51 protein-coding genes, 2 tRNA genes, 1 other RNA gene and 1 CRISPR repeat array (1 of these 55 only partly in view) are annotated in these 56,106 nt (G+C 59.7%); of the genes, 20 read left to right on the forward strand and 34 right to left on the reverse strand.

All coding sequences use genetic code 11. From position 1 onward, the window contains the following. Window positions 1–11: 11 nt before the first annotated feature. On the reverse strand, window positions 12–485 hold the full coding sequence (locus CORTU0001_RS05780) for an RDD family protein (RefSeq protein WP_005328129.1): 474 nt from the start codon (window positions 483–485) through the stop codon (window positions 12–14). Window positions 486–603: 118 nt separating this feature from the next. On the opposite strand from CORTU0001_RS05780, the gene glnA reads away from it, so the two are divergent. The 5 genes from glnA (at window position 604) to CORTU0001_RS05800 (ending at window position 5,026) form a co-directional block, all read left to right on the forward strand. After that, on the forward strand, window positions 604–2,037 hold the full coding sequence (gene glnA / locus CORTU0001_RS05785; RefSeq protein ID WP_005324424.1) for a type I glutamate--ammonia ligase: 1,434 nt from the start codon (window positions 604–606) through the stop codon (window positions 2,035–2,037). A 337-nt stretch (window positions 2,038–2,374) separates the two neighbouring features. Next, the gene (locus tag CORTU0001_RS11450) at window positions 2,375–3,280 is read left to right on the forward strand and encodes an Abi family protein (protein WP_084771650.1); all 906 of its coding nucleotides are present in this window, start codon (window positions 2,375–2,377) and stop codon (window positions 3,278–3,280) included. Window positions 3,281–3,452: 172 nt separating this feature from the next. Beyond that, window positions 3,453–4,424, forward strand: coding sequence for a TDT family transporter (locus tag CORTU0001_RS05790; RefSeq protein ID WP_084771652.1), 972 nt, complete (start codon window positions 3,453–3,455; stop codon window positions 4,422–4,424). Between the two features lie 18 nt (window positions 4,425–4,442). Next, window positions 4,443–4,652 (forward strand): hypothetical protein, encoded by a 210-nt coding sequence (locus tag CORTU0001_RS05795; RefSeq protein ID WP_005328133.1) that lies wholly within the window; start codon window positions 4,443–4,445, stop codon window positions 4,650–4,652. After that, complete coding sequence (locus tag CORTU0001_RS05800) at window positions 4,652–5,026, forward strand: hypothetical protein (RefSeq protein ID WP_034668311.1); 375 nt, start codon at window positions 4,652–4,654, stop codon at window positions 5,024–5,026. The genes CORTU0001_RS05795 and CORTU0001_RS05800 overlap by 1 nt, the downstream gene beginning before the upstream one ends. A gap of 2 nt (window positions 5,027–5,028) precedes the next feature. Here the strand turns inward: CORTU0001_RS05800 and CORTU0001_RS05805 are convergent, their stop codons facing one another. From CORTU0001_RS05805 to thrC, 4 genes are read right to left on the reverse strand one after another with little or no spacing between them, the layout of a single operon-like run. After that, the gene (locus tag CORTU0001_RS05805) at window positions 5,029–5,574 is read right to left on the reverse strand and encodes an NUDIX hydrolase (RefSeq protein WP_005328134.1); all 546 of its coding nucleotides are present in this window, start codon (window positions 5,572–5,574) and stop codon (window positions 5,029–5,031) included. Between the two features lie 29 nt (window positions 5,575–5,603). Next, window positions 5,604–6,437 carry a trypsin-like serine protease gene (locus tag CORTU0001_RS05810; RefSeq protein ID WP_005328135.1) on the reverse strand — a complete coding sequence of 278 codons (834 nt, stop codon included), beginning with the start codon at window positions 6,435–6,437 and terminating at the stop codon, window positions 5,604–5,606. Then, a complete protein-coding gene (locus tag CORTU0001_RS11815; protein ID WP_005328137.1) occupies window positions 6,415–6,561 on the reverse strand; it encodes a hypothetical protein in 147 nt (48 codons plus the stop codon). Before CORTU0001_RS11815 ends, CORTU0001_RS05810 begins: the two co-directional genes overlap by 23 nt. Before the next feature lie 3 nt (window positions 6,562–6,564). Continuing rightward, entirely contained in the window at window positions 6,565–8,007 is a 1,443-nt protein-coding gene (gene thrC / locus CORTU0001_RS05815; protein ID WP_005328139.1) for a threonine synthase, read from the reverse strand. Between the two features lie 39 nt (window positions 8,008–8,046). On the opposite strand from thrC, the gene CORTU0001_RS05820 reads away from it, so the two are divergent. Next, entirely contained in the window at window positions 8,047–9,354 is a 1,308-nt protein-coding gene (locus tag CORTU0001_RS05820) for an MFS transporter (protein ID WP_005328141.1), read from the forward strand. A gap of 14 nt (window positions 9,355–9,368) precedes the next feature. Here the strand turns inward: CORTU0001_RS05820 and CORTU0001_RS05825 are convergent, their stop codons facing one another. The 6 genes from CORTU0001_RS05825 to CORTU0001_RS05850 all read right to left on the reverse strand — a co-directional run bounded on the left by CORTU0001_RS05825 (window position 9,369) and on the right by CORTU0001_RS05850 (window position 15,776). After that, window positions 9,369–10,076 (reverse strand): AAA family ATPase, encoded by a 708-nt coding sequence (locus CORTU0001_RS05825; protein ID WP_005328142.1) that lies wholly within the window; start codon window positions 10,074–10,076, stop codon window positions 9,369–9,371. Between the two features lie 10 nt (window positions 10,077–10,086). Beyond that, window positions 10,087–10,305 carry a hypothetical protein gene (locus CORTU0001_RS05830; protein WP_005328144.1) on the reverse strand — a complete coding sequence of 73 codons (219 nt, stop codon included), beginning with the start codon at window positions 10,303–10,305 and terminating at the stop codon, window positions 10,087–10,089. A 152-nt stretch (window positions 10,306–10,457) separates the two neighbouring features. Further along, entirely contained in the window at window positions 10,458–10,961 is a 504-nt protein-coding gene (locus CORTU0001_RS05835) for a hypothetical protein (protein WP_244262098.1), read from the reverse strand. Further along, entirely contained in the window at window positions 10,918–11,262 is a 345-nt protein-coding gene (locus CORTU0001_RS05840; RefSeq protein WP_005328146.1) for a hypothetical protein, read from the reverse strand. Before CORTU0001_RS05840 ends, CORTU0001_RS05835 begins: the two co-directional genes overlap by 44 nt. A 97-nt stretch (window positions 11,263–11,359) precedes the next feature. Then, a complete protein-coding gene (locus CORTU0001_RS05845) occupies window positions 11,360–14,431 on the reverse strand; it encodes a bifunctional [glutamine synthetase] adenylyltransferase/[glutamine synthetase]-adenylyl-L-tyrosine phosphorylase (RefSeq protein ID WP_005328147.1) in 3,072 nt (1,023 codons plus the stop codon). A 7-nt stretch (window positions 14,432–14,438) separates the two neighbouring features. Then, a complete protein-coding gene (locus CORTU0001_RS05850; protein WP_005324400.1) occupies window positions 14,439–15,776 on the reverse strand; it encodes a glutamine synthetase family protein in 1,338 nt (445 codons plus the stop codon). Between the two features lie 192 nt (window positions 15,777–15,968). Between CORTU0001_RS05850 and CORTU0001_RS05855 the strand changes: the two genes are divergently transcribed. Beyond that, the gene (locus CORTU0001_RS05855) at window positions 15,969–17,027 is read left to right on the forward strand and encodes a DUF2786 domain-containing protein (RefSeq protein WP_005328149.1); all 1,059 of its coding nucleotides are present in this window, start codon (window positions 15,969–15,971) and stop codon (window positions 17,025–17,027) included. A gap of 137 nt (window positions 17,028–17,164) precedes the next feature. Beyond that, window positions 17,165–18,901 carry a CYTH and CHAD domain-containing protein gene (locus CORTU0001_RS05860; protein WP_005328151.1) on the forward strand — a complete coding sequence of 579 codons (1,737 nt, stop codon included), beginning with the start codon at window positions 17,165–17,167 and terminating at the stop codon, window positions 18,899–18,901. 58 nt (window positions 18,902–18,959) lie between these two features. On the opposite strand, the gene CORTU0001_RS05865 is transcribed toward CORTU0001_RS05860, so the two are convergent. Next, window positions 18,960–19,148, reverse strand: a complete 189-nt coding sequence (locus tag CORTU0001_RS05865; protein ID WP_005328153.1) for a hypothetical protein — start codon at window positions 19,146–19,148, stop codon at window positions 18,960–18,962. A 259-nt stretch (window positions 19,149–19,407) separates the two neighbouring features. Here CORTU0001_RS05865 and CORTU0001_RS05870 point away from each other — a divergent pair, with 259 nt between their 5' ends. Next, the gene (locus CORTU0001_RS05870) at window positions 19,408–20,682 is read left to right on the forward strand and encodes a galactokinase family protein (protein WP_005328155.1); all 1,275 of its coding nucleotides are present in this window, start codon (window positions 19,408–19,410) and stop codon (window positions 20,680–20,682) included. A 12-nt stretch (window positions 20,683–20,694) separates the two neighbouring features. On the opposite strand, the gene CORTU0001_RS05875 is transcribed toward CORTU0001_RS05870, so the two are convergent. From CORTU0001_RS05875 to CORTU0001_RS05890, 5 genes are all read right to left on the reverse strand, one after another. Continuing rightward, window positions 20,695–22,089 carry an RNB domain-containing ribonuclease gene (locus CORTU0001_RS05875; protein WP_034668316.1) on the reverse strand — a complete coding sequence of 465 codons (1,395 nt, stop codon included), beginning with the start codon at window positions 22,087–22,089 and terminating at the stop codon, window positions 20,695–20,697. 25 nt (window positions 22,090–22,114) lie between these two features. Next, window positions 22,115–22,562: RNase P RNA component class A (rnpB, locus tag CORTU0001_RS11285), an RNA gene on the reverse strand. 15 nt (window positions 22,563–22,577) lie between these two features. After that, entirely contained in the window at window positions 22,578–23,708 is a 1,131-nt protein-coding gene (locus CORTU0001_RS05880) for a bifunctional RNase H/acid phosphatase (protein WP_005328159.1), read from the reverse strand. Next, window positions 23,708–24,424 (reverse strand): zinc ribbon domain-containing protein, encoded by a 717-nt coding sequence (locus CORTU0001_RS05885; RefSeq protein ID WP_005324390.1) that lies wholly within the window; start codon window positions 24,422–24,424, stop codon window positions 23,708–23,710. Before CORTU0001_RS05885 ends, CORTU0001_RS05880 begins: the two co-directional genes overlap by 1 nt. Beyond that, complete coding sequence (locus CORTU0001_RS05890; RefSeq protein ID WP_005328160.1) at window positions 24,425–25,564, reverse strand: Nif3-like dinuclear metal center hexameric protein; 1,140 nt, start codon at window positions 25,562–25,564, stop codon at window positions 24,425–24,427. 95 nt (window positions 25,565–25,659) lie between these two features. Between CORTU0001_RS05890 and CORTU0001_RS05895 the strand changes: the two genes are divergently transcribed. Together CORTU0001_RS05895 and CORTU0001_RS05900 are read left to right on the forward strand one after the other, a co-directional pair. Beyond that, window positions 25,660–26,151, forward strand: a complete 492-nt coding sequence (locus CORTU0001_RS05895; RefSeq protein ID WP_034668318.1) for a low molecular weight protein-tyrosine-phosphatase — start codon at window positions 25,660–25,662, stop codon at window positions 26,149–26,151. A gap of 10 nt (window positions 26,152–26,161) precedes the next feature. Continuing rightward, complete coding sequence (locus CORTU0001_RS05900; protein ID WP_005328164.1) at window positions 26,162–27,169, forward strand: SURF1 family cytochrome oxidase biogenesis protein; 1,008 nt, start codon at window positions 26,162–26,164, stop codon at window positions 27,167–27,169. A gap of 201 nt (window positions 27,170–27,370) precedes the next feature. Here CORTU0001_RS05900 and CORTU0001_RS05905 read toward each other — a convergent pair. After that, window positions 27,371–27,443: transfer RNA gene (locus CORTU0001_RS05905), tRNA-Val, on the reverse strand. Between the two features lie 68 nt (window positions 27,444–27,511). Next, on the reverse strand, window positions 27,512–27,910 hold the full coding sequence (locus tag CORTU0001_RS05910; RefSeq protein ID WP_005324380.1) for a DUF3052 domain-containing protein: 399 nt from the start codon (window positions 27,908–27,910) through the stop codon (window positions 27,512–27,514). Window positions 27,911–28,247: 337 nt separating this feature from the next. On the opposite strand from CORTU0001_RS05910, the gene aceE reads away from it, so the two are divergent. Then, complete coding sequence (gene aceE, locus CORTU0001_RS05915; protein WP_005328165.1) at window positions 28,248–30,995, forward strand: pyruvate dehydrogenase (acetyl-transferring), homodimeric type; 2,748 nt, start codon at window positions 28,248–28,250, stop codon at window positions 30,993–30,995. Window positions 30,996–31,107: 112 nt separating this feature from the next. Here the strand turns inward: aceE and CORTU0001_RS05920 are convergent, their stop codons facing one another. Next, window positions 31,108–32,106 (reverse strand): alpha/beta fold hydrolase, encoded by a 999-nt coding sequence (locus CORTU0001_RS05920; protein WP_005328167.1) that lies wholly within the window; start codon window positions 32,104–32,106, stop codon window positions 31,108–31,110. 27 nt (window positions 32,107–32,133) lie between these two features. On the opposite strand from CORTU0001_RS05920, the gene CORTU0001_RS05925 reads away from it, so the two are divergent. Together CORTU0001_RS05925 and CORTU0001_RS05930 are read left to right on the forward strand one after the other, a co-directional pair. After that, window positions 32,134–32,427 (forward strand): acyl carrier protein, encoded by a 294-nt coding sequence (locus CORTU0001_RS05925; protein ID WP_034668319.1) that lies wholly within the window; start codon window positions 32,134–32,136, stop codon window positions 32,425–32,427. Continuing rightward, complete coding sequence (locus CORTU0001_RS05930; RefSeq protein WP_005324369.1) at window positions 32,424–33,209, forward strand: HAD-IIA family hydrolase; 786 nt, start codon at window positions 32,424–32,426, stop codon at window positions 33,207–33,209. Before CORTU0001_RS05925 ends, CORTU0001_RS05930 begins: the two co-directional genes overlap by 4 nt. A 79-nt stretch (window positions 33,210–33,288) precedes the next feature. Here the strand turns inward: CORTU0001_RS05930 and CORTU0001_RS05935 are convergent, their stop codons facing one another. Both CORTU0001_RS05935 and CORTU0001_RS05940 read right to left on the reverse strand, forming a co-directional pair. Then, window positions 33,289–33,699 carry a hypothetical protein gene (locus CORTU0001_RS05935; protein ID WP_005328172.1) on the reverse strand — a complete coding sequence of 137 codons (411 nt, stop codon included), beginning with the start codon at window positions 33,697–33,699 and terminating at the stop codon, window positions 33,289–33,291. 475 nt (window positions 33,700–34,174) lie between these two features. After that, window positions 34,175–34,969: a serine hydrolase domain-containing protein gene (locus tag CORTU0001_RS05940; RefSeq protein WP_005328174.1), complete on the reverse strand. Its 795-nt coding sequence runs from the start codon at window positions 34,967–34,969 to the stop codon at window positions 34,175–34,177. A 403-nt stretch (window positions 34,970–35,372) separates the two neighbouring features. Here CORTU0001_RS05940 and CORTU0001_RS05945 point away from each other — a divergent pair, with 403 nt between their 5' ends. Further along, window positions 35,373–37,043: an alkaline phosphatase D family protein gene (locus CORTU0001_RS05945; RefSeq protein WP_005328176.1), complete on the forward strand. Its 1,671-nt coding sequence runs from the start codon at window positions 35,373–35,375 to the stop codon at window positions 37,041–37,043. 147 nt (window positions 37,044–37,190) lie between these two features. Here the strand turns inward: CORTU0001_RS05945 and CORTU0001_RS05950 are convergent, their stop codons facing one another. Beyond that, window positions 37,191–38,279 carry an alkene reductase gene (locus tag CORTU0001_RS05950; RefSeq protein WP_005328177.1) on the reverse strand — a complete coding sequence of 363 codons (1,089 nt, stop codon included), beginning with the start codon at window positions 38,277–38,279 and terminating at the stop codon, window positions 37,191–37,193. On the opposite strand from CORTU0001_RS05950, the gene CORTU0001_RS11715 reads away from it, so the two are divergent. Beyond that, the gene (locus tag CORTU0001_RS11715) at window positions 38,278–38,418 is read left to right on the forward strand and encodes a hypothetical protein (protein WP_157749118.1); all 141 of its coding nucleotides are present in this window, start codon (window positions 38,278–38,280) and stop codon (window positions 38,416–38,418) included. The two genes, CORTU0001_RS05950 and CORTU0001_RS11715, sit on opposite strands and share 2 nt — an antisense overlap. Here the strand turns inward: CORTU0001_RS11715 and CORTU0001_RS05955 are convergent. Continuing rightward, entirely contained in the window at window positions 38,415–39,998 is a 1,584-nt protein-coding gene (locus CORTU0001_RS05955; protein WP_005328179.1) for a mechanosensitive ion channel family protein, read from the reverse strand. The two genes, CORTU0001_RS11715 and CORTU0001_RS05955, sit on opposite strands and share 4 nt — an antisense overlap. A 143-nt stretch (window positions 39,999–40,141) precedes the next feature. Here CORTU0001_RS05955 and CORTU0001_RS05960 point away from each other — a divergent pair, with 143 nt between their 5' ends. Then, the gene (locus CORTU0001_RS05960) at window positions 40,142–40,678 is read left to right on the forward strand and encodes a hypothetical protein (RefSeq protein ID WP_234447274.1); all 537 of its coding nucleotides are present in this window, start codon (window positions 40,142–40,144) and stop codon (window positions 40,676–40,678) included. A gap of 54 nt (window positions 40,679–40,732) precedes the next feature. Here CORTU0001_RS05960 and CORTU0001_RS05965 read toward each other — a convergent pair whose 3' ends face one another. Further along, window positions 40,733–41,788 (reverse strand): trimeric intracellular cation channel family protein, encoded by a 1,056-nt coding sequence (locus CORTU0001_RS05965; RefSeq protein ID WP_005328187.1) that lies wholly within the window; start codon window positions 41,786–41,788, stop codon window positions 40,733–40,735. Between the two features lie 108 nt (window positions 41,789–41,896). After that, window positions 41,897–41,970 (reverse strand) — tRNA-Ile (locus CORTU0001_RS05970). 132 nt (window positions 41,971–42,102) lie between these two features. On the opposite strand from CORTU0001_RS05970, the gene CORTU0001_RS05975 reads away from it, so the two are divergent. Continuing rightward, the gene (locus CORTU0001_RS05975) at window positions 42,103–43,008 is read left to right on the forward strand and encodes a DUF5067 domain-containing protein (protein ID WP_005328188.1); all 906 of its coding nucleotides are present in this window, start codon (window positions 42,103–42,105) and stop codon (window positions 43,006–43,008) included. A 106-nt stretch (window positions 43,009–43,114) separates the two neighbouring features. Further along, window positions 43,115–44,606: a CRISPR direct-repeat array (repeat unit 28 nt; unit sequence GGCTCATCCCCGCTTACGCGGGGAGCAC). 87 nt (window positions 44,607–44,693) lie between these two features. On the opposite strand, the gene cas2e is transcribed toward CORTU0001_RS05975, so the two are convergent. From cas2e to CORTU0001_RS06010, 8 genes are all read right to left on the reverse strand, one after another. Further along, entirely contained in the window at window positions 44,694–45,050 is a 357-nt protein-coding gene (gene cas2e / locus CORTU0001_RS11460; protein WP_084771645.1) for a type I-E CRISPR-associated endoribonuclease Cas2e, read from the reverse strand. Next, the gene (gene cas1e, locus CORTU0001_RS05980) at window positions 45,047–45,985 is read right to left on the reverse strand and encodes a type I-E CRISPR-associated endonuclease Cas1e (protein ID WP_034668320.1); all 939 of its coding nucleotides are present in this window, start codon (window positions 45,983–45,985) and stop codon (window positions 45,047–45,049) included. Before cas1e ends, cas2e begins: the two co-directional genes overlap by 4 nt. Then, window positions 45,985–46,683 carry a type I-E CRISPR-associated protein Cas6/Cse3/CasE gene (gene cas6e / locus CORTU0001_RS11465; protein ID WP_005328194.1) on the reverse strand — a complete coding sequence of 233 codons (699 nt, stop codon included), beginning with the start codon at window positions 46,681–46,683 and terminating at the stop codon, window positions 45,985–45,987. Before cas6e ends, cas1e begins: the two co-directional genes overlap by 1 nt. Then, entirely contained in the window at window positions 46,680–47,396 is a 717-nt protein-coding gene (gene cas5e, locus CORTU0001_RS05990) for a type I-E CRISPR-associated protein Cas5/CasD (protein WP_005328195.1), read from the reverse strand. Before cas5e ends, cas6e begins: the two co-directional genes overlap by 4 nt. A gap of 14 nt (window positions 47,397–47,410) precedes the next feature. Then, a complete protein-coding gene (cas7e, locus tag CORTU0001_RS05995; RefSeq protein ID WP_005328196.1) occupies window positions 47,411–48,553 on the reverse strand; it encodes a type I-E CRISPR-associated protein Cas7/Cse4/CasC in 1,143 nt (380 codons plus the stop codon). Window positions 48,554–48,583: 30 nt separating this feature from the next. Beyond that, window positions 48,584–49,255 (reverse strand): type I-E CRISPR-associated protein Cse2/CasB, encoded by a 672-nt coding sequence (gene casB, locus CORTU0001_RS06000; RefSeq protein ID WP_034668325.1) that lies wholly within the window; start codon window positions 49,253–49,255, stop codon window positions 48,584–48,586. Continuing rightward, window positions 49,248–50,993: a type I-E CRISPR-associated protein Cse1/CasA gene (gene casA, locus CORTU0001_RS06005; RefSeq protein WP_005328198.1), complete on the reverse strand. Its 1,746-nt coding sequence runs from the start codon at window positions 50,991–50,993 to the stop codon at window positions 49,248–49,250. The genes casB and casA overlap by 8 nt, the downstream gene beginning before the upstream one ends. A gap of 96 nt (window positions 50,994–51,089) precedes the next feature. After that, window positions 51,090–53,870 carry a CRISPR-associated helicase/endonuclease Cas3 gene (locus CORTU0001_RS06010; RefSeq protein ID WP_005328199.1) on the reverse strand — a complete coding sequence of 927 codons (2,781 nt, stop codon included), beginning with the start codon at window positions 53,868–53,870 and terminating at the stop codon, window positions 51,090–51,092. Window positions 53,871–54,307: 437 nt separating this feature from the next. Here CORTU0001_RS06010 and CORTU0001_RS06015 point away from each other — a divergent pair, with 437 nt between their 5' ends. Then, window positions 54,308–55,123, forward strand: coding sequence for a PTS sugar transporter subunit IIAB (locus CORTU0001_RS06015; RefSeq protein WP_005328200.1), 816 nt, complete (start codon window positions 54,308–54,310; stop codon window positions 55,121–55,123). 11 nt (window positions 55,124–55,134) lie between these two features. Next, window positions 55,135–56,106, forward strand: partial view of a PTS ascorbate transporter subunit IIC gene (locus CORTU0001_RS06020; protein WP_005328201.1) — the 5' portion only. The gene runs 600 nt beyond the window's last position; the window shows 972 of its 1,572 coding nt (coding positions 1–972); its start codon is at window positions 55,135–55,137; its stop codon lies beyond the right edge, outside the window.

Raw genomic sequence — 56,106 nt, forward strand, 5'->3', positions numbered from 1 at the left:
AGTCGGGCGGCTTAGGAGCGAATGACGATGGTGCCGGTGGCGCGGTCGTGCATGCCGCGTCCATCCGCATCAACCATGGCCGCTGGGAACAGCACACCGGTAAGCACTGTGCGCAACGCCGCGCGCCATAGGCCCACGTGGGCACCGGGGACGTCGAGTCGCGCCACGCCCATACCCAACAGCAACATGCCGGGGGTGCGGGCAAAGAGCCAGCCACACACAATGCCCATGATGACCCACAGGGCGTAGCCCAAGAAGGCCACACCGCCCAATTCCGTGGTGAACATGTGGATCAGGTTGGCAATGAGCATGCACACGATCCAGTCAATGGCCACGGCGCCGGCGCGGCGGCCAACGGGGGCCAGTGACCCCGGCCCGGACTCCGGAAGGCCGAGCTTTTCGCCCGGCCAGCGGCCGGGACCTTCCATGTCATCGTATTCGCCCGGAATATTCGGCCCGTCGAGCCACGTACGCTTATCTGCCATGCTCACCAATCTAGCGGGCACAAAGTGAGATGTGAAACGAGGGGAATCGCGATGCCTCGGGCGCGAACCTAGTAGGCTATAGAGAGACAATTCACCGGTCAACAACGAGGAGACAAACGTGTCTTTCGAGACAGTGCAGGACATCGTCCAATTTATTAAGGACGAGGACGTAAAGTTCGTCGATATCCGCTTTACGGACGTCCCAGGCACCGAGCACCACTTTTCCATCCCAGCAGAAGAGTTCACCGTAGAAGATGCCGAAAGCGGCCTCGCTTTCGACGGCTCCTCTATCCGCGGATTCACCACCATCGATGAGTCCGACATGACCCTGCTGCCGGATCCAGCCACCGCACATATCGATCCGTTCCGCACGGCCAAGACCCTGAACATCAAGTTCTTCGTCCACGACCCATTTACCTTTGAGCCTTTCTCCCGCGACCCACGCAACATCGCGCGCAAGGCGGAAGAGTACCTGCAGTCCACCGGCATTGCCGATACCTGCAACTTTGGCGCTGAGGCCGAGTTCTACCTCTTTGACTCCGTGCGCTTTGGCACCGACGTACAGCACGGCTTCTACGAGGTGGATTCCGATGAGGGTTGGTGGAACCGCGATAGCGAAACCAACTTCGACGGCACCCCGAACACCGGCTACAAGACCCGTATGAAGGGCGGCTACTTCCCCACCGCGCCGTATGACAAGCACGGTGAGGTGCGCGACGCCATGGTAGAGAACCTGCAGAAGGTTGGCTTCGATGTCGAGCGCTTCCACCACGAGGTCGGTGCCGGCCAGAATGAGATCAACTACCGCTTCAACTCCATGTTGCACGCGGGCGATGACATCCAGACCTTCAAGTACGTGGTCAAGCAGACCGCGGCACAGTGGGGCAAGACCGCAACCTTCATGCCTAAGCCGCTGGCTGGCGATAATGGTTCCGGCATGCACGCCCACATGTCCCTGTGGAAGGACGGCAAGCCTCTCTTCCACGATGAGGCTGGCTACGCAGGCCTTTCCGATATCGCCCGCTACTACATCGGCGGTATCCTCCACCACGCCGGTGCAGTTCTTGCGTTCACCAACCCGACGCTGAACTCCTACCACCGCCTGGTGCCAGGCTTCGAGGCTCCGATCAACCTGGTGTACTCCCAGCGCAACCGCTCGGCCGCTATCCGTATCCCGATTACCGGTTCCAACCCGAAGGCCAAGCGCATCGAGTTCCGCGCACCGGACCCCTCCGGCAACCCGTACTTGGGCTTTGCCGCCATGATGATGGCCGGCATCGACGGCGTAAAGAACCGCATTGAGCCGCACGCTCCCGTTGATAAGGACCTCTACGAGCTGCCACCGGCAGAGGCCGAGTCCATCCCGCAGGCACCGACCTCCCTCGAGGCTTCCTTGAAGGCCCTGCAGGAGGACATGGACTTCCTCACCGAAGGCGATGTCTTCACCGAGGATCTCATCGAGACCTACATCAACTACAAGTACGAGAACGAGATCAACCCGGTTCGCCTGCGTCCTACCCCGCAGGAATTTGAGATGTACTACGACTGCTAGAGCTACGCTTGCCGACGCCCCCTCTCGCCACCGGCTTTCCGCCTTCCTAGGCTCCCTAATTGCTGAGTGCCGATTGGGGGCCTTGCAGATCTATGTGCACTTTGGCTTCAGAAGTTTTGCACCCAACATTGACAAGCGCCCTCGGTTCTTGGCGGTGCCCCACTCCTTGTTGTTTGACTATCGCAGCGTTTTCAGATGCATGGCACTTGAGCAAAACCTTGCGCAAATGATTACTAAGATTGCGCATTTTGCGCTATACTTTAGTCAACCGATACCCCCTCCAAGCTTCCCATAGGAACAGCTCAATATGAGAGGGGGGCTTTGCTATTCTGAAGCAATGAACCGCAGGAAGAAGTTCCTTAGCATTGAAGAGCAAGTCAGTTTAATTCAACGCCGTGGGTTAATCCTTCCTTCCGAAAAATCCGCTGAAAATTTCCTAGAGCGTCAAAATTATTACCGCTTTTCGGGCTACATGCGGTACTTCCAAGAAAACTTAGCCGGTGACGAAGCCAGATTCTTTCCTGGCACCCAGTGGGATGAAATAGTTAACATCTACCGGTTGGACATCGAACTTCGTTCTCTTCTTCTCCGCGGGCTCCAAGAAGCAGAGCTTGCGGCCAGGACGGCCTTTGCTCTCAGCGAAGGTGAAATCCATTCTCCTTATGAGAAGTATCTTCAGCCCACTGCTTACCGGCGCCCACCAAGTCCGGCCATGCGGCCCACACACGATCTAATTATCAGTGAGCTCAAGCGGTCTAAGGAACCATACCTCCATAAATACCAAAAGGACTCAGGGTCCGACACTGAAAGGTGGGTTTACGATGTTCCAATTTGGGTGGCCGTCGAGGCATTGTCCTTTGGTACGTTGTCGAAAGCGATAAGCTTCCGAAACGACCACAACCAGGTTTACGCAAAGACTTGTTCCATTCTTGGCGTAAAGAAACAATATTTGGCGCGCCAATTGCGCTCTTTTACATTCGTGAGAAATAAGTGCGCTCACTCAGCTCGGTTATGGAACGGTTTCGTTTTGGACCAACCTGCAGTTTCCAATGCTACGAAGCGGCGTGCTGTGAAAGTTTTAGGTCAAAATTACGGCGAGAACTCGCTACTAGCAGTAATTGTAGCCCTTGATAACTTTCTCTTCCTTACTCATTCGTGGGTTGGATTTTTGGATGAGTATATGAAGCTGGTCGAACGAAATCCGGATTTCCACCAAGGTATAGCGAATCCTCATCATTCATAGCCTCCTTGCTGTATGAACACGCAATGGTATTCCAGCCCTTTTCTTGCGACCCCAGACACACATTCACGTGGGTTTGACCCCCGCCCCTAAATGCACGCTTAGCGAGAGTTCTCACCAGCAAAAACGACAGCAAAATTCTGATAACCCGACCGAAAGAAATTAACATGTGGGTGTGACTAATAGATTCCGCCAACTCCCAGCCCCTGGCCCCGCGTGGGGAGGCAGCCTCATGGGCACCTCCATCGTCTCGCGCCTGCTCGTGGAAGAAGGCATGATGATCCTGGCCGGCATTTTTGCCACCATCGCGTGCGTCATCTTTGTCGTTCTCACCGCGGGCTTCTTGCGCTACCGCCACCCCAGCTTTGAGCGCACCACTATGGCGGAGTGGTCGATGTTTTTCATCGGAATCTTGGCGCTCGGTGCCGCGCTTTCGGGTCTGACGGATATCCCTACATTCCGTCTCGTGGGCTTTTGGATCGGTGGCCCGGTTACGGTTATTACGTGGGCTATCCAGCTCACGCGCTTTCATGGCGAGCCGAAGTTCACCTGGGGCCTGCCGCTGGTCGGCCCTATGATTTCGGCTTCCGTTTCCGGTTGGCTGGCTAATGATTACGGCCCGCTCTACCACGTGATGGGTACGGTATTTTTCTTCATGTCCCTGGTGACGGCGGTGCCCACCTTCGCCCGCGTGTACTGGGCGGCATGGCACGGCAAGGTGGATTTCACCGGCGCCAAATCAGCCACCGCATGGGTCCCGCTAGGCGTGGTGGGCCAGTCCACCACGGCAATGCAGATTCTCTTCCCCGGCACGGTGTCCATCTATTACGGCGTTACGGCCCTTATCATCGCCATTCCACTGTCCATCTACGCGATGTTTACCTTCTATCCCAATGTGGCTCGGTGGGTTCCGTACTCCCCGGCGTGGTGGTCTTGCACGTTCCCGCCGGGAACCGTGAGCATGGGCGGCCACCAGCTGGCATTAGTCAATGGCTCCGAGCTTATCGACGCCATTGCGCTCACCATCCCCGTCCTCCTCACCGCACACTGGATGCTGTGCTCCACCCGCTTCCTCAGCTGGGTGTGGGAAGGAAAGAAGGAAACCGGCCCTGAAGAGCCACTTATTAAGTCTGGGCCCAACAGGTAGCAAGGAGGCGCAGCCACTATGCGAGACGCCAGCTTCAAACGAGGAAAGCGCCGCAAAGGCCGCCGCACGCGTGAAGCGCGACCGCGGCGCGAGCACTGGAGCAGGGAATACGCAATCTATGCGGAAGATTCCTGGGGCATAGATGACTTGGGGCCCGAGGGCGGCGAGAATTCCGTGCGCGCCTATTCCGGCGGCCGCGCAGATGGCAATCGTCGCCGGCGCCGCTAATGCATAATAGCTCCCCTATCACCTTCATCGCCTGGGACCGCGCCAACCTGGCTGCGGTGAGAGACGTACTCGCCAGCCTGCAGCGAGACGGCATTTTCCTGCGCCGCGGCCACCTGCTCTTGGAAACGTCGTGGCTTGGCTCAGGCGCACGAGACTTCTACGCCACGGCCTGGCGCTGGGGCGCACACGACTGCCCGCTCTTTTATGACCTAGCCCGGCGCGGAAAGCTCTTAATTACTATCAGCGATACCGTGATTTCCTGCGGCAGCAAGGACGACATTGCCGATGCGCGCACTGGCATTGCACAACAGCTCATCGCCGCCCAGGATCCACAGCACTTGTGCGGGCTGCTTGCCGACGCCGCAGAAGTCTAGCCCTACAGTCCCGGTTGTTCGCTGCGCTTCATCCAGCCCATGCGCGGGGCAAAGCCGCGGGGATGTTTCATTTGGGCTACGGCGTCGGCAATCATGAGGCGGTGGCGGCGCGACACGCTATCGGGAAGCTTCGCCACGGAGAACCACCCCGCCTCGGTATTTTCTTCATCACTGATGACCGGCTCTGCGCCATCCGCTACTGATACGCGCAGCGCGGTTCCCATAAAGGTGCACTCATCGCCGTTGGGGTAGGTCACGGGGCCGGACTGCCCCACGCCCAATAGCGCTTCCACCTTGGCATCGAGACCGACTTCCTCTTTGACTTCTCGCAGCGCGGTGGTAGTAATTTCCTCGCCTGGCTCGCAGATTCCTTCCACCGGGGTCCACGTACCGTTATCGGAGCGCTTTACTAGCAGTACGGAGGGGACTTCCCACAGCGCGGCGTCTGCCGGAACATCGCGGATGATGATGGCGCTGCAGGCTGGCACAAAGATCTGAGCGTGGCCAATCTTTTCGCGCAGCTGAACAATAAAATCTGGAGTCGGCATGCCACCTAGCGTAGACCAGTGCGGCGCACTTAGGCCATGGGCCCCAAGACCTCTTTAGCTAGAAGCTGAATATCGGTGGCCAACGTGAAAGACAACTCCATGTCTGTCTGCGTGGTTTGGCAGGTGTGGCCTTCTTCGAGGCGTTGCGTCGTTCCGGAGACCACGCCCACGATGGTTTGTTTTCCTTCTACTTCGCCATACACCGGACCACCGGAGTCACCATTGGTACTGCATACGCGCGCCCTAGCGGCAATCGAATCCCGCTGGAGTCCCCCCGAGTTCAGCTGCGCCATCGCCGCACCATGGATAAGCGTGCCGCAGGTCTCATCAGTCACGCGGCCAAGCTTGCACACATGAAGCGGCAGGTGAGCCAAGGACGTGGCGACGCTATTGTCTACCGCTCCGGGGACGTAGTAGTCAGCGCTGCCGGTGATCTCGATAAAGGCCACATCGAGGTCGTGGGTGTCTTCGGAATAGAAATCAGAGTAGATGACCTCGCCGATAGGTTCGGCGGGGTAGCTAAAGTCGCCGTCGGCGGTTCCGGCCCAGACCTTATCGCCGGGCTTGCCGCAATGGGAAGCGGTAACGGCGATCGTGCGGGCGTCGGCAAGCGTAAATGACCACGCCGCGGTGCACGACTGGTAGTTGAAGTAGGCACCCGGCTGCGGTTCATCGCCGGAGAGATCCAAGGCGGTGCCCGGCGCGAGCGGCGCCGTGGCCGGGGAATAGGACTCATTGGGAATGAGGTTTTTAGAAGACAGGGCGGAGAAACTTGGCTCTTCCCCACCCCGCACCGGGCTGCAGGCCGCAAGGAACGCGGCCGTGCACGCTACAAAGACGCTAGTTGCTTTCTGCGTCCGCATCCCCGGCGTTGTCCTTATTATCTTCTTCCGCATCCATCTCCGCCTGGGCTTTGAGATCGCGGATGAACTTTTCCGGATCAAACTCGGTGTAATGTTCCGGGCCGGCAAAATTTTCTAGGGCCATGGTCTAAACCTCCGTTTTCTGAATCGACGTGGTGATGTAATCCTTGACCGCCGCGGCATCATTAGGCAAGTCCTTGACGCGCCGCTCAGTATCGAGGATGCCGGCAAAGCGCTCGGGCGGCTCAGGTGCGGAGCCGATGGCTTCCGTAATGGTCTCGGCAAACTTCACCGGCAGCGCGGTCTCCAGACACACAATTGGCGTCTCCACGCCCTCGCGCTGTGCGCCGCGGGCCACCTTGATGCCATCGGCCGTGTGCGGATCCGCCAGGTAATCAAAGCGCTCGTGCACGTCCTTGATGGTGGCTAGGCGATCGGCATGGCTGGAGGAACCGGACAGGAAACCATAGTCCTCGCGGGCAGCAGCAATCTTCTCGCGGTCGAGGCTAAAGCCGCCTTCTTTCACCTTGGTGCCGAACAGCTCCGCGGTTTCGGCTGCATCGCGGCCGAGCAAGTCAAACGCAAAGCGCTCAAAATTCGAGGCACGGGAGATATCCATGGACGGCGACGAGGTAGCCATGGTCTCTGCGGCTGGGCGCGGCCGATAGTTGCCGGTGCGGAAGAACTCATCCAGTACGTCGTTCTCATTGGTGGCCACGATGAGGCGATCAATGGGAAGGCCCATCTGGCGAGCGATGTGGCCGGCGCAGATATCGCCAAAGTTACCGGTGGGAACACTAAAGGAAACCTTCTGATCGGCGGTTTCGGTGACCTTGAGCCAGCAGGAGATGTAGTAGACCACCTGGGCCATCAGCCGTGCCCAGTTAATGGAATTGACCGCGCCGATGCGGTAGGCGGCCTTAAAATCAGCATCTCCCGATACCGCCTTGACCACATCCTGGCAATCATCGAAGACGCCATCGAGAGCGATGTTGAAGATATTCGGGTCATCCAGCCCAAACATCTGCGCCTGTTGGAAGGCCGTCATCCGGCCGGCTGGGGTGAGCATAAAGACGCGAATGCCATGGCGCCCGCGCATCGCATACTCTGCAGAGGACCCCGTATCGCCGGAAGTAGCGCCCAGAATATTGAGGGTCTCGCCGCGGCGGGCGAGCTCATATTCAAAGAGCTCACCCAAAAGCTGCATGGCCATGTCCTTAAATGCTGCAGTTGGCCCTTCGGATAGATGGCCGATGAAAAGGCCCTCGCCTAGTTCGGTGACGGGAACGATTTCCGGGTCCGCGAACTTAGGGCTGGTATAGGCGCGGGCGGCGATGGCCTCGATGTCTTGCGCTGGAATATCGTCAATGAAAAGCTTAAGTACCTCGGCCGCAAGCGCCGCGTAGCCTTTGTCCGCTAGGAGCCTGCGCCATGAATTTAAAGTGGCGGAATCTAGCTGTGGGTAGCTCTCCGGCAGGTATAAACCGCCATCGGGGGCAAGCCCGCCGAGGAGAATATCTGTAAAAGATGCGGGCTGACGGGCGGTATCGCGGGTCGAAATGTACTTCACACAAAAGAATCTTAGTAGTTAAGGCGTAAGGTATCAGCCATGTCGCAGCCGAATCCCAGAGAAGTCATTACCACTCAGGCTTTAAGCATTTGGGTAGCCGCCATGGCGGTCTACCTCGTAGCGATTACCGGCCGTACCTCTTTCGGTGTGGCTGGTTTGGATGCCATTGAGCGCTTCGATGTCGACGCCGGTCGTATCGCAGTCTTTACCTCTGTGCAGTTGGGCGTGTACGCCCTAGCCCAAATCCCCACCGGCATCTTGATTGATAAATTTGGCCCCCGCCTACTCCTCGTGGTCGGCGCCGTCATTATGGGTGTAGGCCAGGTCGTCTTGGGCTTTACCACCAGCTATGGCGTGGCCATTGCCGCGCGCGTGCTCATCGGCGCAGGCGATGCCACGGCGTTTCTCTCCGTGATGCGCATCCTGCCTTATTGGTTCCCGCTGCACCGCACGCCCATGTTTACCCAGGTGACGTCGTCGCTGGGACAGATGGGCCAGTTCATTTCCGCGGTTCCCTTCCTGTGGTTGCTGGGCGCGGCCGGCTGGACCGCCGCCTTCGTCACCCTTGGCGCGGTGGGCATCCTGGTAGCCATCGCCGCCATCGTGGCGGTGGCAGACTCACCAGAGAAGTTGGGCATTATTCCCACGGAGAAGGAACCACCCAACTCGCAGGCCACCAGCATCCCGGCCCGCTTGAAAACGGTATTCCGCTCCCCGGTGGCCTGGCAGGCTTACTTCATCCACTACATCGGCATGCTCCCACTCATCGTCTTTGTCATGCTCTGGGGCATGCCCATGATGACCCAGGGCATGGAGATGTCCAAGGCCAAGTCCAGCCTGGTACTCACCTTGCTGGCGGTATTTTTGGTCTTCGTTGGCCCCTTGCACGGCAAGATTTCCTCCCGTGCGCAGCATGTTCGCCCGTGGCTTAGCCTCGGGTTTGTCGCGGTTCACGTACTGACCTGGCTGATTTTCTTTACCTTTGGCACCGACGGCGGTTTGGCCGCCATTTTGGTGGTGTCCTTCGTTACCGCGCTGTGCACACCGACGGCCAACTATGGCTTCGATATCGTGCGTGAACGCATGGACCGCTCCGTGGTAGCCACCGCTACGGGCTTGGGAAATATGGGCGGGTTTACCTCCGGCATGTTGGGCGCGCAGCTCTTCGGCATGGTGTTGGACCACTCCTCCGACGCCCCTAATTACTCCATGCCGGATTTCACTGCTGCCGCGGCTGCGGTGCTAGCCGTTTGGATAGTAGGCATGATTGGTGTGGTCATCACCCACTTCCTTCGCCGCCGCGCCGGCGAGGACGGGCCTTCTGTCACCATCGTGGAGGTTTCCTAGCAGCCCTCGACTGATTACTCCGGGTTGAGAATAAAGCGAATTGTCCCCTCAGGGTCCGCCAAAAGCTCCCGGGTAGCCGCCACGGCTTCCGCTTCGTCGAAGGCGATGCGTTCAAAGCCAGTATCGTTGAGCTCCACAATGTCCGCACCAGGGCAGGTTAGAAGAATCGGCGAGTGCGTGGCAATAATGACCTGTGCGCCGCGGTCAACCGCTTGGGCAATTTCCGCTACGAGGGCCAGTTGCCGGATAACGGACAGCCCAGACTCTGGCTCATCAAGGATGTACACGCCTTGGCCATTGATGTGCTCATAGAGTAGGTCAAAGACGGATTGTCCGTGCGAGCGGCGGGACAAATCCACGTTCTGAGGAAGAGTCGAACGGCCGCCGCGTTCGGCCGCTGAATCCCCACGTCCAATCAAGTACTCGTGCTTTTCGGCGCGCAAGAAGTAGGCACGCTGGATCACTTCCTCCGTATCGCAGCGAATGGGACTGCGAGGAACGATTTCATCTGGGTCATCCATGCGGCCGCCCGCAGGTGAACAGCCCAAATCACTAGCTACGCCAGCGAGCAAGCTCGATTTGCCAATGCCATTTTCACCGACAAAGACGGTGACGGGGCTTCGCAGCTTGAAGCTGCCCAAATCAACTAAGTAGTCGAAGACGGGCAGCTCGGCGCGGTAGTCCTCGGGCTTGAATTTCAGGCTTAGGGCATCAACCAGCATGGGCCCTAGGTTAATTCAGCTCATCCAGTACGCGCAGCGCATCATCATGCGCTGCCGCCGCGCCAAAGTTTTTCAGGTGGTCACCCAAATCGCCGGCCGGAACCGATTGGGCGATGGTATCGGCCGGCACGGTATTGACGGCATAAGCCACCCCTACCCCGCCGGTGATGGGGATGGCAATGGCGGCGAGTACTCCCGCCGCGGTCGACAGCGTGGTCTTGAAAGTCATAGTCTCCTCCAGAGGCTTCGGCACCGAGCACCCTGCCCGTTACCAATTTGTGATGTTTTACCTTAGGAAGAGTTACTGCCAAGGCCATGCCGCCTAGCTGCGGGTTGCCTGAATTTTCGCGCCCAGTTCGCGAGGAAATAAAGGGGGGGGGGCTAGTTTGCTGGATAGCTCTCGGCCACAATGCCATCGCTTGCCGGCATGACAAGGCCTCGCTCAAAAGCTACGAGAACGGCCTTTTCATCAGATTCGCTGATGTCACCGGCCTCCACCGCACTGTTGAGCTCGCGTTCCAAGTAGACGCGCACATCGGACTTGCCGTTTTCAGTCTGGGTAATATCCCGCGGGACGGAGTTGAGCGGAATGCCCAGGGCCTTCGCCAGGGAGGTCACGCGGTTGGCGTCGGTGGAATCATCGGCCATGATGTCACCATTGACCTGTGCGGGCATGTCTTCCTGAACCACGCCACCGGCCACGGCCTCGCCCACCGTCTTCGTCCCCTTGGGGGGATTATCGCGGTTGGTTGCCCACACCCCGACAGCGATAGCCACGATGACGGCCACGGCTACAAAGGCCCACAGGTAGATGAGCTTATGTCGATACACTCCGCTGATTTTAGCCATGGTAACCAGCGCCATCGCCGAAGGAACCGTAGTCATTGCCGCGAGGGTTCTCGCCGCGATCATTGAGGGCGTCGATGATGGAGCGGATGGTGGCCTCTCCTATGCGGTCGGCGCGCCCCCACGAGCGAGGTGCCTGGCGAGAATTGTGCGGTGCTGATTCTGGCCGCGGCGGCGCTGGCTTTTCCTCTCGCGGCGTGGAGACCTCGATGGTCAAGGTGGTGCCATCAAGGTGGAGAGCGTCACCGTCGCGCACGCCCGCGGCACGCGCTGCGGAAAGCAGCGCGGATAGTTCGCCCACCGTGGCATTGTCCACATCGAGTTGCAGCTTAAAAGACATAACTAGCCAGTCCTTTCCTATTCCCATCCCACTTTAGAGTCCGAAAGTGCAAAAAGTAAGGGCGCGGTGCGCACATCGGGGACTTTCAAGGCTAACTCTAAGAATGCTCGAAGGATTCCTCCTCGCCCCAGAAGACCTCATCTACAACTTTCCGGGCATGGCGGGTAAGTTTCAGATAGTTTTCTAGAAACTCTTGGTTCTCCTCCGGCGGCCAGCCAGCGGCACCGGCTACCTGGGCCAGCTGCGGGCCGGGCCCGGGCAGCTGGTCCACGCGCTTGCCGCGCACGAGCACCAGTGCATTGCGGGCGTCGGTAGCCATAAGCCAGGCCTCGCGCAGGTCCGAGACTTGCTCGGCAGACAGAATTGCGGTTTCCTCCAAGGCATCGAGCACGCGCAGTGTGGACGGATCGTGCAGTTGGGCATACTCGTGGGCATGCATCATGGTCAGGAGCTGCACAGTCCATTCAATATCTGAGAGCGCACCGCGCCCCAGCTTGGTATGAGTATTGCGGTCCGCGCCGCGCGGGAGGCGCTCATTGTCCACGCGCGCCTTCATGCGCCGGATATCGCGAATGGTCGAGGCGCTGGCACCGCCTTCTGGGTAGCGGAAGCTATCGACCATGGACATAAATCGCTCGCCTACTTCCCTATCGCCAGCCACGAAGGCAGCGCGCAACAATGCCTGCAGCTCCCAAGACTCGCCCCACTCGCGGTAGTAGCGCTCATAGGAGGAGATGGTGCGCGCCACCGCACCGGAGCGGCCCTCTGGGCGCAGGCCCAAATCGACGTCCAGCGGCGGGTCGCCCGAAGGCTTAGACAGGCGGCGCCGGAGCTTATCGACGATCCCGATAGCCCACTTCACGGCCTCCCCTTCCGCGCCAGAGTCATCGGCCGGTTCGCTAGGTTCTGCTACGACGAGCACATCCGCATCTGAGCCAAAGCCCAGCTCCATGCCTCCCAAGCGGCCCATGCCAATGACGGCGATGCGCGCTGGCGGCTCTGCGTCTTCGTTGGCAAGGCGCCACGCGCGCACCTCGGCGCGAAGTGCAGCCTCAAGGACGGCATCCCAAATTGTGGATAGCTCATGGCACACCTGCTTGACCGGCATGAAGCCCAGCAAATCCGCACTGGCGATGCGGGCCAACTCCACTCGGCGCAACGAACGCGCCACCGCCACCGCTTTATCCGGGTCGGCGTGGCGCTTGCTGGAATTGACCAGCGCCTTGGAAACCTGTTCGGGTTTGGTTTCTAGCAGTTTGGGGCCAGTGGCGCCGTCGGAAAGCTGCTTGACCGAATCCGGCGCGCTAATAATTAGATCAGAGGTAAACGGCGAGGTACCCAGGATGTGCATGAGCCGTTGGCCCACAATTCCTTCATCGCGCAGCATGCGCAAGAACCACGACCTATCGTTCGCGGCCTCCGAGAGCTTGCGATAATTCAACAGGCCCATATCGGGGTCTGCGGTATCGGCGAGCCATTCCATCAAGGTAGGCAGCAAAATCGCCTGGATGCGTGCCTTGCGCGAGGTTCCCGCTGCCAAGGAGGTCAGGTGCTCGAATGCGCGCTCGGGGTGGTTATAGCCCAACGCGGCCAGCTGCAGCTTGGCGGCCTCCGGCGAAAGCTTGAGCTCATCGGCGGACATGGTGACCACGGAATTAAGCAGCGGCCGGTAGAACAGGCGCGAGTGCAGCTCGGAGATCCGCAGGCGGATCCGGCGCAGGTGCGACAGCATGCGCTCGGCCGCCGACTTGGTGCCCTGCGGATAAAAGCCGGCGATGCGCGCGAGCCACTTCATCCCGTCCTCATCGTCCTTTTCCGGCAGCGTGTGCGTGCGGCGGAAGCGCTCCAATTGCAGGCGGTGCTCAAGCAGGCGCAGAAACTCATAGGCTTCAATGAGCTGGGTGCCGTCCTCGCGGCCGACGTACCCCGCTGAAATCAGCGCCTCCAGCGCCTCCACCGTGGAAAGCGCCCGCAGCGTCTCATCGGAGCGACCATGGACCAACTGCAGGAGCTGGACAGCAAATTCGATATCGCGCAGGCCGCCCACGCCCAACTTGAGCTCGCGGTGCTTGAGCTCCTCGGGAACATTGGCCAGCACGCGGCGGCGCATGGCCTGTACGTCCTCAACAAAGGACTCGCGCTGCGACGCCGTCCACACCATCGGTCGGATCTGGTCCAAATAGTCCTGGCCTAGCGGGAGGTAGCCGGTCATAGCGCGCGCTTTAAGGAGCGCCTGGAATTCCCACGTCTCCGCCCACCGCTTGTAGTAGGCCACGTGAGATTCCAAAGTGCGCACCAATGCGCCCGACTTTCCCTCGGGGCGCAGGTTCGCATCCACCTCGAAAAAGGTGGTGGATCCAATGCGATTAAACTCCGCCGCCAGCCGCGTGGCCCTAGGGGTTGCCTCGCTGCCGACGAAAATGACGTCCACATCGGAAATATAGTTCAGCTCTCCTGCGCCACACTTGCCCATCGCCATGACAGCCAGCTGTGCATCCAAGGGGTCATCGCCGTAAATGGTGCGCACGGCGCAGGCAAGGGAGGCGGTTAAGGCGGCGTCGGCAAGCGCGGTAGTCAGCGCCGTAATCTGGCGGAACCCTACCTCCGGCTGCAGCTTGGTCTGGCCCTTGCGCGAATGAAAAGTGCCCGCCACATCGCAGGCGGCAATGCGCATCATCAAAGTGCGGTAGGTCGTGCGCAGCGCCTGCTTATGCTCCCCCTCGCCGGCACGGTAAGTGCCCGCCGCGCTCAAGTCTTTGCGCGCCGGATCGGGACGGTCAATGTCCTCCGCAAAGTCCGCGGGCTCGGCATCGACGGCACCGAGCAAGCTTTGCAGCATCTCTTCAGACTGCGGAAGGGGTTTTTCTAGTTCTCGCCACAGTTCAGGGTGCGCCGCGAGGTGATCGCCGAAGGCGGTCGAGGCCCCCAGTAGTGCGAAGAGGCGCACGCGCAAAGTTTCATTGGAACGCACGGCATCATCGAGCTCTGGGGCTTGTTCATAGATGCGGATCAAATTATTGAGAGCCAGGTCTGGGTCGCCCACGGCAGCGAGGGTCCACAACAGATCGGCTGATTCCGGATTCTTCCACCCCAGCTGCTCAATATCCTGCGCAGCATGCGGGCGGGTAAGACCTAGTGTGGCCGGTGAAGGCACAGCAGCAGGACGCATTTTTCTCCTAGAAGTTCAGGTTATTGCGCAGCTCAAAGGTGGTGATTTGGCTCTGATAGTGATGCCACTCATCCCACTTGGAGCGCAGGAAGAACTCAAAGACGTGCTCGCCCAAGACTTCTGCCATGAACTCGGATTTTTCAAACTCGCGCAAGGCCTGATCCAGGCTGGTGGGTAGATCCTTATAGCCCATCGCGCGGCGCTCGCGGCGGGTGAGCTGGTGGACATCGTCCTCGGCCGGATCATCGAGCTCGTAGCCCTCGCGGATGCCTCGCAGGCCTGCTGCCAATAGCACCGCATATCCCAGGTAGGGGTTCATCGAGGCATCAATGGAGCGGATTTCTACCCGGCGCGATTCTTCCTTGGTAAGCCGGTAGGTGGGAACGCGGACCAGCGCGGAGCGATTCGATACTCCCCAGGTGGCTGCGCCCGGCGCCTCGTTGCCGAACATTAGGCGCTTATAAGAATTGGTCCACTGATTCACAATCGCGGACATCTCCGTGGAGTGCTCCAAGATGCCGGCGATGAACTGGCGGCCGGTCTGGGACAAAGAGAATTCATCATCCGGATCGTGGAAAGCATTGGATTGGCCTTCAAAAAGGCTCAAGTGGGTGTGCATGCCTGAGCCCGGTAAATGTTCGAAGGGCTTAGGCATGAAGGTGGCGCGCACGTTGGAGTTGGTGGCCACCTGCTTGATCACGTGCCGGAAGGTCATGATGTTATCGGCCATGGTGAGCACGTCCGCATGGCGCAGATCAATTTCTTGCTGGCCCGGCGCGGTTTCGTGGTGGCTAAACTCCGTGGCAATTCCCAGCGATTCCAGCGCTAGCATTGCCTTCCTGCGGAAAAGCGGGGCGGTATCGTGCGTTGCTTGGTCGAAGTAACCGCCGTTATCCGTGGGCACCAAGTCGGTGAGTTCGCGGCCGCGCTCGAGGAGATAGAACTCGATTTCTGGCGAAGCCATACAGGTAAATCCATCGTTGGCGGCCTCGGTGACCTGGCGGCGCAGGATATGGCGCGGGTCCACCATGGAGGGCTGGCCGTCTGGCTGTGCGATATCGCAAAACATGCGGGCCGATTGCAGGTCCGGCTCATCCATATCAAAGGGCAGAATCTGAAAGGTGGAGGGATCTGGCAGGGCAATGGTGTCAGACTCAGAGATGCGAGAAAAGCCCTCTACGGAAGAACCATCAAAGCCAACACCTTCTTCAAAGGCCGATTCCAGCTCGGACGGGCTCATGACCACGGATTTGAGGGCGCCCAGAATATCCGTAAACCACAGGCGGATAAAGCGGATATCGCGTTCCTCAACGGTGCGCAAGACAAATTCGTGTTGGCTATTCATGCTTTAGACCTTACCGGCTCTCCCCCGAGGGATGTGCAGTTCATGCGACAGTTTTTCTAGGGCGAAATGTGCAGGTCGCAAGAGTATCCAGGGGGTGGCTAGCGGGGGCTTTCCTGGCAGGAGCCAGCGTCAGCGCATGCTTTGCTAAGTGGGCAAGCGAACATACGTACACTTCTTAAAGGACGAATCTTTATGACCACCCACTGCGATGACCTTTCTGCTCACGTAATCGAACGCCTCATCACCGCCGCACAACAAGGCTGGGCGCCGGCGGACCTAGAACATGTCTTAGGCCCGCATGCCTACCCCATTATTTACCGTGCAAGCCCCCATGTGCCGGCACGAATTACCTCCCCTGCGCTGCGCAAAGCATGGCTCCAGATGGCCCCTCCGCAGGAGAATTTCATTCCGCGCGATAAGCTGCGTGCCATTATTAAAGAGCTCATTCACCTACCGAGGCTGCGCGATACCGAGCTTTTAGCCTCCGGCGAATCCTTGCGGGAGGATGGGCTTAGCGATAAGCAACGCAAGATCCGCGAAAAGGTGCTAGGCCTTTTGCGAAAAGCGGAATCTACCAGCTTTGAGGATGAGGCCGAGGTTCTCATTTCTAAGGCGCAGTCCCTGCAGCAGAAGTATCGCATCGAGGATCTCCTTACCTCCGAGCTACCTGATCTTATTTCCCACCGCGTGCACATCCACCCGCCGTATATCAAGCACCAGGCTTCCCTGTTAAGCACTATCTCTGACGCCAATGGATGCACTACTCTCCTTATTCATGACAAGGGCTTGGCCTGTGTGATTGGCGCTCCTGCCGACGCCGCCCATTGCGCCGACCTTTTTGCCTCCCTCAACCGTCAATGCGATTGGTTCATGCGCAATGGTGACGGCGCAGAAATTGCCCGCGCTACGGGCTCTACCGCTGCCTATCGCCGGAGCTTCCGGCTTTCTTATGCCGCCCGCATCGGTGAATTGCTCACTCAAGCAAATGAGGATGGCATCGCAGATAACTTGCGGGAGTCGCAGTACTGCTCACACCACGCAGAGACTGTAGCCACCCAAACCCTTCCGGCGCTGCAGGCGCGCACCGATCATGCCATCGAAACCCGCAATCGTCTCTTCCCCAACCTGACGGAAATGTCGCTTTCGATGAACAGCATGCACGGCATAAACGATGGTATTGCCGCTGCCGATAAATCTCACTTTGGCGGTGATACTTCCGGGATCGGTTCGGTTCCAGAAATTACGCAGTAATTTTTGCCCTGCTCAAGGCCATTCTTCTCTCCCGTTCCCTGCTAGCGAACGGGGGCGAGGAGTGGCACCGCATCGAGTGCTTAACGGGTAGGATCACCGGTGAGATTTATTTGGTCTAGAAAGTAAAAGGTACGTGAATGTCTACACAGTCTTTTCTCGAAGTTGAAGCGAAATTCTCCGTAGCCGAGTCCACTCAGCTCCCTGAACTGGCCCGCCTCGAGGGAGTTGACCACGTTGCAGACACGCGCCACCACGCGCTTTCTGCCATCTACTACGACACCGAAGACCTCCGCCTTACCCACGCAAAGGTCACACTCCGCCGCCGCACCGGTGGTAATGATGATGGCTGGCATATCAAGATTCCTAGCGAGGCTGGCCGCACTGAAATCCACGCCGAGCTGGGAGAACCTGTAGATGGCCGCTACGAAGTACCTGAGGAACTTCTCCACCAGGTTCGCTCCATTATCCGCCACAACGAACTCACCCCGATTGCGCAGGTAGACAACAAGCGCACCGAGATGGTCCTAGCGGATGCCGATAATAAGCCGGTAGCAGAATTCTGCGATGACCACGTCACCGCCTTTTCCTTCCTTCCAGGTGGCCAGCAGCAGTCGTGGCGCGAGTGGGAAGTAGAGCTCGCCGGTGAGCTTCCTGGCACTGAGGAAGGTACGCAATTCATTCGCCGTGCCACTTCCCTGCTTATCGGTGCCGGTGCGCGCGTTTCTTCCTCCCCGTCCAAGCTGAAGTCTGCTTTGGGCGATTCCTACGCCAATGCCCCGCTGCCTCCAGCCCTGGTATCGCCGGATGTGGACCCAGACTCCCCTGCCGCGGCCGTCATCACCGCACTCCAAGCCAACCGCGACAAGCTAGTTGATTATGACCCTCGCGTGCGCCGCGATGAGTGGGATTCGGTTCACCAGATGCGCGTAGCCACCCGCGAACTGCGCAGCCACCTGCAGACCTTCCATGGCATCGTTGTTGGCCCAGAAATCGACAAGATTGAAGCCGATCTCAAGGAGCTTGCCGGTATTTTGGGCGTTGCTCGCGATGCGGAGGTTGTGGAAGAGCGCTGGCAGAAGCTGCTGGAGTCCGAAGATTCTGACACCTTGGACGATTCCACCCGTGAGCACATTGCGCACGATATGGGCAACGCCTATCGCCGTGCGCACCGCCGCGTTATCGCAGCCCTGGATTCCGAGCGTTACCTCGAATTGCTGGAATCCCTGGACCGTCTTCTCGCTGATCCACCAACGGCCGATAAGCAACAGGATTCCGCCCCAGCAGCAAGTGAGGCGGAGCAGCCGGAGGAGCAATCCTCTGCGGAAGAGGACGCCGCTACTCCTACCAAATCCAGCGAGGACAGCGCACCTGCTGCAGACAAGGCCGAAAAGAAGCCAGAGAAAAAGAAGTCCAAGGATAAGTCCGCCGACATGGATACCGTGATGGCGCAGCACCTTGAAAAGGCTTATAACAAGCTGGTCAAGCGCCATAAGAAGGCCGTGGAGAACTGGGATAACCAGGAATTGTCTCTGCACGAGCGCGAGGATTATTTCCACGATATGCGCAAGGCAGCAAAGAAGCTGCGCTATGCAGCTGAAGCAGCTGGTTCTGCCACCAATCTCAAGACCAAGCGCCTCTACAAGGCCTGCAAGCAGATGCAGTCGGTGCTCGGTGACTTCCAGGATTCCGTGACCTCGCGAGATAAGCTGCTCGAGTTGGCAGAGTCCGCTCGCCGTCGTGGGGAAAATACCTTTGGCTACGGCCTGCTTTACCAGCGCGAGCGAACCATTGGCCTAAAGGCTCTTGACGATTACGCCGAGTCTTTCAAAGACATCAAGGCCGCGTTTAAGCCGCTGCGCAAGAAGCTAAAGTAGCCGCGCTCCTCGGGCAGGTGCCGGGAAGCACGGCTTAAAAGAGATGGCTGGGAGTTAGTTAATTCCAGTCATCTTCTTCGTCTGCGGCATCTGCCGCTTCATTGCGGGCTTGGGCGATTTCGATGGCGTTTTCTGCCTCTTCGCGGGTGTCATACGGGCCCATCCGGTTTTCCCAGCCAGAGGTCTTGCCCTGGCTGACTTCCTTGGTGGTGGGATCAAAGAACCACTTCTGGTCTGCATCGCTCATAAAACTATCCTCTCAGTCGTAGCACCAGCGGCACCGGCTAAGTGCCGCCGCTGATATGGTTTGTGCCCACACTACCCACGCTGTCCCATTGATGCCCGCTAGAATGTGGGGCAGCACAATTCTTTTATACGAATCCATGTCGTATTCCCCGCCACCGCGCACATTGGTGGCGGGCGTTCGTTGCTTTAAACGCACCGCCGCGTGTGTGGGGCAACGAAGACTACTGGTCCCAGAACCTGGAAAAGGAGCTTTAGCACCCATGCCACTGTGGTCAACGCCTGCAGAGCCCGTAGCCGAGCGCGCCGCCCAAGCACATACCGAACTCACAGGCAGCGCTCCAACGCATACCGCTAGCGCGCCGGCGACGTGGTCCCTCATTGGTGAACATATTGATCACTTCGGTGGCATTGTCGCCATGTGCGTGGGCAAGTTGCGCGCTGCAGCGTCGGTAAGCCCGCGCACCGATGGCGTGGTGGCCGTACATTTCCACCCAGCTCAGGGTGAGCCTGCCCATGACTCGATTAGCCTGCAGGCGCTGGCAGAGCTAGCAACGGCGCAACAGCCCACCACGGATGCGGAAGGCCAGCCTGTTATTCCGCCGGCACCACAAGGTGGGTTGGCGGCCCGCGTGGGAGGCATTGTCCACACGATGATTAATCGTCAGTTGCTCTCCCGGGAGACGGCCGGTGCGGATATCACCATCGCCTCCGATATTCCGGAAGGTACGGGTTTGGGTGCGGATGCCGCGGCGGACGTCGCGGTGGCGCTCGCACTCATGGGCGCAGATGCGGACCTCGATGCGCCGTTGAGGGCCCGGGTCGCGGATGTCTGCACCCAGGCCGTTTCTACCTTCGCAGCGCGGCCGCCGCTGCGCGCACGCCACAGCGCTGCGCTGCGCAGCACTGGTGAGGGCGTGTGCATCATGGACTACGCCGATGGTTCTGTCACCCACGCCCCGCATGTGGTGGGCCGCGAGATGTCCGCCTTTGCGGTGGCAGTGCCGGAAGATTTCTCCGCGCAGGAGGAAACGGCCATCGCCGATATCCGCCAGCGCCAGCGCTTTATCGATGATGCCTGCCACTCCTTTGGCACCGATTCGCTGCGCTTGCTTCCCGACGCCCAACAGCGCGTCCTCGACTGGCTCAAGGCCGTGCACAAGGTCTACGGCGAGGAAGGCCGCCCAAGCATCAGCGCCGCCACGGAGTGGATGGCCTTTTATGAGGAAGAGACTGAGCGCGTAGAAAAGTTTGCGCGCTGCCTGCGCTCACACCGCGGCGCGGAGCTCTTCCCTATCCTGTTGCAGTCGCAGTCTTCCTTGGCCAATATCTACGGCTTGGATTCGGCAGAAAAACTCGCCGAATTGGTCACGGTTCGCGGTGCCGTAGCGGGTCGATCGGCGCATGCCGGTACCTCGAACGCGGTCATCGCTTATGTGCCAGCGAAAAGCGCGCACAATTTCGCAGCTGACTTGGCTGAAGATGGCCTGCTCGTCGTCGAGCTGCAGCCAGGCGAGGCCGCCCGCGGCGAAGGTTAGGAGCCTTGCCGGCTAGTCGGCCGGCCACGCAAAGAGAACCTCGCGCGAATCGGTATCCGACGTCACCAGCGAGACAGTGGTCTCACTGCCGGTTTCCGGTGCGCCCACGCATTGGGCGAAGACGGGTGGCTCCGGTATGAAAATCCGTGCCTTCTCCCGCTTCGCATCGCCGCGGACCACGGTGGCTGAGAAATTGGTCCCGAGCCAAGGTCGCAACACGGTGGCCTCAGTCAGGTTCAGGCAGGCCTTATCCACTTGGGAGGCGAGCTGCGAGGTCGAACGCATCGCCCCGATGACCTCCGTAGCGCTGCCTGTCACCCACTCGGGAACCTCATAACCGCCGCATAGTGCTAGGCATACTTCCGTGGCGAACCTATCGGAAAGGCGCCGCAGCGGCGCGGTGACGTGGGCATAGTAGCCACCAATACCGGCATGTACCTGCGCCTCCTGCTCGCCTAGCCAGGCATAGTCGGCGCCCCTCAGCAGGCTCTGGGCCTCGCGCATGACGGCCATGCCGCGCGGGGAATCGGCGTCGACGGTGAGGAGGAATTGGGGAATGGGGGCGTCGCCAAGCGCAAAGCCTAGGGCCTGCGCCTCGGCGCGAAATTGGCGCTCGTGCTCCGGCTCGGCCGCGGGCAGGGTGCGCAAGAAGCCCACGCCAGCTTCCTGCATGAGGCGCCCAGCGCACATGCCGGCGAGCAGCGAAATTTCGGAGTTAAAGTCCATGACCTCATAGCGCGGCTCGATGATGAGCTCAAAGGTACCGTCCTCATTTTCCACCACGCGCTGGGAGGGCAGGCGCAAGGAAATGGCCTGGCGGCGCAGGGAGGATTCCTGGCGCAGCCGGCCGACCACCGGCAGCAGCGCGATGGATGGGTGGAGGTTGCCGGCCGCGAGGTCCGCATGCGCGCCCTCATAATCCAGGCGGGCCTGGGAGTAAATCAGCGCGCGCTCGACGTGGAAGGACTCCACCTCACCGTTGCCATCCAAGTCAAAGGTCCACAACACGGCCGGCTTATCGGTGCCAGGCAGCAGCGAGGCTCGGTCCTCGGAAAGCTCCGGTGGGTGCAGGCGCGCGGGTTCATCGGGAAGATAAATGGTCTGGCCGCGGCGGAAGGATTCGCGCTCTAACTCGCTGCCGGGCTCGATGAAAGCAGCAACGTCCGCGATAGCATAAAAGACGCGGTAGCCGCCCTCGCGTTCTTCGATGTAGACCGCCTGATCCAAGTCCATGGAGCCGGCGGGATCCAGGGTCACGAAGGGAATTTCGCGGGCGTCGCGGCGCGAGTCGGCGTATCGGTCCTGCGCGCGGGCGGCCTGGGCAGTGACCTCGGCCGGAAAATCGGTGGCCACCGAAAATTCTGTGGCAATGGCGCGGAAATCGAGCGGGGCGGCATAGAGCTTCATGCCCACCACCATAAACGTAGTAGGGCGAATGAGTCGGCCTATAAGCCGGATTCTGTCTAACCGCGGCACTCCCTGAGAAGTACCGCGCGGTGAACATCCATCTAGACCAACCGTTGCCAGTTGGTTCCAGCAGCTACCTTCAGGCTCGAGCGAGCAGCCTTAAAACGCCTGATCGGGCCCCGCAACGTGGCGGGGCCGTGATGCCTTGCTCCCGGTGGGGTTTGCCCAGCCACCGCCATCGCTGACGGTGCTGGTGCGCTCTTAACGCACCGTTTCACCCTTACCTTGTGGCTCCAACTTGGCCGAAACCAAGTGGAGGTACAAGGCGGTCTACTTTCTGTTGCACTTGCCCGCGGGTTTCCCCGGGTTGCCGTTAGCAACCACCGTGCTCTGTGGAGTCCGGACTTTCCTCGGCGCCCACGCGGCAGCACGTGGCTGCCCGTTTGAAGCGACGCGATCACCCGGCCGGCTCATTCGCGTTCCTTATTCTAGCGCAGGCCCGCCAGGTGGCCCACATCGTTAAATCCGTGCACCATAGAGCCGCCTTCCCAAAATTCCACCCGCGAAATGGCAGCCAGGTCTAAGAAGAGGTGCCCAAAGGTGGCTGGGCCGGCATCTAGCGCCTGGCGGATGAAGGACTTAATTGGGTTGACGTGGCTGACCACCAGCACGGTCTTTCCTGCGAAGCGCTCTTGGAGCTCCTTGCGGGTGGTGCGCACGCGGCGGTTGACCGCCTGCAGCGATTCACCGCCCGGACAGGCGACGCTCGCATCGTGCAGCCATTCGTCGTGAAGTTCCGGATCGCGCTGGTGGGCCTCGGCCGCGGTCTTGCCTTCCCACGCACCGAAGTCCACCTCGATGAGGCCGTCGACGGTCTCTACCTCGATATCGCGGCCATTGGCCACGGCCGCCGCGGTCTCTTGGCAGCGGCGCAGGGGCGAGCAGACGATGGCGTCAAAGTCGGCGTCGGCAAGCGCCTGCGCAGCGGCGAGCGCCTGCTTTTGGCCAAGCTCCGTAAGCCCCGGATTGGCGCGGCCGGAGTACTGCTTGGCGGCCGACATCTCCGTCTGCCCGTGGCGAAGCAAGATAAAGCGGGTGGTAGGTCCACGGTCCCCCAGCCAATCGGTGGGGTGCGGCGCGGTGGTGTCCTGCTCCCCGGCCGGTGCTGGCTCGGAGTCTTCCTCGCCGGCCACGATGCCTTCCGGGTGCCCGGCGGCCGCGGCATCCATGGCGTCATTGGACAGGGCGTCTGCCACCTTGTTCTTGGCGCGCGGCACCCAGTCCAGGCTGAAAGAAGAAAAGCCGTTGATGTATTCGCGGGCGCGCAGGGCCAGCTTCTGCATATCGGGGTGCTTGATCTTCCAGCGGCCGTTGATTTGTTCCACTACCAGCTTGGAGTCCATGTGGAATTCCACCTCGGTAGCGCCCATCTCGGTGGCGGCTTCAAGGCCGCGCAGCAGGCCGTTGTACTCAGCGACGTTATTAGTGGACTTGGTACCTACCACGTAGACAATTTCGCGCAGGATGCGCTGCCCGCTGCCGTCATAGATAACGGTGCCGGAACCGGCTACTCCGGGGTTGCCGCGGGAGCCGCCATCGGCGTAGATGATGACCTTCATTAGACCAGGCGCACCAGGTAGGAGCCGCAATCGCCGCACTGCGGCAGCTCATCGGCCGGGGCATTGCGCACGGCGTTTTGCTCGGCCGGCGGCAAGACAATGAAGCAGCCGCCGCAGGCGCGATTGGCCTTGAACTGGGCGGCACCTACGCCATTTTCCTCGCGCTGGGTATCGTACTCGCTGAGCACTCCAGCGGGCAGCTGATCGCGCAGCTCGCCGATGCGCACGGCCGGATCCTCTTGATTGGCGGCCGCTTCCTTAGCCGCCTCGGCCGCACGGCGCAGCTTTTCCAGTTTGCGTTCGGAATCAGAAACGCGCGCACCGTGGACGTCCAGATTGGAACGCAGCGCGTGCACCTCGTTATGCGCCTCCTGCAGCTCGCTCATGAGGTCTGCGATGCGGGACTTGGCGGCGTAGAGATCGTGCTCCAGATCCTTGCGGGTTTCTGGGTCTACTGCGGCGCCGAGCTGGCGCTTATCATCGCGCTCGCGCTGGCGCAGCTTGCGCTCATCGGCCTGGATACGCAGGATTTCGGTCTCCATGTCATCGACGGCCATCTGCGCAGAACCGGAGGCATCGAGCAGGCGCTTGTGCTCCTCCTTGGCCTTGTCATATTCGGCTTGTTCCGGGATTTCCTTCTCAGCGCCATGGCCCTGCGAGCGTTCCAGGTTGGCCAGCTCCAGCAGTACCGGCTGTAGTTCTTGCGATAGTTTCACTTATGACTCCTTTGGGTGCGCAGAGATAGTCCACGGGTCGGTGCGCAGGCTAATAATTTCCGTATCCAGTTCTAAAGCATCCTCTACGATATCGCGCGCCTGGGCCGTCCACGGAAATTCGCTGGCCCAGTGGGCGGTATCGATGACGGCCGGGCCGCCGGCGCGCAGGTGCTCATCCACCGGGTGGTGGCGCAGATCCGAGGTAACGTACACGTCCACGCCTAGCTTCGCGGCCGCGGAGAGGAAGGAATCTCCCGAACCGGAAGACACGGCCACCGTGCGCACCTTCTGGTCCGGATCGCCGGCGGCGCGGATACCCCAGGCGGTCTCCGGCAGGGCGTTGGCCACCTGCTGGGTGAACTCACGCAGGGTCATCTCCTGCGGCAGCTCTCCCACACGCCCCAGGCCGAGCGCCTTGTCCAGATCCTGGTGGCCGGCGGTTTCCGTGATGTCATAGGCCGGCACCTCATACGGGTGGGCGGCGTGCAGGGCCTTCAACAAGGAGGAGCGAAGTGCGGCCGGGGCGACGAACTCGACGCGGATTTCCTCGCCGCGGTGCAGCGCGCCGATCTCGCCCTCGGTGGGGTCAGCGCCCTCCTCCGGCCGGAATTGGCCCGTGCCGGCGATATCGAAGGAGCAGTGGGAGTAGGCACCGATGTGGCCCGCGCCGGCGTCGAAAAGCGCCTGCTTTACCTCCTCAACCGTGGCGACCGGCACGTGCACGCCCCACTTATCCACGCCCTGCGGCTCCGGCACGATGGGCCGGCCGGGGTTGATGCCTACCAGCTCCGCGAGCTTGTCGTTGACGCCCGGCCGCGCTTTATCCGCGTTGGTGTGGGCCGCAAAGAGGGCAACGCCATTGCTGACCAGCGTGTGCACTACCTTGCCCTTGGGCGTATCGGCCGCCACGGACTCCACCCCGCGCAGCAACAACGGGTGGTGAACCACGAGCATGTCCGCGCCGAGCTCCACCGCGCGCTCGGCCACCGCTTGGGTGCAGTCCAAAGCGAAAGCCACCCGCTTTACCTCCGCGGCCGGATCCCCGCAGATAAGCCCCACGGCATCCCACGTTTCCGCCAGGTGCGGCGGGTAGGCCTCATCGAGTACGCGGCGGACATCGCCCACGCTCACAGCGGACATGGAGGTGCTCCTTTATGCTCGTTTCATGGAATAGTTACTACTGCTATATCCTATCTTCCGCACCACAGTACTATTCGCGCGAAGGGGTTTTCCGCATGACCGAGACCGATACCCGCTCCGGCCTTTACCTCGTTTTTGTTTGCACCGGAAATATCTGCCGCTCCCCCATGGCAGAAATCATCGTGCGCGATGAAATGGAAAAGGAGATGCTCGACCTCGTCGCCACCGTAGATTCCTGCGGCCTGGGCGGCTGGCATGTGGGCCAGGGCGCGGACGAACGCGCAGTTGCCGAACTGCGCCGCGGCGGCCACGATGGCGGTTCCCACCGCGCGTCCAAGCTAGGGGCAGAGCATATGGATGCTGATCTCTTCATCGCCATGGACAAAGGCCACCGCGAGGCCCTCATTGAGCACGGCATCGACCCGGCCAAGATTCGCTTGATGCGCAGCTTCGATCCCAACTCCCCGGAGGACGCGGACGTGGCAGACCCCTATTACGGTTCCGCAGCGGATTTTGAAACCACACGCAAGAATATCGAGGCCGCCGTGCCTGGCCTGCTGGATTGGATTCGCGCTAACCGCGACTAGACTAGGCCCCATGCTAAAGACGTTCCTTAAGCCGGGTTGGGTTCTACTGCTGCTGTTCGTCGTGGCTTTTTCCTACCTTGCTTTTACCGTCCTTGCCCCGTGGCAGCTGGGCAAGGACGATGACATTGTGGAACGCAACGAGCTCATCACCCACGCCTATGAGGCCGATCCCCAGCCGGTGGAAGACCTCGTGGATGATAACGGCGCCATCAAGGACGATGAGTGGTCCCGTGCCACCCTGCACGGCCGATACCTGCCGCAGGACGAGGTGCTGCTGCGCCTGCGCCCGGTCGATTCCGGTCCGTCCTACCAATCTCTGGTTCCCTTCCGCACCGATTCTGGCCTGACCATCTTGGTCAACCGCGGCTGGGTCAAGGCCGGCGAGGCCAACGCCGTGCCGGATATCCCTGATGCTCCCTCGGGCGAGACCACTCTCACCGGCATGATCCGCGCCGACGAGGCCGAGCACCAGTCCGCCCCCATTAAGCGGGAGGGCTACCAGCAGGTCTACTCCATCCATACGGAGCAGATTGCCTCGCTTATCGACGCCCCCTTGGCCCACGACTACATCCAACTCTCCGCCGACCAGCCCGGCGTGCTCAACCCCATGCCTATCCCGCAGCTCGACCGCGGCAACCACCTCTCCTACGGCTACCAGTGGATTGCCTTCGGCATCATGGCCCCGCTGGGCTTGGGCTACTTCGTGTGGTCCGAAATCCGTGAGCGCCGCCGCCTGCGCGAGGAGGAAGAGGCCCTCGCCGCCCTCGACGCCGATGCCTCTACCCCATCCGAGCCCGCCGACGCCTCCGTTGCAGGCTCCGCGCCCGTAGAAACCCCGTCCCCTGCGACCACCCAGCGCGACGCCCACGCGGCCACTGACGACGCCACCGATACCGCCACGGCCGTTCCCGCCGCGTCCTCCTCGCACGCCGCTAGCCGCCGCAATCGCTCGCGCTACGGCGACTCCAAACCAGATCACTACGCCAAGCTGAACAAGCGCCGCCGCGAGCGCTACTAGGGCCCCGGCCTGCCTAGGCCACCTAGCCCGCGTTGCCTGAACATCCGCCTAGGCCCCAAGGAATAGCCACGTTAATGCGTAATGCCCTCTCCTCTTGGGGCATAACGTGGCCACAAGTTGGCTCTCGAGGCCTTACCGCCTAAGCCCACCAACGCAAAAAGACCGCTTCCCGGAACCGAATCCGGGAGGCGGTCTGTCTTGTGCGGCCTGAGGGGATCGAACCCCCGACCTATTGGGTGTAAACCAATTGCTCTTCCAGCTGAGCTAAAGCCGCATGCGCTCTTGCGCTGTTAGAAACAGTAGCGCAGGTTGCTAAAGCAACACAAATCGGCAGGTAAAGCCCTACTTCTTGGTGTAGCCGCGCTGCACCAAGCACGAGCCTTGCCACTCCCCTAGGCGCTCCGCCTTGGTCTGCACCAGGCCTGCCAGCTGAGCGGACTCAGAGATGAGCCCAGGCTCGACGGTTCCCGGCTTGCCGGCGCCCGGAGTAAGCAGCCAGACTGCGCCGTTATCGGCCAGCGGGCGGCTCGCATCCACCAGTCCATCCACAAGGTCGCCATCTTCTTCGCGCCACCAAAGAAGGACTACATCGCACAGCTCGTCATTTTCTTCTTCCAAGAAGTCGTCGCCGAGCACGGCCTCGATCGATTCAGAGATTGCGGTATCGCAATCCTCGTCCCAACCAAGCTCCAGGGCGATCTGCCCTTCCTTGATTCCGAGCTTGACTGCAGCGTCAGCCACTATGCATTTCCTTCCTAATTTAGTGAATGTCTGGTCCGCGTATCGCCCGCATCCTGCGGGTAAATCGCGGCTTAATAGAAGTATTTTAACGCCCACCGGCCCCTTTTACCCGCCTAAGGGCCGCAATTCCCCCATTTTGCAGGCCCTGCCGCCAGCGCAGCTGGCTCCACAGAGTTAGCAAACTACCCTCTTTTACCCCACCGAAATTTACAAAGATACTGGTTATGGCGATGTAACGTACCGCACGTCCCCTTAAGTCGGACTTCACAACGACTGTGGATCTGTGAGCGCGTATCCTAGTAAGCAAACTGTGCAGACCCTTAAATAGGAGGTTTAAATGGCCGAGAAGGACGCCCACCAGGGCGACTCCAACTTCCCCCTCATCCGCGACGGCGTTGCATCGTATCTTCACGATAATGATCCAGAAGAGACCCGCGAGTGGATGGACTCCCTCGATGGTCTGCTGGACCACTCCGATCCGGAGCGCGCCCGCTACCTGATGCTGCGCCTGCTCGAGCGCGCCACTGCGAAGCGTGTTGAGATGCCATCGTTGACGTCTACGGACTTCGTCAACACCATCCCCACCACCATGGAGCCGGAATTCCCGGGTGATGAGGAGCTGGAAAAGCGCTACCGCCGCTGGATCCGCTGGAACGCAGCCATCATGGTGCACCGCGCACAGCGCCCGGGCATTGGTGTGGGCGGCCACATCTCCACCTACGCAGGCGCTGCCCCGCTGTATGAGGTCGGCCTGAACCACTTCTTCAAGGGCAAGGACGATCCTTCGGGCGGCGACCAGGTCTTCTTCCAGGGCCACGCTTCCCCAGGCATGTATGCGCGCGCATACATGGAAGGCCGCCTGACCGAAAAGGATCTGGATAGCTTCCGCCAAGAGGTCTCCCGCGGTGAGGGAGAGGGCCTGCCGTCCTACCCGCACCCGCGCCTGATGCCATGGTTCTGGGAATTCCCCACCGTGTCCATGGGCTTGGGCCCGATTAACGCTATCTACCAGGCACGCTTTAATAAGTACCTGGAGACCCGCGGCATCAAGGACACCTCCAACCAGCACGTCTGGGCTTTCTTGGGCGATGGCGAGATGGACGAGCCAGAATCCCGCGGTCTGCTGCAGATCGCATCCCTCTACGAGCTGGATAACCTCACCTTCGTGGTCAACTGCAACCTGCAGCGCCTCGACGGCCCGGTTCGCGGCAATACCCAGATCATCCAGGAGCTGGAGTCCTTCTTCCGCGGCGCCGGCTGGGAGGTCATCAAGGTCATTTGGGGCCGCGGCTGGGATAAGCTGCTGGAAAAGGACACCGAGGGTGCCCTGGTCAACGTCATGAACACCACCTCCGATGGTGACTACCAGACCTTCAAGGCCAACGATGGCGCCTATGTACGTGAGCACTTCTTCGGCCGCGATGAGCGCACGGCCAAGCTGGTAGAGGACATGTCCGATGATGAGATTTGGGCACTGCGCCGCGGCGGCCACGATTACCGCAAGGTCTACGCCGCCTACGCTCGCGCGCTGGAGAACAAGGGCACCGGCAAGCCAACCGTCATCCTGGCGCACACCATTAAGGGCTACGGCTTGGGCCACAACTTCGAGGGCCGCAACGCCACCCACCAGATGAAGAAGCTGACCCTGGATGACCTGAAGCGCTTCCGCGATAAGCAGGAGATTCCGTTCTCCGATGCGGAGCTGGAAAAGGATCCATACCTGCCGCCGTACTACCACCCGGGCAAGGATTCCCCGGAGATCAAGTACATGCTGGAGCGTCGTAAAGAGCTCGGCGGCTTCCTGCCGGAGCGCCGTGAGGACTTCACCCCGCTCGAGGCGCCGGCGCTGGATAAGCTGCGCTCCGTGCGTAAGGGTTCCGGCAAGCAGGAAGTAGCTACCACCATGGCCCTGGTGCGCACCTTTAAGGAGATCATGCGCAACAAGGAGCTGGGCAAGCGCGTTGTGCCGATCATTCCGGACGAGGCCCGCACCTTTGGTATGGACTCCTGGTTCCCCACCATGAAGATTTGGAACCCGCGCGGCCAGAACTACGTCCCGGTTGACCATGACCTGATGCTTTCCTACCGCGAGGCCACCGACGGCCAGATCATGCACGAGGGAATTTCTGAGGCCGGCGCCGCTGCCTCCTTCACCGCGGCAGCTACGTCCTACGCCACCCAGGGCGAGGCCATGATTCCGCTGTACATCTTCTACTCGATGTTCGGTTTCCAGCGCACCGGCGATGCCTTCTGGGCGGCCGGTGACCAGATGGGCCGCGGCTTCATTATCGGCGCTACCGCCGGCCGCACCACCCTGACCGGTGAGGGCCTGCAGCACATGGACGGCCACTCCCCGGTCTTGGCCGCTACCAACCCGGCCGTGGTTTCTTATGACCCGGCCTTCGGCTACGAGGTTGCGCACCTGGTCACCCGCGGCATTGAGCGCATGTACGGCAAGGACAACGAGGCCATCATGTACTACCTCACCGTCTACAACGAGCCGGTGCACCAGCCTGCCGAGCCGGAGGACTTGGACGTGGAGGGCCTGCACAAGGGCATCTACCACTACAACACCGCTGAGGGCGGCTCCATTGCCGCCAATATCTTGGCTTCCGGCGTGGGCGTGCACGAGGCGCTGCGCGCGCAGCAGCTGCTTGCCGACGACTTCGATGTCAAGGCCTCCATCTTCTCCGTCACCTCCTGGAACGAGCTGGCCCGCGACGGTGCCCGCCGCAACAAGGAGGCCCTGCGCAAGGGCGAGGAGCCGACCGAGGCATTTGCTACCTCCCAGCTCAAGGGCTACGAGGGTCCGTTCGTTGGCGTCTCTGACTTCACCACCGAGCTGCAGGAGCAGATCCGTCCGTACGTCCCAGGTACCTACATCACCTTGGGTGCGGATGGCTTCGGCTTCTCCGATACTCGCGAGGGCGCACGCCGCTACTTCAACATCGATGCCGAGTCCATCGTCGTCGCCGTACTCGATGGCCTGGCTCGCGAGGGCAAGATTGAGCGCTCCGTTGTGGAGAAGGCAGCCAAGGATCTCAAGCTGGATGATCCGACCGCTACCACCCACATCGAGGACTAATCCCCGCATTGGTGCGGGCTAGCCCCCGCGCCACGCGCAAATAAAAGGCGCCGCCGGCTTTACCGCCGCGGCGCCTTTTTCGTGCCTCGAGAGGCTCCTTCGAGAAGCCTGCCTACACCGCGTCGAGAACGCGGCCGAGCGCCGCGGAGATGGCTTCAGGGTCTTCGAGAATCACCATATGTCCGGAGCCTTCTACCGTCTGCAGGCTCGCGGCGGGCCAATTCTCACAGAGCACTTCGGATTGCGAACGCGGGGTGACGATATCGGCGGTGCCCACCACTACCTCACCGTGGAGTTTGGCCAGTCGTTCTGCGGCACCATACTCGGCGTGATCCAAAAGGTCGTCGAAGAAACCGGAGTAGGAGGCCAAGGGGGTATCGAGAAGCATGGCAACGTGGAATTGCAGCTTCTCCATCTGGGGAAAGCCGGCTAGGGTCACGGCAAAAAGCGGGGCAATAAAGCGGGCAGCTTCGAAGCGGGCACTATCGACGCGGCCAGGTAGGCGCAGGCACAGGCGGTAGAGCGCGTGCAGGGACTTGGACTGCAAGATCTGGGCCACGCCCTTGGCCGCAAAGCGGCGCATAGAGGTAGAAATCAGCAGAGCGCCCTTGATGCGCTCATAAACCTCGGCCGGCGCACGACGGATGAGGTTCAAGGCAACCATGCCGCCCAGGGAATGGCCCACGATGACCAGATTGCCGTGGGGAGCACGCTCGCGGATGACGGCTAGGACGTCGTCGGCAGCCGCGTCAATGGTGCACTCTTCTGGGGCGACCGTGGAGGATTGCCCATGCCCACGCAGGTCCACCAACAGTGCGCGCGCGTTGCGGCCGCGCAGGTAATTGGCCTGGTCATAATAGGCCTCTGAAGACAGGCAATAGCCGTGAATGAAGACCACCGTCACTGGGGCGTCCTCTTGGCCAACTTCGTACCAGGCGATGTCTAAGCCATCGTGGTCCACGGTGCCGGACGCGCTGATGTGGGTAAGCCCCGGCTCGGTAGAGGGATCATGCAATCCGCCATAGAGCTTTTCCAGCTCGGCGCGGTGTGAGGGGCGCAGGCGCTTGAGCCAACTACGCGCCACAACGGAAGAACGTTTTCTCAATGCCATAACGGGATCAATACTAGACTGGTGGGCATGGCAAACGACCTCAGTGCCCAATTGCAGGCAAAGTTTAATGCGAGTGCGCCGGACAAGGAGCCGGAGCGCGATACTCTCGGCCAGCTCATCGCACTCATCCACAAGGTCACCGGGATCGAGGAAGACTTGGGCCGCGAGACCCGCCTGAAGGATATCGGCGTGGAGTCGCTCGATCTGGTGGAGCTTACCGTTCGCGCGGAAGAGGCTTTCCAGGTGCGTTTTTCTGAGGAGACGATGCTCAACAGCGAAACCATCGGCGATATCGCCGAGTATGTGGAGGATCACCAATGATTTCTTACCTATCAGACATGGACGGCGTACTCATCAAAGAAGGTGAGATGATCCCTGGTGCCGATAAATTTATCCAGGCACTCAAAGACAATGACATCGAGTACATGGTGCTCACCAATAACTCCATGTCTACCCCGCGGGACCTATCTGCACGCCTGCGTAATACCGGCCTGGATATCCCTGCAGAGCGCATCTGGACCTCCGCTACCGCTACCGCGAACTTTCTTTCCAGCCAGGTAAGCTCCAGCAAGGCCTACGTAGTGGGCGAATCCGGCCTGACCACCGCCATGCACGAGGCGGGCTGGATCCTCACCAACGATGACCCGGACTTCGTTGTACTTGGCGAGACCCGCACTTACTCCTTTGAGGCGATTACCACCGCCATTAACCTCATCCGCGATGGTGCGCGTTTTATTGCCACCAACCCGGATGTCACCGGCCCCGCCCCCACGGGCGTACTTCCAGCTACCGGCGCCGTAGCTGCGCTCATTACCGCCGCCACCAACCGCGAGCCTTATTACGTGGGCAAGCCAAATCCGGTCATGATGCGTTCGGCGCTGAATAATATCGGCGCCCACTCGGAGGAGACGATCATGATTGGTGACCGCATGGATACCGATGTGAAGGCGGGCCTTGAGGCCGGTATGCGCACGGTACTGGTACGTTCCGGCATTTCCGATGACCACGAGATTTCCCGCTACCCGTACCGCCCGTCGGCCGTGCTGAAATCCGTGGCAGAGCTGCCAGACAGGATCCTGGATCCTTTCGCAGAGGCGGAATAGTCCATAGCCGAGCGCACCACCCGGCGGCAGAAGCAAAGGGGTTGGCCAGCAGCAGCTGGTCCAACCCCTTTCGTGCCTTCTACGGCAGGCGCACGGCAGCACTAAAGCCGTGGCGCTGCGCGAGGTAGCGCACGACGCAATCAAGCGCGTCCAGCTCCTCGCGGGTGCCGGTAAGCACCTGGTGACAGCCGATACCGCTGCCTGCGTTGGCGCAGGCGTTGCCGCCTTGGGCAAGCGCCGCTACGGAAAGCCCATCCCGGAACCAACGAGTGCACCACTGAGCGGTCAGTGGGTCATCGCCCGGAATGATAAATTCCGACTCGGTACGGATGCACCGATCCATGGCGTGTTCAATCTCCGAGCGCAGCGTGCGCGGCATCCCGGAAATCTTGAGCACACCGGTGACCACGGTGGCGCCGCCGTTGACGGAGGGCCACGTGGAGGTGGAGGCCGGCTGTTCAACCGGCGCAGGGTTAACGCACGTATTCATAGCCGATTCTCCCTCGACATAGATCACCACCGCACGAGGCCTGCCGGCCCGGCGCGATGCAAGACGAGCTTCGTCTTCCCCAACGAACTGTCTGATGCGTCTGCTCACAATTTTCCTGCGTCACACCCCTCCCTACAACCCTCAACTTTCACTTCAACCCCCATTCGCTAAACCTCAACCCTAGGTACAGACTGGGGCCAAAGTTGCAGGTGAAACCAATGTTACAAATGTGAAATTTGGAGTTTGCTGAGAAAATTCTGCCCCTTCTTGACGGAAGGAAACAGAAGCCCTGCTCACGCACGAGAACGCGCAACTAGAATCTCACGCAACCGCCGCCCGTGCGCTCGCGCCGGTCTCCTGCGCCGGATGGCCCCTTCTCGCACGAAATTCCCCGACTTCTCCCCGCCCCGCGGGGGAGCCTTCCACCGCACCACTTCCCCCAGTGGAAGGCGCTCGCTCCACCAAAGCGGGCAGATTACAAAGAGTTCCAGATGGCGGTATTCGTATCGTGCCAGAGCGGCTTGCACCATTCGCCAAAGTCGCGGTTTGTGAGCGCGACCATGGCATAGTCGCCGGCGACCCAGAGGTAGGTGCCGGACATGCCGAAGTGACCGACGGCGTCGGCAGGCAGGGCGCCCATCCAGTGATCTTTGTCGCCGTGGATTTCAAAGCCTAGGCCCCAGGTGCAGTCTTTGAAGCTGCCGTAGCCCGGAACAATGCCGCGCAACCCGTCGAAATGCACGCGGCGCATGTCGGCCACGGTGGATGGGTGCAAAAGCTGTGGGTCCTGGACTTCCGTAGCAAAGGCCGCGAGGTCCTCCACTGTGGAGACCAAACCGTGGCCGGCCGAGCCTTCGAGCCGGGTGGACTCCATGCCCAGCGGGGCCAATATGCCTTCACGCAGGTACTCGGCAAAGTCCATGCCCGTGGCTTCGGCCACGGTATCCGCGGCCCACTCATAACCGGCCGAGGAGTAGATGCGGCGCTCGCCCACCGGCTTTTGCGACTCCCGGGAATCAAAGGAAATCCCAGAGGCATGCGCAAGCAGGTGCTCGAGCGTGGAGCCTTCCGGGCCGGCTGGCTGCTCAAGCTCCACGGCGCCTTCTTCCACGGCCAGCATCACGCCGTAGGCTGCGACCAGCTTGGTTACCGATGCCACCGGAAACTCGCGGGCGGTATCCCCCACCGTTTCTTGCACCTCGCCGCGGTGCAGCAAGGCTCCGGCCACCGTATCCGCGGGCCACTGGCTAATTTGGCTAAATTCACTCATACTCACCAGCCTACTGAGCCTCATTCGGAAGCACTGGACCGCTGTGGGCGCGCCTTTTTGAGCCGGTCGCCCCTTAGGCCTACTGGGCCCGCGTACGCCTTGGGTTCACGAATCCCACATACCTTAGGTCTACAGGGCCCCGCACACCTTAGGTCCAAGGTGATCGGGCCGATCTGAGCGAATGGACCCCTCAATTCAGCCCTAAAGGCCTCAAATCAGCCCGATCAAACTGGACCTAAGCCACCGAAGCCGGCGAAAGACCCCTCGAAACCGCCCAACCGCCAGACGCGTCAGTCCCACAGGAGGCCGCCCAAGTAAACCATCGGTTAAAACAACAAGAACATTTTATGGAATCGGACAGGAAACGGTTGCACACCCACTAGACATGAGAAAACTTTCAACCATGTCTAATAATTCTAAGAACACGGGCAGCGCAGTTAACCGCCGCCGCTTCCTGCAATCCACCGGTACCGCCGGTGCCGCCATCGCTCTGTCCGGTGCAGCCGCCAATGCCCAAAGCAGCCTCTCGCCGCGCGTGGAGCAGCACATGGTGGAGCCCAAGCTGGGCGAGCGACCCTTCCTCCACGGTGTGGCCTCGGGTGACCCGATTCCGGATTCGGTCATCTTGTGGACCCGCGTGACCCCGGATGCCGATGCCATGCCGGGATCCGGACTAGGCGAGGCCACCCGGGTGGAGTGGGAAATTGCCAAGGATGAGGGGTTTGGGGACGTCGTCAAGCGGGGCGAAGTGACCACCGACGCCGGCCAGGATCACACCGTGCACGTGGATCCGCATGGCCTAGAGCCGGAGACCGTGTACTTCTTCCGTTTTAAGGCGCAGGATAAATACTCGCCCGTCGGCCGCACCAAGACCGCCCCGGCGCTGAGCGCCTCCCCAGAGGAGCTCACCTTCGGCGTGGCTAGCTGCGCTAACTGGGAGTCCGGTTTCTTCAATGCCTATGGCGATATTGCCCAGCGCGGCCGCGCGGACCAGCTGGATTACATGATTTTCTTGGGCGACTATATCTACGAGTATCCGCAGCGCGAATACGCCGGCTATGGCCCGGTGCGCCTGCACCACCCGGCGCACGAGATTATCTCGCTGGAGGATTACCGCATCCGCTTCGGCCGCTACCGCACCGATGAGAACCTGCAGGCCGCACACGGCGCGCTGCCATGGGTTGTGGTGTGGGATGACCACGAGGTGGCCAACGATAACTGGCGCGAGGGCGCGGAGAACCACACCGAGGGCGAGGAGGGCGCCTTCCTAGACCGCCGCAAGGCCGCGATGCAGGCCTACTTCGAATGGATGCCGGTGCGCGCGACCAACCCATCCGAGCAGGGCCACCTCTACCGCAGCCTGACCTTCGGCGATCTGGTGGAGCTAACCATGATGGATCTGCGCACCTACCGCGATGAGCAGGTGCGCTTTGGCCCGCGCAAGATGGCTGCAGAGGGCCGCACGATGCTTGGCTCTGAGCAGTACAACTGGCTGCTCAATAAGATTGAGACCTCTTCTGCCAAGTGGAATATGCTGGGCAATTCCGTCATGTTCTCCCCCATGAACCTGGCTACCCTGCAACAAGATGACAAGACCAAGCCGGTTTCTTCCTCGCTGTCCTCCAATATCACCGGCATTCCGGTCAACGGCGACCAGTGGGATGGTTACTCGGCGGAGCGCCGCTTGCTTATCGACGCCCTCTCAAAGCACGACTCCCACACCCTCTTTGTCACCGGCGATATCCACTCCGAGTGGGCGCACAATATCAGCAAGGATGGCCGCATCTTCGGCGCCGAGATGGTCTGCGCCTCCGTGTCTGCGCCCAACGTGAACGAGCAGTTGAAGCTGCCGGAGGGCAATGAACTGTCCAAGCTGGCCGAGCGCTACTTGATGGGCGCCAACCCGCACACCCGCCACGTGGATTTGGACCACCACGGCTACAGCTTTGTCACCGTGCGCCCGGATTCGGCGGAAATGCACTGGTTGCGCGTAGATAACCTGCTCACCGCCAAGTCCCCGGTGCGCGAGGCCGTGACCATGACCTGGCGCCCGGGTGAGGGCTACAGCAAATAGTTGTAAGTTCTGTCACATGACAGGTACTCGATGTTAACGAACGAGTAGTACACCTTCGATAGAGATAGTGAAAGACCCTCTCTGGGGAATTTCACTACCTATCACTCGCCCGCCTTTCGGGCCCCCTTTGGTGCCGCGGATTCTTCCCTAGTCCGCGGCATACTCATAGTCGATGTAGCCGCGCTCGCCGCCCAGGTAGAACGTATCCTGGTCCGGCTCGTTAAGCTCAAGGCCCTCGCGCCAGCGGCGCACCAGGTCCGGGTTGGCGATGAGCTCGCGGCCTACTACTGCGGCATCCACGTAATCCAGCTCGATTTCGCGCTGGGCATCCTCCTTGGAGGTCATCGTGGGGAAGCCATCATTCATGAGCACCTTGGTCACGCCGTTTGCGCGTGCCTTCTGTGCCAGCGTGGCGATGAGCTCGCTTTCCGGCTCACTGTGTAGCAGGGACACATAAGCCAGGTTCAGCGGTGCCAGGGCATCGAGCAGGCCGCCGTAGGTGGCCAGCATATCTTCCTGATCGTCTTCAATTACACCCTGGACATTGTGTGCCGGGGAGAAACGCACGCCCACGCGGTCGGCACCGATTTCCTCCGCCACGGCGCGAATGACCATCTCTGGCAGGCGCCAGCGATTTTCCGGGCTGCCGCCAAATTCATCTTCGCGCTTATTGGCAGACGGCGCCATGAACTCGTGCAGCAGGTAGCCGTTGGCGCCGTGGATCTCCACGCCGTCGACACCAGCATCAATAGCCCGGCGCGCGCCCTGGCGGAATTCGTCCACGATGCGCGGCAGCTCTTCCGTCTTCAGCTCGCGCGGGACCGGCGCATCCATCTTGCCAGCGAAGCCACGCACGGTTCCGCCCCAGTCAAAGGCGCTCGGCGCCTCCGGGTTCGCACCGTCAATCAGGTCCGGGTGGCTGGTGCGGCCGCCGTGCATGATCTGCATGAACAGGGTGCCGCCTTCCTCGTGCACGCGGTCTGCGACGGCGCGCCAGCCTTCTGCCTGCTCGTCGGTCGCAATGCCCGCCTGGCCCGGGAATGCGCGGTTGGTCCACGCCGGGAAGGTTCCCTCCGTAACCACCAGACCAGCCGTGGCGCGCTGCGAGTAGTACTTCTGGTGCAGCTCGGTAGGTACACCGCTTTCGCCTGCACGCTGGCGGGTTAGTGCCGCCATGGTGACGCGGTTATCTAGCTTGAATCGGCCAAGTTCCAGTGGTTCGAAAAGTGAAGTCATGCCCAGTGCAACACGCAGCCGGGCTGCACTATTTCACCATTGCCAAAAGGATAATGACACCAGCGTGTATGCCAGCTTTACCTCGCCCAATAATGAGCGCTGGACGGACCGACTTACTGTAGAAGGCCAGCCCTACTAGCGCGGCTCTGCCGGGATCTCTTGGCCGGTGCTACCGGCGGTTCCGGACGCTTGGGTGCCGTCGCCGGCATCACTTCCGGCAGTGGGCGCAGTGCCGGCCCCGTTGCCGGAATCGGTCCCGCCGTTGGCGGCGCTCGGGGCGGGCGAGGCATTGCCCGTGGCGCCAGTTTCCTGGCCCCGGCCGCCGGCAGGCGAATCGGTAGCGCCAGCGCCATTAGAGCCTTGCGGGTTGGCGGTCTCCGTGGGAGCAGTGCTGTCCTCCGTCGGCTCGTACTGCGTACCGGTCTCGGTGGATTCGGGGGTGGGGTTGGTGGAGGGGGCGTCGGAAAGCTGCGAGGAAGAGGCCGCCGCGCCGCTATCGCGCCAGTGCTCGGGCGAAAGCCAGCCCGCATCGCCGTTTTCGGGATTGCTTGAGGCCAGGGCCAGGGCGCCGACGACGAGCAGAGCCAGGATGAGGCCCGTGGTAGAGGCGCGGACACGGCCGCCAATGGTGGCGATCTTCTGGAACTTGGTATTGGTCTCCAGCGCGCGCCAGATGCCTTGGGTGGGCTCAGGCTCTTGGTCCTCCTCATCCGGTAGCGCGGGCTTTCCAGGTCCGTCGCTATCTGGGCCATCCGCCTCGGGCGACGGGTGTTTCGGCTGGGAATCGGGGCGCGAGCCCTCCCCTGCCGCGGAGGCATCCTTAACGGATTCTTGGGCCGCGGCATTGTCACCCACCGGAAGAAGCGGGCGCTGGATTTCGTCCAAGTCAGTCACGTTGTAGTGATCCCAGAACTCGGAAAGCAGTGCGGAGCGAATGGCACGCTCCACCGCCCACTGGCGGGCGGGGTTTACGGTAACCAACACGCGGTAGGTCACGTGCCACGACTGTCCGGCGGCCTGCGGGGCAACCAACTGGGTGGCCGGCAGCACCTCGAGCTCGCCATTGACATCCACGGCGATGGACGGTTCCTGGATGGCTTGCTCGGAAATCGTGCACACCCGGCGCGTGATTTCTGGCAGGGTCTCGCCTTCTTGCACCGGCACGTCAAAGTTGACCACGGCGCGCGACCACTCCTGGGAGTAGTTGGTGACCGCACCGGCCGAGCTATTGGGCACGGTCACCAGCTCGCCGGTGGGCGTGCGCACCTTGGTGGTGCGCAGGGTCAGCATCACCACGGTGCCTTCCACGTCGGTCACGCCATCGAAGCTGACGTAATCGCCCACGCCAAATTGCTTTTCCGAAAGGATGAAGAAGCCGGAGAGAAAGTCCGCAATGATGGACTGGGCGCCAAAGCCCACGGCGGCCGAGACTATCGTCGCCGGCACCGCAGCGCCCACCGCTGGCACGCCGAGATTAGTCAGCGCGGCCCAGATGATGAGGAAGTACGCCGCTGCCTGCACGATGTAGACCAGCGCACCGGTCAGCGCCAGGCGCGCCTTGGTGGCTTCTTCGTCCTCATCGAGGCGGCGCTCCATAATGCGGATGGCCAGCCTGCCGATGCGCGGGATCAAAATGCCTATCAGCAATAGCGCGATAAGCGGCAAGCCATGGTCAACAAAAAGGCTCCACAGCTCGTAGAAGTAATACTTCAGATTCATGCCCCTAGAGTAGGCCGCCTGCCTGAAAACTGGATGCCAGTTGACTGCCAGCAACCGTGCAAACGCCGCCTCTTCCGGCGCGCACCCCCTATGCCCTGCGCAAACTCCTGCGAGCTCGGCCGGGCTTGGCTACTCTGTGGGGCATGAAGAAATCATTCCTTATCCCCTTCTTTTCCCTCGCCCTCTTTACCACCGGCTGCGGCGGCAGCGATGACACCGCCACCACCATCTCCACGGTGAAGGAAACCGTCACGGAGACCGCCTCCGAAACCAGCACCACCGAAACAAGCACCGAGGAATCGACCACGGAAGAAACCACGACAGAAACTCCGCAGGAGCGCGAGCCACGCACGGAAACTCCGGAGCCGGCAACGAATAACCAGCAGCAGGCCAACACCGCGGGATACCAGTGCGCGGACGGCACCTGGGTGGAGTTTGCCGGGCTGTGCAAGGAATCCAATAATCAGCCGCCGGTCCAGCCGGCGCCGCAGCAACAGGCACCGCAGCAGGGCCAAGCCAATAACGGCGGCCCGAGCGCGGATTGCCCGGCCTACCTGTGCGGCTATGGCAATGACGCCAACGGCAACCGGAATAAAAGCTCCGGAGAAATCCAGACCCAACATGGCTGCGAACAGGGCTACATCACGGATCCGCAGGTCTGCGGTGCGGTGGGGCGCTAAGCCGTTTCCCGCGAGGCCTCCGCGAACTAGGCCGCCGCGCCCGAACCCACAGACCTAGTCGCGAGAGTTATAACGCTTCATGAGGCGGTCAATGAGCTCATCGGTAAGCTTGTCATCTTCCAAAATGGTATCCAGCAGGCGCTGGGATTCCTCGTGGGAGGCCTGCTCTTCCGCCTCATAGGAGTCACCGCTTAGGTCCACGCCAAAGTCGGTGTTCTCGGCCTCGGTGGCCTGGACGCTGAGCTGATCGACGTCCGATTCAAACGACTCCATAAACTCGCTGGCCTCCGCGGCCGCTTCCTTGCGCCGCTTGCCGGAGCGCACTTCCTTTTCAATACGGCGCTGCAGTGCGGCCTCCATCTGGCGGTGGCGCCACGAGCGCACGCGGTGCGGCTCCAAGCGGCGGCCCACCGCACGGCTCTTATTCTCGGCCTTCTTGGCCAGCACCTTTACCTGCGCCGCGGTGTCATTAAGTGGCGCCCATTCCTGGTAGGCCGGCACGCGCCAGCCGGCCCAAATGCCCAGCAGCGCCAAGAAGATGGAGACCAGCGGTCCGATGATCATGCCCACGGCCATCATGTCATAGTGGTGGCCCACCAAGACGATGATTGCGCAGGCCACGGCTGGGATGACCGTCGGCTGGTTATCGCCAAAGACGCTAGGCTCGCGCCCCATGACGATGTCACGAATCATGGATCCGCCGGTGGCGGTAAACACGCCCATCATGATGCACGGGATAAGCGGCAGCCCATAGGTAATTGCCTTAACTGCGCCGGTGGCGGCCCAGAGGCCGGACACGACGGCGTCGCCATGCGCTTGAAGATAATCCCAGGTCTTGCCCTTGAAGTAGACAAAGCGGGCAATGAGCGCGCCGGCAAAAGCCAGGTAGAGGTACTCCGGCTGGCTCATGGCCGCCACGGTGCCGCGGTTGATGAGGACGTCGCGCACCATGCCGCCACCCAGGGAAGAAAACATCGCGATGAAGAAAAAGCCGATGATGTCATAGCCGCGCTTGCGCGCCATGGTGCCGCCGATGATTCCCATCAGCAGCACGCCGCTGATATCGGACCAGCGGTAGAGAGATTCAATGAGCGGATCCACTTCAACCATATGGCTATTAGACTTCACCGCCCGCCACCGCGCAATTAGCACACCCATATGCGCAGCCAGGCACCACAGAAGGCGCCGGCCTTGCTTGCCGACGCCTCCCTCTCACCGTGGGGCCACCGGGGCTCGAACCCGGGACCAACGGATTATGAGTCCGTAGCTCTAACCGACTGAGCTATAGCCCCACGCGGATCACACACCACTAAGGCGAAGTTCCGCTCTCAAAAGAGTAGCCAATGCGGGGCTAAAGACCAATTTGCCCCCACAAGTCTTGGCACTTTTGTTCGCTTCATACCCCCAGAGGGTAAAAGTGATTTATGCGCAAAGTATTCTCTTCTCTCATTCTCATCTCTGCACTTACGCTCACCGCATGCTCAGATAGCAGCGACAGCACACCGCAGTCGAAGGACTCCAAGGACTCGCGATCCGATACACAAAATGATTCAAAGTCCATCATCGGTACTTGGAAGCAAGACGACAGCGCTAGTGAGGATGGCTGGATGGAAGCCAGCGTTACCGATGACGTCATTACCGTGGAATGGGTTTTAGATAACGGTGACAATCGCATGATTTATTGGATTGGTTCCTTTGATGCCCAAGGCGCGGCAGCCGGTGAAACTATTACTTCTGATCGCGATGTTGTTGCCACTGACTCGGAGTGGATGGCTACCTCTGCAGAGAAAAAGGACTTCAAATTTGAGGACGGCTCCCTGACTTTCAAGGTTGCCATCGATGACGAAGAATTTACCACTCACATGAAGAAGCTAAAGGATGATCCAACGACTGTAAATGAGCTAAAAAGCACCGACTTCAGCCAAACCTTTAGCGATGGAGTCCTCGATGTTCCAGCCGCCAAGATTGAGATTACTAATCACCGTCTACTAAAACCGGGTGAACCAGGCAACGAAGCGAGTGAAAAGCCTATTCTCGTTTTTGAGTACAACATCACCAACAAGACGAACGAAAACTTAACGGCCTCTGACTTTGTCTCCTATTTCACCGCGGTTCAGGACAATGATCCTAATAAGGTGAACGAACTCAACGTCGGTGCTTACTTCGATCCTGAAATTTCCGATGAGCAGCTTGAGCAGATCAAAGAGGGCGGGACAGTGCCTGGTGCAGTAGCTTACGAACTCGATGACCTGACCACTCCGGTAGAGCTCATTGCTTCTGGAGCCTTTAGCCAAGACGAAATCGGACGCCAAACATTCGACCTTGATTAGTCTCTAGGCTCGAAAAGCGAGGCCCCGAACCTGTGACTCCACAGGGAAAATTCCCCGCTTACCTGGGGAGCACAGTGGGTGGGCATTCCGCTTGAATCCAGTCAAGGGGCCATCCCAGCTTACGCGGGGAGCACAGTTCACTCGTGATTTTGGGCTCGTCATCAATCGGCTCATCCCCGCTTACGCGGAGAGCACGGTTGAGCAAGATTAAGACCGCTGCGGGTGGTGGGCTCATCCCCGCTTACGTGGGGAGCACGAGTTCGAGTGGACGGCCGTAGGCACCCCGAACGGCTCATCCCCGCTTACGCGGGGAGCACGCCACGGAGGAGGCAGCCTGAAACTCAGTCAGGGGCTCATCCCCGCTTACACGGGGAGCACGGCTGGACGGCGCGCGGCCTGTAGTGGGTGCGGGGCTCATCCCCGCTTACGCGGGGAGCACACAACTTCACGGTTGCCAGCGTCCACCCACACGGGCTCATCCCCGCTTACGCGGGGAGCACGTCAGTTCTACTAAATATGTCCGCTTTAGTGGGGGCTCATCCCCGCTTACGCGGGGAGCACGGCTGGCAACGGCGCGGTTTCCGGTAGTGCAAGGGCTCATCGCCGCTTACGCGGGGAGCACCTCGCCCCGCATATCAAACAACATAGTGTTTCCGGCTCATCCCCGCTTACGCGGGGAGCACTTCAGTAGCCACAGCAGCGCATACACGGGGTGGGGCTCATCCCCGCTTACGCGGGGAGCACTACGTCCCCCTACTCGATGCCACCAGCATCGACGGCTCATCCCCGCTTACGCGGGGAGCACAGGCCGCTTTCGTCGTCGAGTTTGTCGGCTCGGGGCTCATCCCCGCTTACGCGGGGAGCACGCGGTCTTACCGATGGTGAAACCACCGCCAGTGGGCTCATCCCCGCTTACGCGGGGAGCACTGTGGTGCGGTGGGTTATTCTCCCTCCCCCTCCGGCTCATCCCCGCTTACGCGGGGAGCACGGTCAATCATGTCCTTCTGACTGTTTTGCGCTGGGCTCATCCCCGCTTACGCGGGGAGCACGCGGAGATTAAGCGCGGTGCGACCATCGCTCAGGGCTCATCCCCGCTTACGCGGGGAGCACCCGGGCATGACCGCGCTTTAGTGCGGGTGAGTGGGCTCATCCCCGCTTACGCGGGGAGCACGTCACGGCCAGCCGGCCAATCACAGCGCGCACAGGCTCATCCCCGCTTACGCGGGGAGCACAACTACACCGTCGACGGAAGACGTGACGCCGAGGGCTCATCCCCGCTTACGCGGGGAGCACGCCGGGGCCTTCCACGAATAGCCAGCCGGTTCCGGCTCATCCCCGCTTACGCGGGGAGCACACGACGCTCTCGTTGCCGACGACGATTATTGACGGCTCATCCCCGCTTACGCGGGGAGCACATTGCGCCGATTGTTGACGTGATGATGACGGGCGGCTCATCCCCGCTTACGCGGGGAGCACCCTCGGTCTGCCATTTGGTGGGAGCGGGTGGCGGGCTCATCCCCGCTTACGCGGGGAGCACCGGTGTAGCACTCGCAGTAAACGCAGCAGACGGGGCTCATCCCCGCTTACGCGGGGAGCACACTTGCTGAGCAGGAATGATAGGATCCTAAAGGTTATTTTACATACGGCTTCAAGCAGGAGGTCAAAAGCTCATTTAATCGAATACGCTAACCTCCTCTTTTCTGTCGGTTGTACATTTTGCGGGCTTGGCGTGCTTTCGACCAACCCGTCCGACGCTTCATTTGTTTTGGTTTATGTGGGCGCATCATTAACGTGACGCCATCGAAATCGGTGGGTTCCCAGTGATGCCGGTGAGTTCGAAACTCCATGCCTTGCTCATTAGCGGCGGGATACACCAATAAGGCACGACCATCTTTACAAAGATCCACGGTTCTCTCCCAGAGCAATTCCCGGACGCGCGCGGCAGGGCGTCCCACAAATGTTCCAGGGGTCAGCTCAATGAGCCATTTGCTGAGATCGCCTCGCAGACCTGCTGGGCAGGCCGTAACGACCAGCACCATCATGACAACGACTCCTCTTCTGCCCAATTCACCCCGGAGGCAATAACCTCGAGCTCACTCCACAGCATTAGCTCGGCATCGCTGACCAGGACATCATCGGGGGCATCGAAAAGAGCTTTAAGGTCGCGCACCATCCGGGGCATCAAGCGATGAGATACCACCTGATCGCGGACACGGCGGCGCACCTCAATGGAGGGACTTCCCTGCTGCGCTGCGACGGCGTCGAATTCCGCAGGAATGGAAATCTCCGCTTTGTACAGGTCGGCAACATCGTAGACAAAGGAGCGATCGGTGCCAGTATGAACAACGCCCAACGCCGGAACGAAACCCAGTGCTGCGATTACGGCATGTGCAACGCCGTATAAAGCAGCGCTTCCTGCCGTGAGTGCCTGGTTGATGGGGTCCGAGGAATCGAAATCATTGGGGTCATAAGATCGACGATTCCAATACACACCCGTGCGCTCCGCTTCGGCGGCATAAATCCGCTTCATACGCGCCCCCTCACGACCGCGCAACTGCGACATCGCCAACCGAGAAACATCTTCACCAGGAAACCGCAGTGCATACATGCGGCGAGCGCAATCCAACCGTTTGCGCTGGTTACATATAACTTGCGCATGGATTTCAGCCATGCGGGAAGACTTAGCCGGCGGGCGACCGTGGGCGTAATAGCGAACCCCGCGCTCACCTACCCAGAGGGTGGTCACGCCGGCGTCGCCAAGCAAAGCCATAGCAGCGTAGGTGATCTTCGTGCCAGGACCGAGCAATAAGGCAGCTAGCTGGGTAGCCGGTACATAAGCCACCCCACGCTGATCGGTAATAGTAAGGGAATTTCCATCTCTATTGACCACGCACCGCTCAGCGTAAAGGAAGCTTATCCGGTCCGACATCCGCGCTAGTGCCTGGCGTGTGATGGGGACTTCACTCGGTGTGGACATTATGCACCCGTAGGTCGGGCCAAGGTCAATAGACCACAGCCATAACCACGAGCCCTACCAATGCCATTGACTAAAGTCGCGCGCAGTGCGTCTGGATCACTGACCTCCAAGGTTCCGCGGTAGCGTGCAGTAGCGATGTGCACGCGACGGCGGCTATCGCCTTTACGGAAATCCAAGGATTTTCGCTCCACGATGTTGGTCTGCTCATGTACGCACCAGCGATCACGTTCGGCATCACTAACCTCATCCTGAGCGCGCGGGGCGAGTTTGAATCCGGCTCGTTCAGAGCGTTGGTACAGCCAGCCCAATTGGTGTTCTACTGAAACGTGCGCCTTAACTTTGCCTCGCTTTTGACCATTAGACTGCGAGTATGTGGGATTGGCCAAGAGCTCAAAATGCCACCTCTGCCCTTGAGTCAGAGAGCCCAAAAAGCGGTCATACTCGACTGATTGCGCAGGCCTTGTATCCCACCCTGCCTGCTCAGCTATCACGCTGGCAGTCGGCTTTTCTGGCCCAACGACATAGAGCGCATGGTGGTGAGCACTTTCGTCAAGGCGCCACAATATGCGACCAGAAGACTGGTCTAAGTCGGGCGGGAAAGAAGCTGCCACAGCCGCGTGCATAGCCTGCGGATTGGTCAACAGTTTTCGCCCTTGGCGACGCCGCGGGTTAATCAAAATCTTCGTCAGTGTGCTCATACGTTCATCACCGCTTCCAGGAAGGGATCAGGGCGCCGGTTTTCCGGTTCAATAGGGTTTTCCACTGTGGCGAATTCCTTTTGTACAACGGTGCGCCACGAATACTTACGATGCTCAGGGGCGAAAGAAACTGGCACATCCTGGCAGGCCGTACCGACTTCGCCGGCGAGTGAGTCGCGGTAAATGGGCAACTCTACTTCCTGCCCACACGTGCGCATATAGTCCTTCGTTGCATGCCACGTCGAGTGGTTCTGCAGTGCTTCCACCGCAGACCCATTAACCACGCCAAGCACGATATTCGGCGGAGCTGGGCATGACCGGCGGCCAAGGAAAATGGGATAGACCGGCCGTTTCAGACTCTCGGCAAAGCCTTCTAAGAGATCTTGATCTTCGCTTTCGATAGCAGCAACAAACGCAGCATCGGTTAAGAAATATCGAGTAATAAGCTTGGCTTGGCCCTTCGGGTCATTTTGCCAATTTTGGGCCGTCTGATAATCGCGAAGCAGACTACCAGATTGATCCACCCGCACTGCGAATTTCAGTCCTGCCAGATCTTCTACTCCATCGGTGCGACGCCTGCCTTCAGCTGCAGCGAGCATCCCCAGCACACCCGACTTAGAAGGAAGGGTAGATGTGGCTCGCGTGGCGTAGCGAGACTCGGTTCCCCACGACTGCATCGGACCTTTAAGGAGCAATAACAACGAGTAGGTCATTGTCGGCGTCCTTCCTACTTCTCTAGCGCGACAGCCAATCGATCCGCGAGCTCTGGAAGCGTTATTTCTTCTGCAAGATCCGCAAAGGCTTTACGGGCTTCGCTTACGCCTACAACGAAGGAAGCTTGCGGCTTGAGACCATAGTTTTCCTCAAACTCCGCCTCTTCTTTAGCCAAGGTTTCTGCACCAGCAACGCGTAGGCTCTTTCCATCTGTTGCCTCGACCGGCTCTTCAAAGGCAGTGACAAGGCTTACTGGTCGGGTATCGCGTACCGCAATATAAACCAGCTCTGGCAGGGTCTGGTTGGCAAAAGTGTTGATCTTGCCGGTGGGCATGGACTTAATAAAAGCATCCGCAAAGTCAACGGCAGCTTGCTTCGCATTCTCCTCAGAATCCAGGTTCTTGCTCAAGCCGCCCAAGTTTACGGTGGCATAGCGGTAGAGCGTCGAAGACATCATCTGCACGGTGCCGATCATTCCCGCACCGGTCTCCTCCCCTTCTTCTGCCAAATCATCTACTGCCGTGAAGTAATCAAATTCGGGTGCACTGGCATGAATGCCAAGGGCGTGCGCTACCTGCACTGAGGCATCAATGTTGAAAGCAGCATCATCGGCAACCATACGGCCAAAAAGTGCCATATCCACCGAGTGATCGGTATCAAGGATTTTCTGCGCTTCTTTCTTCTTGATCTTCTCGCCGTCTGCCTCGACAATCGCTTCTGCAGCGCGGTCTATCTGGTGGGGGCTCAAGAAGAGTAGGTACTTGGTCTGTGGGTACTTTGCTGCCTCGAGTTCTTCCTTAGTAGTCTCTTCCGACTCCTCGAGAGCCTTAAGTTTTTTGGAATCTACTTCCGTCGTGATTCCGGCGGACTTGAAGAGATCGGCCACTGCAGCCCGGGCGCGCTCAGCGTCCCACCCCTCGTGGTCCTCTACCTTTAGGGCAATTTTCTGCGGAATGCGCTTAGAACGATCGCCGACGGATTCCGCATCAACATGGGTCTCGAAGTACTTACGGATTGCGCGCTTCCACGACTGGGAAGAAACACGCTGGCGCGGTACACCGCCATACACTGCGGACTTTGGTGCACCGGTATCGTCACGGTTGATAAGCGATGGCGGAAGGGTGTGCAGAGCGTGGATATCAATGATAAGAGACATGGTTTCAAGTTCCTTTCAAAAAGTAAGGGATTAGGATTCTGACTCGTTGTTGGAGGAGGCGTAAACGCCAGTGGCGAAATCGCGGCCCCACCGCAGTAGGACGCCTTGGCGGCGAGCTTGTTCTTTCTGGGTTACTGTCTGGTCGCCTAAAACGCGGAGGTCATTGGCAAATTGCCCATAGTCAAACCCCAGCTTGGCGCGTCGAAGCAGCGTGACCAGAGAGCGAATGTGAACCATCCTGGAGGCCTCGTCTTGCGCCACCATCATGGCGTCGAAACGAGGCTTGGTGGACTGGGATTGGCTCTGGGAATAAAAGCGCCCGCATGCTTTAGCAAAACTTTGCCCAGCGATGTGGGCATCAGTAGTTGCGCTTTGCATATGCACGCCCAACATCGTGAGAGCTTGAAATGCTGCCAGTTCTGAGGCCGATGGTTTATCTCCCCGGCCCAACTCCAACTCGCTCAAGGGTGGCTCCAGCAACAGCAGGACTTCCTCCAAGGCAAGGGGGTGGTGCTTCAGTTTTACTGCAGAGTACTTCCGCAATGTCGCTAACACAGCTCGGGCGTGTGCCTGTTTAGTGTGGTTCGGCGAATGAAGAAGATTTCGTTGCAGCGAATCTGCGGTCCGAGCCACCGAGGCGCGAAGCCTCGGACCACCGCTACGTTGCGAGCCTGTCTTAGAGGTATTTTGATTCTCATGCATGGGCCTTGCCCTCCTTCAGAGATGAATCGTTACTCCGGCTATCAGCCGGTGGTGCGGTAAGCGGCAGGTCCTTATCAAGGCGGCGAAGAAGTTGCCGATACAAAGAGCCTGCAGAAATGATTCGGCCCTTTCCTTCTTCTCCGGCATCAATTTCCCTACCAATGACAGCCTTTTGACCAGCTCCTCGGAGCAATTCTCGAGCGTGCGCCAGAGCTACACCCCTGGCACGCTTTTGCCATATTTTTTGAGATTCATCGGTAGTATCCACCGCAACGGTAGACATCCACTCGATAAACTGCGGTTCTAGCTGGGCATAGAAGCGATCTTTGGCAGCTACTCCAAACTCGTAGTCATCGCCCGCGGCTACCCGCAATTGGCCAGCGAACCAGCCCATGCTGATCGCTGCCTGATAGGTCTGTTTAGCGGAGGCTCGAACAGCATTTCTCACCTTGCGGCCTGCTTCATCGTCCCGAAGCACCACAACAGGCAGCCCGATAGTAGAGCTAAACGTGCTGGCCACTGAAGACTCTTGCGGCCCGTACTCCATGGAGACTAGAGCGACATCGAAGACATGCTTTGCCAAGTATCCATCGGCGTCTAGAGCCGCCAGGTTACTCAGGTTTTCGGGGCGCAGCGGAGCCTTGTCTTTCTTTTGGTCAAAGCCGGGGTCATCCTCAAGCGCAATTAAGGAATCAAGACCTCGCCACATGGTTTGCGTCGAGTCGTAGGGGCGAGCGTAGTAGGCTGTCACGCCTTTCTTTGACTGATTCGGGCTATAGCGATACGGCGTCATTGGATCGGCCAGCACGTTCTTTCCTGCATCCGGAATGCGGTCCCCGTTGGAAACTACTACTCGAGTAGCCCGTCCGTCCTCGACAACGAGACGTACTCGCCGCGCTTGCCAGGTCGCTAAGTCAGCAGCACCGCGAGGAAATGCACCGAGCTTATCGTCGGATCCGGGGCGCTGCGCTGCCGTATCGGGTTCACGCTCCCACACCGGCTTATCGCCTTCGATGGGGTTTGAATCCTGCTTGGTGGTGACAACATACTGGGAAGTGTTAAGCAGCAACGTCTCTAATAATCCACCCGTCCCAAGAACGAGTGTTCCGCCCGTTCGGCCGGTCCAACCGGTACCGATGGGATAGCCCTTACCACCTTTGACGCGTGGATCGCCCTCCGCGCCGGTCTTAATACCCGAATAGTCATAGGCTTGCAGGTGGATAAGCCACCGAGCAGCCTCAGCTAAAGACAAACTTTGACGGCCATCCCCAGTGCGCATGGTGAAGAAATCTTCCGCGGCCTCGGGAACGATATAAGAGATGGGACGAGTGTCCCCTTTCTTCGAATGCAGGGTAGCTACCTGCATAAAGGGTTGGGTTTCAGAGAGAAGATCAAAGCGATCAGCAAAGGCGTCGAGATAATCCAAAACAACCTCATCACGTCGCTCTATGATCAGAGTTTCTCGCTGATCAGCGAACCATTCTCCCCAATCAAAATGAGTCCGCCGAGAATTGTGCGAATGGGTACGAGCGATTTCCAGGGCATGAGCCCGCCAAAAAATAGCAAGCAGTACACGGATTACCGCATAGTCCTGGGTGGGTGAATCACCCAAGACTTTTTGAGCATCGCCGCGACCGGAGAATATATCCCGGATACTTAATGCCACTGGGGCGTCTGCACTGTCAATGCATGAGATCCACGGCTCATCGAGCAAATTAAATGTTGGTTTTTCAGTCATTATCTTTCGCCTCCTTTCTGTAAAGATGGATTGGTGGTGTGTAGTAAAAACCTCTGGGACGGAGGTGCCCTCAGGGTAGCTTTGGCCTTGGACATGCTAACCCCTACCGTCGCTCATTATTTCGATTCCAAGCTCGGAGGAATAGCGGATTTCAAAGCGTCCAACCGTTGCTTCATTATTTTCGTTAAGCACAAGAGCTAGTTGTCCTCGGAGCAGATAGTGATCTACCCATTCACCTGGTGTAGATTCCTCAAGCTGGCATACAACCGCGTCAAAGTCTGTTCCATAACGAGTCATCCTGCCGGGTAAGCGAACTGTACTCGACGCCAAATGAAAGGCCAGCTCGTATGAAACTTCGCCCCCATCAAGAACCTCGCTGTCCCAACCCCAAGGCCGATATCCATAATCGGTAGCGATAATGGGGATGACCTCCACGCTCGGCTCAATATCACGAACCTGTGCCGCTCCCCCTTCCCCAGCACTGCGCTCAGAATCATCGACCAGTCGCTCAAAGAGCGCTTTAAATTGCAGACCATGCCTAGGGTCAGGTAATCGATAATCTGCGGACTTCAAATGAGCCGTAGCTTCCCCATGTCGCCTCTCATCTTCTGCTTCGGTCCACGCTTCCAGCCACGGTGCTGGCGGTTTAAAATCCGGGTTATAAGCCTCAGCGACGAGCTTGGCAGTATCATCTGGCCGCCGAAACTCCTCTGGCAACACAGCCAGAGTGGACATCAGGATCGCTCGACCATAGATTGCTTCCGCACCAGAATCGAACTCCGGAACTGGGTCTTTCTGCAGCACACCGCGAATGAAAATCTTCGGATCCCGGAGACGGCGAGGCCTATCAGTTTCGGGGCGCGCATGACGGTGCAGCCTACCAATGCGTTGGATGAGCAAGTCTATAGGCGCGATATCCGTGATGAGAATATCGGCGTCAATATCAAGACTCTGCTCTGCAACCTGGGTGGCTACCACAATTTTGCGCCACGGACGCCCAGCTCCACGGTGAGAATCAGGGCCAAGCTCTTGCCTCAGCGAATCTTCCTTTTCCACCCTTTCCCAGGCCACAAAGCCCGCGTGGTGAAGCTCCACACACTCGCCATACATTTCCGCTAGGCGCGAATATGTAGCTTGAGCGCGGCCAATAGTATTGCAAATAACAAGAGCACAGCCACCCTCATCAAGTAGCTCATCAAGCAATACGGAAAGGGGCCTCTCTTCCTCATTGAGGATCTGAATATCTCCCACCAGGTTGGTAGGCGATGGTTCTACCGAGGTCACATGGATCTCCTCTGCCGTAGCTACGGTAATGAGCGGATAGCCCTGCTCACCTTCCGGCATATCTCCCCATGAATAAGCCTCCACCAGCTCCTTACGCTTGTGCGGCGGCAAGGTTGCGGACATCAGAATGACGCTGGCTCCATAATGTCCCAACCAGGCAATGGTGCTGCGCAGATAGTCAGAGGTATAGACATCGAACGAATGAATTTCATCGAATATGACCACTTTCCCGGCTAGCCCCACGTGCCGCAGCATGGAATACCTCTGCTGCAGCACCATCATCAGCACCTGGTCCACAGTTCCCACGACGAAATTCGAGAGAATCCCCAGTCGACGCCCAGACATCCATTGCGAGGCCACTACCTCACCACCAGATTCTTCCAGGTCATTAATGCCGTTGAACTTCAACTCAGCAAAGGGCTTGGACAAAGCATTCTTCGAGTGCGCGAGGTACATGGACCGCACCGAGTTTCCTGCCACATTTCCAGCCCACTCGATTGTCCGCTCTAGCAAGCCATTAGCGGTAGCCATTGTCGGGGCCGCAAAGAACACTCCTTGCGCACCGTTGCGGGCTGCCAGAATCTCTGCGGCTGCGAGTGCCGCCTCAGTCTTGCCTACGCCGGTCTCCGCCTCGAGCACCACCAAGGCAGGCTCGTCCAGGTCTTGGACCGCCTCTACCATCGCCCGTTGAACCCGGCGCGTTTTAAATTCCGCAGGCCAATTGAATGACTTACGGAAATGCTCATCAATATCTGTCCACCCCGCAGCCCCAGGGGCCCATGGCGAGGTGAGGTCTAGAAATTCGGCCGCCGCATCAGTTCGCTCCAGCTGACTACCCTGCACGCGGAGTGTAAATGCTTTTTCATTAGAAGCAATCCAATCCGCCATCACCACCAGTCCGGCCAGAGCCTGCGCAACGGCAGCGGACATTTTCGGCATTGACGCCACTAGCTTGCCGATGCCCGCTTCCACCCCACACAATTCCTCCATCGCCTCCACCAACTCACGGTGGACGGCTTTCCATTCAGCCGGGTAATCTTCCAAGAGATTGCGCACTGAAGGATTAGGGCCAGTCGCAATGCCATGATGCGCGTTCACCACTCCAGCTACCGCATTAGCTTTGGGCCGTCGAACCCCCTGCCCCTCTAACCACAGAGAAAGAATTTCTCCGGAGACTATACTGTGAGGGATCTTGCTAAAGTTGGCTTCGTCAACGCTGAGCTCCGTAGCCAGTCCTGCATCATCAACAGCGTTAACAAGGTGTTCCAACCCTCCCTGGGTCAGAATTTGCCGCTGGAAAGTTTTTAAAGCTTTCCCCAGGTCATGACACCCCGCCAACCATAGATACAGCCCTTCCAATTCGGGTTCTGATATCTGCAATTCTCCGCTCAGGAAATCTTTAACCGGCTGCGATACCCAAGAGTTAAAGATTAGCGACGCAGCACATGCCGTATCCACCAAGTGTTGCGGCACATTAAGGAAATCAACTCCATCTCCCGGTTTCGCCCACAAACTGCGCGTCTGCGGCCGCCTTTGCTGCGCCCACCCCTCGGCACGCTTACAGAATTCAACCGTGGCTGCCGGCAATTCCATTTTCCATTCCTCCGCAAGACTCTCATGCCACCGAAGCTTCGACCTCAGTCGACTAAACCATTCACTACCCAAGACATTAGCACCGTTAGCACTGCAACGTTCATTATTTTTCTACGCTAAATCGAAACCGCAGTAGAGTACACTCTTTTGCAGGTGATAACACCACCTTCCCGCACCCAACGGGATGAGCCTGTTGCAGTGCTCAAAGCAGCATTTGAGCTGTACCCCTCCCCGCGCTAGCGGGGCTTTTCACTTTCACGCCCTCAGCACGGGCTGCCCCAAAGTCCGAAACCCCTCGGGGCACCAGACGCCATAGAGCCGCTCTACTTTCCCACCAGTGCAAACGTTACCCCTGCTTTTACCTCCGGTTTCTCCACGGCATAGAATCATCAGTGACATTCACCCCGATGTCACTATTTCTGTGATGGGAGATACATATGGCGACACTAGATTCCCTTTTGGTGCCCGGCGCGGTGGAGCTGCACGGCGCCGCGGATAACTGGAGGCAGGCCATCCGGTTGGCGGGCTCGCTGCTGGAAGAAGCAGGCACGATCACCGCGGACTACACGAACGCAATGGTGCACTCCGTAGAAGAAACGGGCCCCTACATTGTGGTTGCTCCTGGCTTCGCATTCGCGCACGCGCGTCCTTCGGAGGCGGTGAAGGAAACCTCCCTGTCGTGGGTGCGGCTGGATAAGCCAGTGGAATTCGGCCATGACTCTAATGATCCCGTCGACCTAGTCGTAGCTTTTGCCGCGCGCAACAACTCCGAGCACCTGCAGGCGATGAAGCAGCTGGCAAAGCTGCTAGCCACCAAGCGTGACGAGCTCAATCGCGCGGAATCCGAAGAAGAACTCCGCGCAATTCTCACCGCATCGACTTCGAGCAAGAAGCAGCCGGCGGCCGAGCCGAAAGCGACGCCCGCGTCCCAAGAGGCAAAGCACACCGCCGCAGATTCTGTCGCGTCCAAGGGAAAGATCCTCACGGTGTGCGGCAACGGCCTGGGAACCTCGCTGTTCCTTAAGAACACGCTAGAGCAGGTCCTCGATGAATGGGGCTGGGGACCGTACCTGAATGTAGAAGCCACGGACACCATCTCCGCCAAGGGTCGTGCGAGCGAGGCAGATTTCCTGCTCACCTCCGGCGAAATCGCAGCAACGCTTGGCGATGTCGGCGTTCCCGTCTACGTCATTCAAGACTTCACCTCTATGTCTGAAATCGATGGGGCTCTGCGCGAGCTCTATGACATCTAAGGAGCATCCTCATGGATTTTCTTCTTGCTATAGCAAACTTCCTCGTCAATGAGATTCTCTCCGTCCCGGCATTCCTCATCGGCATCATCACCGCGGTCGGCTTGGCCGCGATGGGACGCGGCACCGGCAAAACCATTGGCGGCGCCATCAAGGCCACGCTTGGCTTCTTGCTCATTGGTGCCGGCGCCGGTCTCGTCACCGATTCGCTCGAGCCGCTCGGTGCCATGATTACGGGTGCCACCGGCGCGCAAGGCGTGGTCCCGACGAATGAGGCGATCGTAGGCATTGCCCAAGACCAGTTCGGCAGCCAGGTCGCCTGGATTATGATCCTCGGCTTTGTCGTTTCGCTACTGCTCGCCCGCTTCACGCCCATGAGCTACGTGTTCCTTACCGGTCACCACGTCCTCTTCATGGCAACGCTTCTCACCATGGTGCTCGCCCCTGCCGGGTACTCGTCTTGGGTCGTCATTGCCTTTGGCGCGGCCCTGCTCGGCATTCTCATGGTCTCGCTGCCGGCTATCGCGCACCCATTTACCCGCCGAATCACCGGCGATGACTCCGTTGCCATCGGGCATTTCGGCACTGTGGGGTACTTGGCTGCGGGCGGCGTCGGCAAGCTGGTGGGCGGCAAGGGAAAGAAGATGTCGCCCTCTACTGAAGACCTAAAGCTGCCGGAAGGCCTGCGCTTCTTGCGCGATTCTATGGTGGCAACCGCGCTCTCCATGGCGCTGATGTACGTGGTGCTCGCCGTGCTATTCATCGCTCGCGCCGGTTCGGAAGAAGCCTTTACCGCCTTCCCTGATGGCGCCACCAATGTGGGCAATTTCTTGATGCAGTCTGTCACCCAGGGTCTTCAGTTCGGCGTGGCCGTGGCCGTTATCCTCTTTGGCGTGCGCACCATTTTGGGCGAGCTCGTGCCCGCATTCCAGGGCATCGCGGCCAAGGTCGTGCCCGGCGCGATTCCCGCACTGGATGCGCCCATC

The organism is Corynebacterium tuberculostearicum SK141 (assembly GCF_000175635.1).
Taxonomy (GTDB): domain Bacteria; phylum Actinomycetota; class Actinomycetes; order Mycobacteriales; family Mycobacteriaceae; genus Corynebacterium; species Corynebacterium tuberculostearicum_C.

Excerpts from the sequence above, each read along its gene's own strand:
- CORTU0001_RS05780 (WP_005328129.1), bottom strand. The coding sequence starts at position 485 with ATGGCAGATAAGCGTACGTGGCTCGACGGGCCGAATATTCCGGGCGAA.
- CORTU0001_RS11450 (WP_084771650.1), top strand. The coding sequence starts at position 2,375 with ATGAACCGCAGGAAGAAGTTCCTTAGCATTGAAGAGCAAGTCAGTTTA.
- CORTU0001_RS05795 (WP_005328133.1), top strand. The coding sequence starts at position 4,443 with ATGCGAGACGCCAGCTTCAAACGAGGAAAGCGCCGCAAAGGCCGCCGC.
- CORTU0001_RS05800 (WP_034668311.1), top strand. The coding sequence starts at position 4,652 with ATGCATAATAGCTCCCCTATCACCTTCATCGCCTGGGACCGCGCCAAC.
- CORTU0001_RS05805 (WP_005328134.1), bottom strand. The coding sequence starts at position 5,574 with ATGCCGACTCCAGATTTTATTGTTCAGCTGCGCGAAAAGATTGGCCAC.
- CORTU0001_RS05810 (WP_005328135.1), bottom strand. The coding sequence starts at position 6,437 with ATGCGGACGCAGAAAGCAACTAGCGTCTTTGTAGCGTGCACGGCCGCG.
- CORTU0001_RS11815 (WP_005328137.1), bottom strand. The coding sequence starts at position 6,561 with ATGGCCCTAGAAAATTTTGCCGGCCCGGAACATTACACCGAGTTTGAT.
- CORTU0001_RS05820 (WP_005328141.1), top strand. The coding sequence starts at position 8,047 with ATGTCGCAGCCGAATCCCAGAGAAGTCATTACCACTCAGGCTTTAAGC.
- CORTU0001_RS05825 (WP_005328142.1), bottom strand. The coding sequence starts at position 10,076 with ATGCTGGTTGATGCCCTAAGCCTGAAATTCAAGCCCGAGGACTACCGC.
- CORTU0001_RS05830 (WP_005328144.1), bottom strand. The coding sequence starts at position 10,305 with ATGACTTTCAAGACCACGCTGTCGACCGCGGCGGGAGTACTCGCCGCC.
- CORTU0001_RS05835 (WP_244262098.1), bottom strand. The coding sequence starts at position 10,961 with ATGACTACGGTTCCTTCGGCGATGGCGCTGGTTACCATGGCTAAAATC.
- CORTU0001_RS05840 (WP_005328146.1), bottom strand. The coding sequence starts at position 11,262 with ATGTCTTTTAAGCTGCAACTCGATGTGGACAATGCCACGGTGGGCGAA.
- CORTU0001_RS05845 (WP_005328147.1), bottom strand. The coding sequence starts at position 14,431 with ATGCGTCCTGCTGCTGTGCCTTCACCGGCCACACTAGGTCTTACCCGC.
- CORTU0001_RS05850 (WP_005324400.1), bottom strand. The coding sequence starts at position 15,776 with ATGAATAGCCAACACGAATTTGTCTTGCGCACCGTTGAGGAACGCGAT.
- CORTU0001_RS05855 (WP_005328149.1), top strand. The coding sequence starts at position 15,969 with ATGACCACCCACTGCGATGACCTTTCTGCTCACGTAATCGAACGCCTC.
- CORTU0001_RS05860 (WP_005328151.1), top strand. The coding sequence starts at position 17,165 with ATGTCTACACAGTCTTTTCTCGAAGTTGAAGCGAAATTCTCCGTAGCC.
- CORTU0001_RS05865 (WP_005328153.1), bottom strand. The coding sequence starts at position 19,148 with ATGAGCGATGCAGACCAGAAGTGGTTCTTTGATCCCACCACCAAGGAA.
- CORTU0001_RS05870 (WP_005328155.1), top strand. The coding sequence starts at position 19,408 with ATGCCACTGTGGTCAACGCCTGCAGAGCCCGTAGCCGAGCGCGCCGCC.
- CORTU0001_RS05875 (WP_034668316.1), bottom strand. The coding sequence starts at position 22,089 with ATGAAGCTCTATGCCGCCCCGCTCGATTTCCGCGCCATTGCCACAGAA.
- CORTU0001_RS05880 (WP_005328159.1), bottom strand. The coding sequence starts at position 23,708 with ATGAAGGTCATCATCTACGCCGATGGCGGCTCCCGCGGCAACCCCGGA.
- CORTU0001_RS05890 (WP_005328160.1), bottom strand. The coding sequence starts at position 25,564 with ATGTCCGCTGTGAGCGTGGGCGATGTCCGCCGCGTACTCGATGAGGCC.
- CORTU0001_RS05895 (WP_034668318.1), top strand. The coding sequence starts at position 25,660 with ATGACCGAGACCGATACCCGCTCCGGCCTTTACCTCGTTTTTGTTTGC.
- CORTU0001_RS05900 (WP_005328164.1), top strand. The coding sequence starts at position 26,162 with ATGCTAAAGACGTTCCTTAAGCCGGGTTGGGTTCTACTGCTGCTGTTC.
- aceE (WP_005328165.1), top strand. The coding sequence starts at position 28,248 with ATGGCCGAGAAGGACGCCCACCAGGGCGACTCCAACTTCCCCCTCATC.
- CORTU0001_RS05920 (WP_005328167.1), bottom strand. The coding sequence starts at position 32,106 with ATGGCATTGAGAAAACGTTCTTCCGTTGTGGCGCGTAGTTGGCTCAAG.
- CORTU0001_RS05925 (WP_034668319.1), top strand. The coding sequence starts at position 32,134 with ATGGCAAACGACCTCAGTGCCCAATTGCAGGCAAAGTTTAATGCGAGT.
- CORTU0001_RS05930 (WP_005324369.1), top strand. The coding sequence starts at position 32,424 with ATGATTTCTTACCTATCAGACATGGACGGCGTACTCATCAAAGAAGGT.
- CORTU0001_RS05935 (WP_005328172.1), bottom strand. The coding sequence starts at position 33,699 with ATGAATACGTGCGTTAACCCTGCGCCGGTTGAACAGCCGGCCTCCACC.
- CORTU0001_RS05940 (WP_005328174.1), bottom strand. The coding sequence starts at position 34,969 with ATGAGTGAATTTAGCCAAATTAGCCAGTGGCCCGCGGATACGGTGGCC.
- CORTU0001_RS05945 (WP_005328176.1), top strand. The coding sequence starts at position 35,373 with ATGTCTAATAATTCTAAGAACACGGGCAGCGCAGTTAACCGCCGCCGC.
- CORTU0001_RS11715 (WP_157749118.1), top strand. The coding sequence starts at position 38,278 with ATGCCCAGTGCAACACGCAGCCGGGCTGCACTATTTCACCATTGCCAA.
- CORTU0001_RS05950 (WP_005328177.1), bottom strand. The coding sequence starts at position 38,279 with ATGACTTCACTTTTCGAACCACTGGAACTTGGCCGATTCAAGCTAGAT.
- CORTU0001_RS05955 (WP_005328179.1), bottom strand. The coding sequence starts at position 39,998 with ATGAATCTGAAGTATTACTTCTACGAGCTGTGGAGCCTTTTTGTTGAC.
- CORTU0001_RS05960 (WP_234447274.1), top strand. The coding sequence starts at position 40,142 with ATGAAGAAATCATTCCTTATCCCCTTCTTTTCCCTCGCCCTCTTTACC.
- CORTU0001_RS05965 (WP_005328187.1), bottom strand. The coding sequence starts at position 41,788 with ATGGTTGAAGTGGATCCGCTCATTGAATCTCTCTACCGCTGGTCCGAT.
- CORTU0001_RS05975 (WP_005328188.1), top strand. The coding sequence starts at position 42,103 with ATGCGCAAAGTATTCTCTTCTCTCATTCTCATCTCTGCACTTACGCTC.
- cas2e (WP_084771645.1), bottom strand. The coding sequence starts at position 45,050 with ATGATGGTGCTGGTCGTTACGGCCTGCCCAGCAGGTCTGCGAGGCGAT.
- cas1e (WP_034668320.1), bottom strand. The coding sequence starts at position 45,985 with ATGTCCACACCGAGTGAAGTCCCCATCACACGCCAGGCACTAGCGCGG.
- cas6e (WP_005328194.1), bottom strand. The coding sequence starts at position 46,683 with ATGAGCACACTGACGAAGATTTTGATTAACCCGCGGCGTCGCCAAGGG.
- cas5e (WP_005328195.1), bottom strand. The coding sequence starts at position 47,396 with ATGACCTACTCGTTGTTATTGCTCCTTAAAGGTCCGATGCAGTCGTGG.
- cas7e (WP_005328196.1), bottom strand. The coding sequence starts at position 48,553 with ATGTCTCTTATCATTGATATCCACGCTCTGCACACCCTTCCGCCATCG.
- casB (WP_034668325.1), bottom strand. The coding sequence starts at position 49,255 with ATGCATGAGAATCAAAATACCTCTAAGACAGGCTCGCAACGTAGCGGT.
- casA (WP_005328198.1), bottom strand. The coding sequence starts at position 50,993 with ATGACTGAAAAACCAACATTTAATTTGCTCGATGAGCCGTGGATCTCA.
- CORTU0001_RS06010 (WP_005328199.1), bottom strand. The coding sequence starts at position 53,870 with ATGGAATTGCCGGCAGCCACGGTTGAATTCTGTAAGCGTGCCGAGGGG.
- CORTU0001_RS06015 (WP_005328200.1), top strand. The coding sequence starts at position 54,308 with ATGGCGACACTAGATTCCCTTTTGGTGCCCGGCGCGGTGGAGCTGCAC.